The following is a 54,646-nucleotide window of genomic DNA, read 5'->3' as shown; positions in this document are numbered from 1 at the left end:
GCAGAGCTTCCACCAGATGGTGTTCGTGTAGATCACCGGGCGGCGGCCGGTCTGCTTCCTGACCTCGTCGCTGAAGGCCCGGATCCAGGAGACCATCCGGGTCTTGCTCAGCCCGTAGCACTTGTGCTTGCTGTCGTACGGGTTGTACTCGATGTCCAGCGCGGGCGGCAGGGTCCAGCCGTCGGCCGTCCAGCCGCCGCCGTGCCGCAGGAAGTACTGCGCCTGCTTGGTGCCGGAGGCTCTGTTCGGCAGGGCGAAGTGGTAGGCGCCCCGGATCAGGCCGGCCTCGCGGGCTCCGTCGTACTGGCCCGCGAAGTAGGGGTTGCGGTAGGTCGTGGACTCGGTCGCCTTCACGTAGACGAACCGCGCGCCCCTGGCGCGGGCGGTCGACCAGTTGACCGCCCGCTGGTGCGACGACACGTCGTGCCCCCGGGGCAGCGACGTGGCCGTGGCCAGCCCCGCCGTCCAGGGGCCGGTCTCCTGGGTGCCGGGTGCCGCGATCGCGGGGCCGGCGAGGGCGAGGGTGGCGGTGGCCGCCGCGAGGGCACAGGCGCGGCGGCGGGGCAGGGTGCGGTCACGGGCCATGTGTCGTCTCCCCGGGGTGGCGGGCGGAAGGGTCGCCGGACGGGCTGGGGGTGGCGGGCGAGGGATCGCCGGGTGGGCAAGAGCGATCAGTCAAGGCCGGGCGCTCGGGGATTCGGCGCCCATTTGCGGCGATTCGTCCTCATGTCCACTCGTTCGGAGTCGCGCCCTTCCCCTGCCACCGGTTCAGCGGCCCCGCCCCGGCTGGCAGGATCGCGGCATGGGCGAGCGGCGACGCGACCAACCGGAGGGCGCCATGAGCGGTACGGCACAGGACACGGCGGCGGTCTGGGAGGCACTGGTCGCCACGGCCCGGCGCACCGTCGCCGACGGACTGGTGGTCGGCACCTCGGGCAACGTCTCCGCACGCGTCGGTGACCTGGTCCTGGTCACCCCCTCCGGCGTGCCCTACGACCGGCTCACCCCGGACGACGTCACCGGCGTCGACCTCACCGGACACCAGGTGCTCGGCACCCTGGTACCGACCAGCGAACTGCCCCTGCACCTCGCCGTGTACCGCACCACCGAGGCCCGCGCGGTCGTCCACACCCACGCCGTGCACGCCACCGCGGTCTCCACGCTGGTGCCGGAACTGCCGCCCGTCCACTACATGGCCGGCGCCCTCGGCGGCACCGTCCGGGTCGCGCCGTACGCCCTGTACGGCAGCGACGAACTGGCCGCGAACATGCTGCGCGCCCTCGACGGCCGCGCCGGCTGCCTGCTGCGGAACCACGGCACCGTCACCTACGGCGCCACCCTCGACCAGGCGTACGACCGCACCGCCCAGCTGGAGTGGATGTGCCGCCTGTGGCTGACCGCGTCCTCGGTGCCCGGTCTGACGCCGTCCTTGCTCACGGAGGCACAACTGGCCGAAGCCGGGGCACGTTTGAAGGGATACGGCCAACGGAGGTGACCCCTTGCCGCACCGCAGCCCCCTGCTCCGGTCCCTGGACGCGGTACGCCGCACCCTGCTCAGCCGGCCCACGCCGGCGCCGCACCCCGCCGCTCCGCTGGCCCGGGGCGCCCGCCGCCCCGACACTGGAGCCGTGCGCCCCGTGAGAGCGACCGCCACCGCGGTCACCGCCGTCCTCGCCGCCGGCATGGCGTCCGTGGCCGCGGGCCGGCTCGCCAGCGACGCCGCCCTGAAGGCACCCCCGGGCCGCCCGCTGCCCACCGAGCCGAAACTCACCGTGCACGGCACCGGCCCCGGCCGCGTCACCCTCACCCGCGACCTGGCCTCGCTGCGCCCCGGCACCTACGGCCTCGCCGGCGACGGCGCCCACGCGATCGTCGGCCCCGTCCTGGAGACGGCCGGCCACACCGCCGACAGCGTCGTCCGCCGCCTGACCCGCGTCACCCACGGCACCTTCGCCCCCGGCGACCCGGCATGGCTCACCCCCAACCTCTACGTCGGCGACCCCGGCAGCGCCCTCGGCCTCGACCACGCCGACATCGACGTGCCCGGCGAGCTGGGCCCGCTGCCCGCCTGGTTCGTGCCCGGCCACCGCGACACCTGGGTGATCGCCGTGCACGGGCTCGGCACCACCCGCGAACACGCCATGAACGTCATGGGCTTCCTGCACCGCCGCCACCTGCCGGTCCTCGCCCTCGCCTACCGCGGCGACCTCGGCGCCCCGCGCCGCCCCGACGGCCTGAACCACCTCGGCGAGACCGAGTGGCGGGACGTGGACGCCGCCATCCGCTACGCCGTCCGCCACGGCGCCCGCAAGGTCGTCCTGCTCGGCTGGTCCACCGGCGCCACCATGGCCCTGCGCACCGCCGAGCGCTCCGCCGTGCGCGACCGTGTCTCCGGGCTCGTCCTGGACTCGCCGGTCCTCGACTGGGAGGCCACGCTGCGCGCCCTCGCGAGCGCCCGGCACACCCCGCGCCCGCTGCTGCCGCTCGCCGTGCGCGCCGCCCAGGGCCGGGCCGGACTGCACGCCGACGGCGCCGTCGAGATCGCCGACCCGGTCCGGCTCGCCGTACCCACGCTGATCGTCCACGGCCCCGGCGACCGCGTCGCCCCCTGGGAGTACTCCCGCCGGCTCGCCCGGCGCCGCCCCGACCTGGTCTCCCTGCACACCGTCCCGGACGCCCCGCACGCCGCGATGTGGAACGCCGACCCCGAGGCCTACGAGGAGCGCCTGCGCCGCTTCCTGACCCCGCTGATGTGAGCGCGGGCCGGGAGCGGTGCCGGCCATTCCGTTTAAGGCTGTACGGCTGGCCGGAACACGCCCCCGGGACCCCGGCCGGACCCCGTGCCTTGGCCAGCCCCGTCGCCCGCCGTGACATTCCGTTTGGGTTTTCTGACCGTCAACCGGAAGACTGCACCCGTGACGTCCCGTATCCCGCGCGACTCCAGGCTTCGACTCGTCCGACCGCGACCCCTGGCCGCCGCCCCCACAGCTGTGAACCAGCGGCGCCCACGGCGCCCCGCCCCCCGGCCGCCCGAGGGCACCCCCGCCCCCGCCGAACTGGCCAGAACGGCACGCACCCGCCTGACCGGACCCGTCCGCGTCGCCCGCTGGGCCGACGGCGCCCTCGGCCCCGGCAAGGACGCCGCCACCGCCGACGGCAAGGCCACCCTCTCCGACGCGACCGCCGCCCGGGCCGGCGCCGACCTCGGCCTGAGCCCCGACCAGATCCGCGCCGACTGGGACACCGCCCGCCTCGCCGGACTCGTCGAGGTGCACGGCGACAGCGCCCGCCCCGGCTGGCGGCTGCGCGCCTGGGACCGCGACGACAGCGCCGTGCTGCGCGGCTGGGTCGCCCTCTTCGACGCCTGGTCGCTCGCCCACCCCGAACCCCGGGGACACGAGCCGGCCGCCGTCGCCGAGGTCGTCTCGGCCATGCCCCAGGTCCTCTCCTTCCTCCAGCTGTCCGCCGGGCCCGTCCCGGTCGACCAGCTCCTCGACCTGCTCCGGCAGCGCGTCACCGAACTGCGCACCGAACGCTGCGAGCTCACCTACGAGCCCGGCGCCGCACGCCCCACCGGCACCCCGCCCGACCCCGCGCCCGCCGACCCCGCACCGCTGGAGCCGCTGCTCGACTGGGCGCTGGGCGCCCTCGCCTCGGTCGGCGCCCTCACCTACGGCGGCGGCCAGGCCACCCTCACCCCGCTGGGCAGCTGGGCGGTCTGGGTCAAGCTGGAGCAGATCTGCGTGGCCGCGCAGAGCCCCGCCGGCAACATCGAGCGGCCCGCCGAGGACATGCTCCGCGGCTGCGCCCAGCTGCGCCCCAACGCCGCCCGCGCCGAGTACCGCGCCTGGCTCGCCGCCCGGCCCGTCGGCAGCGCCGTCACCGAGCTGATCGGCGCCGCCCGCGGTGAGGACGCCCTGCTGCGGGGCCTGGCCTTCGAGGCGCTGCGGGTCGTCGGCGCGCCCGCCGAACCCGACGTACGGGCCGTCCTGGACGAGCCGGCGCTGAGACCGTACGCGCTGCTGTGGCTCGCCGAGCACGACGGCGTCGACCCGGAGGACGCCCACGAGGCCCTCACCCGCGAGGAGGCCACCTGGCTGTGGGTCGACACGGCCGCCGCCGTCGCCGACCACGGCGAGGCGCCGATGCTGGTCCGGCACCTGGAGGCGGCGGTCCAGCCCACCGTCCCCCAGCTGCTCGACGAGGTCCGCGCCGTCGGGCACCCGCGCACCGTGCAGGTCCTGGTCGCCCTCGCCGCCGCACACCCCGACCCGGCCCTGGCCAAGGCGGTGCGCCGGGCCGCGTTCCAGGTGCACACGGGGGGCTGAGCGGCGCGGGGGCCGCTCAGCCGCCGATCTCCGGCGCGTACGTCCCGAAGCTCCAGATGTTGCCTTCGGCGTCCCGGGCCAGGTAGTCCCGGGCGCCGTAGTCCTGGTCCGCCGGGGGCGCCAGGATCTCCACGCCGTGCGCCAGGGCCCGCTCGTGGTGGGCGTCCACGTCGTCCACCACGACGTACACCCCGGCCGGGCCGGCCTCGCGCATCGCCGTGTCGAAGACGCCGCCGCGGCCCCGGGAACCGACCATCACCGCGCCGTTGCCCTGCGTCAGCTCGGCGTGCAGCACCGTGCCGTCCTCGGTCTCGTACACCGACAGCTCGGTGAAGCCCAGGGCCTCGGTGAGCTGCCGGATCGCCGCTCTCGCGTCCGCGTACAGCAGCGTGGGGAAGACGCCCGGCCGTACCGCGCCCATGCCTGTCATGCCGATCACTCCTCACGTGTCCCGCGCCCGCGAACGGCTCAGCGGAACGTGTCGCACCGGCTCATGTCGCCGGTGCGGTAACCCTGCTGGAACCACTGCTGCCGCTGCCGCGCCGACCCGTGCGTCCAGGTCTCCGGCGTCACCCGGCCCTGGAACCGCTCCTGGATCCGGTCGTCGCCCACAGCCGCCGCCGCGTCCAGGCCGTCGCTGATGTCGGCGGCCGTCAGGCTGGTGACCAGCGGCCGCCCGGTCGACTCGTCCGGCGTGCTCGTCGCGTGCCGCGCCCACACACCGGCGTAGCAGTCGGCCTGCAGCTCGGTGCGGACCGAGGCGCTGTTCTCGCCGGTCAGCCCGTCCCGCGACCTGCCGAGCACCCCGGTCAGGTCCTGCACGTGGTGGCCGTACTCGTGCGCGACGACGTACGCCTGCGCGAAGGGTCCGCCGGCGGCGCCGAACTTCTCGCGCAGCTCGTCGAAGAAGCCGAGGTCCAGATAGACCTTCCGGTCGCCCGGGCAGTAGAACGGCCCGACCGCCGCACTCGCCGCCCCGCACGCCGTGCCGATCCGGCCGCTGAACAGCACCGTGGAGGAGCCGGTGTACCGGGTGCCGCGCCGCTGGAGCTCCCGCGTCCAGTAGTCCTGCACGCTGTTGACGACCGCCACGATCCGGCAGTCGTCCCGGGTGTTCGCGTCCCGCCCGGTACGGCAGCTCTGCTGCACCTGCCGGAGCGAGGAGGCCGTCGGCCGCGCCTGGTCACCGGAGGACAGCCCCAGCTCGTCGGGGCCCACCCCGAAGAAGAGCCCGAGCAGCAGGGCGACCAGCCCGGCGATCCCGCCGCCGATCGTGGCCCGGCCGCCCGGGATCCGGCTGCCCCGCACGTCCCGCACCTCGGAGGTGTCCAGGTCCGCGTCGTCGTCGAACTGCACGCGCCACCGCCTCTGCCCGCGCCGTCGCGCGCCAAGTCCCGAGCCTGGCGCATCCCTACCCGCCCCGCCGCCCCCCTTCCGGAGTGACACCCGAACGGGCGACTACCGCCCCCGGTACCCCAGGTCACCGGGCGGACACCCCCGGCTCACCGGGGTCCGGACGCATCGGAGGAAAACCGCTTGCACCGCCCCGTTAGACTTGGCCCATGGCCATTCTCCTCGCGCATTAGACGGCGGGAACGCCTTCAGCCGCCCACCCGTCAATCCCTGTACGCCCTGGAGTCTGTCCGTGATCTCCGCCTCCGGTATCGAGCTGCGCGCCGGTGCGCGCGTCCTCATCGAGAACGCCACCTTCCGCGTCGCCAAGGGCGACCGCATCGGCCTCGTCGGCCGCAACGGCGCGGGCAAGACCACGCTCACCAAGTGCCTGGCCGGCGAGGGCATCCCGGCCGGCGGCACCATCACCCGCTCCGGCGAGGTCGGCTATCTGCCCCAGGACCCCCGCACCGGCGACCTGGACGTCCTCGCCCGCGACCGCGTCCTGTCCGCCCGCGGCCTCGACGTGCTGATCCGCAAGATGCGCGAGAACGAGCAGCGGATCGCCAACGGCACGGGCGGCACCCGAGAGAAGGCCCTCAAGCAGTACGAGCGCCAGGAGACCGAGTTCCTCACCAAGGGCGGGTACGCCGCGGAGGCCGAGGCCGCCACCATCGCCGCCGCGCTCAACCTGCCCGACCGGGTGCTCGGCCAGCCCCTGCACACCCTCTCCGGCGGCCAGCGGCGCCGTATCGAGCTGGCCCGCATCCTCTTCTCCGACGCGGACACCCTGCTGCTGGACGAGCCGACCAACCACCTCGACGCGGACTCGATCGTCTGGCTGCGGGACTACCTGAAGTCCTACCGCGGCGGGTTCATCGTGATCTCCCACGACGTCGACCTGGTCGAGACGGTCGTCAACAAGGTCTTCTACCTGGACGCCAACCGCTCCGCGATCGACATCTACAACATGGGCTGGAAGCTCTACCAGCAGCAGCGCGAGGCCGACGAGAAGCGCCGCAAGCGCGAGCGCGCCAACGCCGAGAAGAAGGCCGCGGCCCTCAACGCGCAGGCCGACAAGATGCGCGCCAAGGCCACCAAGACCGTCGCCGCGCAGAACATGGCCCGCCGCGCCGAGAAGCTGCTCTCCGGCCTCGACGACATCCGGATGTCGGACAAGGTCGCCAAGCTGCGCTTCCCGGAGCCCGCGCCCTGTGGCCGCACCCCGCTGACGGCCGAGGGCCTGTCGAAGTCCTACGGCTCGCTGGAGATCTTCACCGACGTCGACCTCGCGATCGACAAGGGCTCCCGGGTCGTCATCCTCGGCCTCAACGGCGCGGGCAAGACCACCCTGCTGCGGCTGCTGGGGGGCGTGGAGACGCCGGACACCGGCCAGGTGGTCCCCGGCCACGGCCTCAAGCTCGGCTACTACGCGCAGGAGCACGAGACCCTGGACCCGGGCCGCACCGTCCTGGAGAACATGCGCTCGGCCGCCCCGGACATGGACCTGGTCGAGGTCCGCAAGGTGCTCGGCTCGTTCCTGTTCTCCGGCGACGACGTCGACAAGCCGGCCGGTGTCCTCTCTGGCGGCGAGAAGACCCGGCTCGCCCTGGCCACCCTGGTGGTCTCCTCGGCGAACGTGCTGCTGCTGGACGAGCCCACCAACAACCTCGACCCGGCCAGCCGCGAGGAGATCCTCGGCGCCCTGCGCACCTACAAGGGCGCGGTCGTGCTGGTCACCCACGACGAGGGCGCGGTGGAGGCGCTCCAGCCGGAGCGGATCATCCTGCTGCCGGACGGCGTGGAGGACCTGTGGGGTGCCGACTACGCGGACCTCGTCGCCCTGGCCTGACCCCGGTCCGGCCGGCACCCTGATCGGAGGCCTGATCCACGGCGTATGGATCATTCGGCCGATCGGTGATCCACCATCTGTGTGAGATCTCCTCGTATCGCGGTGTGTCCTCCACGGATTTCGCGGCCGATCCCTCGTTCCCCAAGGGATCGGCCGTCGCGCGTCTCTGACCTGCCACTTCACGCGTCCACTCGTTCGGCCCCGGCGGCTCGACCGGCTGGAATCCGCCGTTCCGCTTGTGGGGACGGGCTCCTGTCGTCACAACGATGTCTCACGGACCTTGCCGAATGGGTGGCCATCGCGCCCCGGAGGGGTGATCATGAGGAGACCAGAGCGCACTTCCCATGAGGAGGCACGGGTGGCCGAGACTCTGAAGAAGGGCAGCCGGGTGACCGGCGCCGCGCGCGACAAGCTCGCGGCAGACCTGAAGAAGAAGTACGACTCCGGTGCGAGCATCCGGGCGCTGGCCGAAGAGACCGGCCGCTCGTATGGCTTCGTACACCGGATGCTCAGCGAGTCGGGCGTCACGCTGCGTGGGCGTGGCGGAGCGACCCGGGGCAAGAAGGCCGCGACGTCCTGACGCCGGGCGGCCCCTCGCTTTCGATGGTGGCCACCCGGTCGGCACCTCGCTCGACCGGGTGGTTACTGTGCAGTCACTTAGCTCTGCTCTGCTGACCGCACTCATCGGAGGCGCCCCATGGCTACGCCCGACCAGGACCTCGCTCCTGCACTCGACAAGGACGGCGTTCGGCTCACCGTCGACGACGCGCTCGCCACGGTGACGCTGACCAACCCGGCCAAGCGCAACGCGCAGAGCCCCGCCCTGTGGCGGGCGCTCACCGAGGCCGGGCGGCTGCTGACGGGCTCCGTGCGGGTCGTGGTGCTGCGCGGCGAGGGCAAGTCCTTCTCCGCCGGGCTGGACCGACAGATGTTCACCCCGGAGGGGATTCCGGGCGAGCCGTCCTTCGTCGATCTCGCGCGCCGTGACGACGCCGGGCTCGACGCGACCATCGCCGAATTCCAGGAGGCGTTCACCTGGTGGCGGCGCAACGACATCGTGTCCATCGCCGCCGTCCAAGGACATGCCATCGGGGCCGGGTTCCAGCTCGCCCTCGGCTGCGATCTGCGGGTCGTCGCCGACGACGTGCAGTTCGCCATGCGCGAGACCAGCCTGGGCCTCGTCCCCGACCTGACCGGCACGCACCCGCTGGTCGGTCTCGTCGGGTACGCCCGCGCGCTCGAAATCTGCGCGACCGGTCGTTTCGTGGGCGCCGAGGAGGCGGTCAGCACCGGCCTGGCCAACCTCGCCGTCCCCACCGCCGACCTGGACGCCGCCGCCCAGGACCTGGCGACGGCCCTGCTCGTGGCCCCGCGCGACGCGGTCGTGGAGACCAAGGCCCTGCTGCGCGGCGCCGCCGACCGCACCTACGAGGACCAGCGCGCGGCCGAACGCGCCGCCCAGGCCCGCCGCCTGCGCGACCTGGCGGGCATCGCCGACTGACCCGAATTCACCCGTTCAGCCCACCGCCGTCACCACCACCGCCACCGTCGGGCGGTCCTCCAGGACCGTGTGGACGGCGGTGCGGACGGCGTGGGTGACGTCGAGGGTGCGGTGATCGGCGCTCGCCGCCAGCTCCACACGGACGTGCCGGTGCGGGAGAGCGGCCTCCGTCGTGAGCTGCTCCAGGTGGACCGCCCCGCCGAGGAGACCGCCCGCCGAGCCGGTCAGCGAGGTGACCCCGGGAACGGCCAGCACGGCGGCGGCCACCCGCGCCTCGTCCGGGTCCGAGGGCGCCCGGGCCGGCGTGGGCCGCGACGCGCGCTCCGCCGGGGTGTCCGTCGTACCGGCGTCCAGCAGATCCGTCACCCGCAGGTCCACCTCCGACACCGTCAGCCCGAGCCGTCCCGTCGCGGCCGTGGCCAGCGCGCCCCGCAGCAGGGCGGCGACCGCCGGCAGCGGTTCGGCGGCCGTCGCCGCGAAGTCCGCCGTCACCCGCAGCGCACCGGGGGGCAGAGCGCCCGGCGGTCTCGGTACGGCCGGCTCCGGCGCCGCCTCCGGGTCGGCCAGGCCGATCCGCAGCGCGCCCAGCCGCACCTGCGGCACCCCGGCCGCCACCGCACGCGCCAATACGGCCGCCGCGGCGGCCTCCGCGATCCACGCGCCGTCGCGCGGGCCGCCCAGCGGCAGCAGCCGCCCCATCCGGACCTGTTCCCGTACCGCCTGTGCCCATTGATCCGCCGTCATTCCTCCACCCTGCCGTATCCCTGGCGCGCGGTCGCGCAACCGCGCATACGGTGGTCCAAGGACGACGACCGAAGGGACGTACGGCGATGACCGACATGACGACGACCCCAGAAGGCGGCCCCGAGTCGGGGGTGTCGACCCGCAGGACCACCCGGCGCGGCGGCGGCGACCCGGGAAGCCGGGGCCGGACCACCATCGCCGACGGCGTCGTGGAGAAGATCGCCGGGCTCGCCGCCCGGGATGTCGTCGGTGTCCACGCCATGGGCAGCGGTCTCTCCCGCACCTTCGGCGCCGTACGCGACCGCGTCCCCGGCGGCGGCAAGTCCGTCACCCGGGGTGTGAAGGCCGAGGTCGGCGAGGTGCAGACCGCGCTCGACCTGGAGATCGTCGTGGACTACGGCGTCTCGATCAGCGATGTCGCCCGCGCGGTGCGGGAGAACGTGGTCGCCTCCGTGGAACGCATGACCGGACTGGAAGTGGTCGAGGTCAACATCGCGGTCAGCGACGTCAAGCTGCCCGACGAGGAGGACGAGGAGCCGGAGCCCAGGCTCCAGTGAGCCCCGGCCCGAGGTCCGCCCGCCCGTACGATCTGAGGAGTGCTGCATGAGCATGGCCGTGGCCGGCATGATCGCCGGACTTGCGCTGGGTTTCGCCGGCTACTTCGGTGGTTTCGGCGCCTTCCTGCTGGTGGCGGCGCTGGGGGCGGTCGGTTTCGTCGTCGGCCGGTTCGCCGAGGGGGATCTGGATCCGGGCGCGTTCTTCCGCTCCCGTGACGAGCGGCGGGACCGCCGGCTGTGACCCAGGCGAGCACCGGAACCTCCACGCCCCGCGCCCACCCGCCCCGGGTGCCGCCCGGCGAGCGCGGCGCGACCCGGATCGCCGACCGGGTCGTGGCGAAGATCGCCGCGCAGGCCGCGCGCGAGGCTGCGCCACCGCCGCCCGAGGCCGCCGCCCCGCACGCGACCGTCGCCGTCCGCCACGACACCGCCCGCGTCCGGATCCACCTCGACCTCGGCTACCCCTGCGACATCGGGGCGAGCTGCGCCGCCGTCCGCGACCGGGTCACCGAGCGGGTCCGGACCCTGACGGCCATGGCGGTCCCCGAGGTCGCCGTCCAGGTCGAGCACCTGCACGTGGGGAAGAGGACGGGATGAGCCAGCCGCAGGAGATGAGCGGGCCGCACGCCACCCCACCGGTCCTCGACAAGGACCCCGGGGCCACGGCCGCCCCGCCCCCGGAGCGCAGCCGCCGCTTCTGGTCGCCGCGCCGGGTCCCGGCCGCGATCGTCGCCGTACTGGTGCTCGCCGGCACCGGCCTGCTGCTCTACGACATCGCCGCGGTCCGCGCCGGACGCCCCGCCATGTACTGGCGCCGGGCGCTGGCCCACCAGTTGGCCGTGCGGCACCTGGACGACCCGTGGGTGCTGGCCGGCGCGGGCGTCGTCGCCGCCCTCGGCCTGTGGCTGATCGTGCTCGCGCTCACGCCCGGCCTGCGCGCCCTGCTGCCGATGCTCCGCCCGCACCACGACGTCCGCGCGGCCCTGCGCCGTGACGCGGCGGCCCTGCTGCTGCGCGACCGCGCCATGGACGTGTCCGGCGTGCGCGCGGCCCGGGTGCGGATGCGCCGCAGGAAGGCCGACGTCCGCGCCGTCGCCCACTTCCGCGACCTGGACGAGGTGCGGGCCGACCTCGACACCACGCTGACCGACGCGCTCCGGGGCCTCGGCCTGAGCCGGCCGCCCGCCCTGGCGCTGCGGGTCGCCCGGCCCGGACGGAAGGGATGAGGAGATGCGCAGCGGAGGCCTCAACCGCGTCCTGCTCGCCTTGGTGGGCCTGATCCTGCTCGCCCTCGGCGGCGCCGTGCTGGCCGTCGGCCTGGGCGCGCCGCCGCCCTCCTGGTGGCTGCACACCGGCCCGCACGACGTGCTGCTGACCAGGGCCGAGCGCACCCGCCGGCGGGGCGCCGACTGGTGGTGGCCGGCGGTCATCGCCTTCCTGGCCGTCGTGTTCCTGCTCGCCCTGTGGTGGCTGGTCGCGGTCCTGCGCCGGCACCGGCTGGCCGAGATCCTGGTCGACACCCGCGACGGCGAGGCGGCCGGCCTGCGCGGCCGGGCCCTGGAATCGGCCTTGGCCGAGGACACCGCCCAGCAGCGGGGCGTGGCCCGCTCCCGGGTCGTCCTGCGGGGCCGCCGTACGGCACCCACGGCGCGCGCCTGGCTCCAACTGGAGCCGGACATCGACCCGTCCACGGCCCTGACCGACTTCGCGTCCGGCCCCCTGACCCGCGCCCGTGACTCGGCCGGTCTCGCGGCCGTCCCGGCGGAGGTCCGTCTGGGCGAGGTCAGGCACCGCGCGGAGCGGGTCACCTGACAGCCGGCGCGGACGGTTTCAGCGGCTGTGGCGCGTGTCGCCGTCGGTGGGTGGGATGACCGGCATCGTGCGGAGCGGGTCAGCTGACGCCCTTTTTGGTGGTCGGTCTCAGAAGCCGTGCCGCATGCCGCCGTCGACGGGGAGCATGATGCCCGTCAGGTAGGAGGCGGCGGGGGACAGCAGGAAGGCGGCCACCCGGCCGAACTCCTCGGGCGTCCCGTACCTGCGCAGCGGGATCCGCGACTCGTTGGCCGCCCGGGTGGCCTCGGGGTCGGCCGACAGCCCGTCCAACTCGCGGACGCGGTCGGTGTCGATGCGCGAGGGCAGCAGCCCCAGCACCCGGATGCCGCGCGGCCCCAGCTCGTCCGAGAGCGACTTGGCGAACCCGGCGAGTCCTGGCCGCAGCCCGTTGGAGATGGTCAGCGCCGGGATCGGCTCGTGCACGGAGCCCGAGAGCACGAAGCCGATGACACCGCCCTCCTCCAGTTCGGCCGCCGCCGCGCGGGCGAGCCGTACCGCGCCGAGGAACACCGACTCGAAGGCGTCCCGCCACTGCTCGTCGGTGTTGTCGGCGACGAAGCCGGGCGGCGGCCCGCCCACGCTGATCAGCACCCCGTCGAAGCCGCCGAAGCGCTCACGGGCGGTGGCGATCAGCCGCTCCGGCGTCCGCGCGTCCGCGTTGTCGACCGCCACGCCCACCGCGTTCGGGCCCAGAGCGGCCGCCGCCTCGGCGACCCGCTGCTCGTCCCGGCCCGTGACGACCACCTTCGCACCGTCCGCGACCAGTTCCCGCGCGGCGGCGTTGCCCAGCCCGCGGGTCGCTCCGGTGACGACGTACACCCGGTCCTTCAGTCCAAGATCCATGGCCCCTATCCTGCCTCCTCGCCCCCGAACAGCGTGAGGGCGGTGTTCACCAGGGCGATGTGGCTGAACGCCTGCGGGTAGTTGCCCAACTGGCACCCCAGGTCCGGGTCGTACTCCTCCGCGAGCAGGCCCACGTCGTTGGCCAGGCCCGCCAGCCGCTCGAACAGCTGTCGGGCCTCGTCGGCGCGGCCGATGCGGTGCAGGGCCTGCGCGAGCCAGAACGAGCAGGCCAGGAAGGCGCCCTCGCCGCCGGGCATGCCGTCGACACCGACCGCGTCCGTGTCGTAGCGGCGCACGAAACCGCCGTGGTCCAGGTCCGCGCGGATCGCGTCGATGGTGCCGACCACGCGCGGGTCGTCCGCCGGCAGGAAGCCGACCTGCGGGATCAGCAGCAGGGCGGCGTCCAGCTCGCGCGAGCCGTAGTACTGGGTGAAGGTGTTGCGCTTGGTGTCGAAGCCCTTCGCGCACACCTCCTCGTGCACCTCGTCCCGCATCCGCCGCCAGGCGTCCAGGTCGCCCTGGAGCTCCGGGTACGTCTCCAGGGTGCGGACGGCACGGTCGGCCGCCGCCCACACCATCACCTTCGAGTGCACGAAGTGGCGCCGGCCGCCGCGCACCTCCCACAGCCCCTCGTCGGGCTGCCGCCAGGCCGACTCCAGGAACTTCATCAGCGCGACCTGGAGCGACCACATGTGCGGCCGGGTGCTCAGACCCGTCTCGCGGGCCAGGAACAGCGAGTCCATCACCTCCCCGTACACGTCCAGCTGGAGCTGGTCGACGGCGCCGTTGCCGACCCGCACCGGAGCGGAGTCGCCGAAGCCGGGCAGCCAGGGCAGCTCCCACTCCGGCAGCCGGCGCTCACCGCCCAGGCCGTACATGATCTGGAGGTCCGCCGGATCGCCCGCGACCGCGCGCAGCAGCCAGTCGCGCCAGGCCTCGGCCTCCGCGTGGTAGCCGGCGGCCAGCAGCGCGCCCAGGGTGAGGGTGGAGTCGCGCAGCCAGCAGTAGCGGTAGTCCCAGTTGCGCACCCCGCCCAGCTCCTCGGGCAGCGAGGTGGTGGCAGCGGCGACGATCCCGCCGGTCGGGGCGAAGGTGAGCGCCTTGAGGGTGATCAGCGAGCGGACGACCAGGTCCCGGTACGGCCCCCGGTAGCGGCAGCGGGCCGCCCAGCGCCGCCAGTCCCGGACGCTGCCGCTCAGGGCGCGGAAGGGGTCGACGAGCTTCGGGCGCGGCTCGTGCGAGGGATGCCAGGTGAGCACGAACGCGACCCGTTCGCCCTCGGCGACGGTGAACTCGGAGTGGGTGCCGAAGTCCTCGCCCCAGGTCCGCACGGCCGGCTCGGTGCGCAGCCACACCGCGTCCGGACCGGCGACGGCCACCCGGTGCCCGTCCGAGCGGCGCATCCACGGCATGACCGACCCGTAGTCGAAGCGCAGCCGCAGTGTGCTGCGCACGGTGACCCGTCCGCTGACCCCCTCCACGATGCGTACGACGTCGGGGGCGTGCTCGCGCTGCGGCATCAGGTCGGTGACCCGCACCGTGCCCTCGGGGGTGTCCCACTCGGTGTCCAGGACCAGGGTGTCGGACCGGTAGCCGCGGCGGGTGCAGGTGCCGGCGCCCCGGGGGGCGATCCGCCAGTGGCCGTGGTCCTCGTCGCCGAGCAGCCGGGCGAAGCAGGCGCCGGAGTCGAAGCGGGGCAGGCACAGCCAGTCGATCGAGCCGTCGGTGCCGACCAGGGCGGCGGTCTGCTCGTCGCCGATGACGGCGTAGTCCTCGATGCGCGCGTTCACGGGATGCGGTTTCCCCGGCGGGCCTGAGGGCCAATCAGGTGGTGCGCCGGGGGAGTGACGGCGAAGCGGCCGTCGGCCCGGTCACACGGCGGCCGGTTCGCTCTCCTCGGGCTGCTCGGGCTGCCGCTCCGCCGCCGCCTCCGCGCGGTCGCGCAGCTCGCGCCGGACCAGGAACCACCAGCCGACCGGGACCGCGGCGGCGAACAGCCACCACTGGAGCATGTACGCGTAGTTCAGCGGCGCGTCCTCGCTGCCCGGGTCGGAGATCTGCTCCGGGGAGCCGCCCTTGGCCGCAGGCGCCGTCTGCTCCATGTAGCCGCCGAGCACCCGCGCGTCGAGCCGCCGGGCCTCCTCCGTGCTGTTGATCAGCATGATCTGCCGGTCCGGCAGGCCCTTGACGTTCTTGATGCCGCTCGCCGAGGTCGTCTCGTCGGCCATGAGCCGCCCGGTGACGGTGGTCCGCCCGGCCGGCGGGGCGGGGACCTTCGGGAAGGTGGTCTGGACGCCGTCCGCCGGGATCCAGCCCCGGTTGACCAGGACCACCTTGCCGTCGGTGAGGACGAGCGGGGTGAGGACGTGGAAGCCGACCTCGCCGTCCGCATTGGTCCGGCGCCGGACCACGACCTGCCGGGCGGTGTCGAAGGTGCCGGTCGCGGTGACCGTGCGGTACTTCTCGGTGCGGGACAGCTGGTGCCCGGGAGACGCCAGCTTCTCGACCGGGACCGGCTTGGCGTGCAGTGCGGCGGAGACCAGGTTGTTGCGCGCGGTCCGCTCCTGGTACCGGTGGTGCTGCCAGAAACCCAGCTTGATCATCGTCGGGATCAGCGCGATCGTGACGATGGTGAGGATCACCCACTGGCGCGACAGCAGGAAACGGTAGCGGTGCACCCCACGACGGTACATCCGGGTCGTGGGGCGCGATCGGGCGGGTACCGGGTCAGACCCGGTCCACCACCCCCGTCCTGCCCTCCGCGCGGGCGCAGTGGGCACCGCAGTACCAGTGGCCCTCCACCTCGACGCCCTGCCCGATGATCTGCACCCGGCAGTGCTCGCAGAGGGGCGCCATCCGGTGGATCGCACAGGAGAAGCAGTCGAACACGTGCACCGCGCCCTGCGCGTGGACCTCGAAGGTCATCCCGTAGTCGTTGCCGCAGACTTCGCATGTCGCCATGGGCCACAGGGTGGGGCGTTCGCGGCGGGCGGGCGAGCGGCCGCCGGGAGAGTCGTCCGTCAATCACCCGTTCGTACGATTACCTGCCGGTTGCCCTGTGATGCCCCGGCCGTCCGGTCATCCCTCCGCCGGTTCCACGTCCGCGAGCAGCTGGCCGAAGGCCGCCTCGTCCACGACCGGCGTGCCGAACTGCCGCGCCTTGACCGTCTTCGACGTCCCGGAGTCGGGGTCGTTCGTCACCAGCAGACTGGTCAGCCGGGAGATGCTGGACGCCACGTGCAGCCCGGCCTCGGTCGCCCGGTCCTCCAGCAGCTCCCGCTCGGTGGAGGTGTCACCGGAGAACGCCACCCGCATGCCCTGCTTGAGCCGTTTGCCCTCTTCGTACCGGCCCGGGTTGGGATGGGGGCAGGCCGGCCGCTTCCGGCTGGGCCGCCAACTTCCGGGCCGGTAGTTGCCGTAGCCGCCGGAGGACTGCCGGGGCACCGGCCGGTCCGACCACTCCGTCAGCGGCAGGCACTCCAGCAGCGGCAGCCGTACGCCCCCCGCCGCCGCGGCGCGCAGACTGGGCCGGAACGCCTCCGCGAGCACCCGCGCGTCGTCCAGCGCGTGGTGCGCCCGCTGCTGCACCACCCCGAAGTGCGCGGCCAGCGACTCCAGTTTGAAGTTGGGCAGCGGCAGGCCCAGCTCCTTCGACAGCGCGATGGTGCACAGCCGCTGGCGCACCGGCGCCGCGCCGCGCACGCGCGCGTACTCCCGCGCGATCATCTGCCAGTCGAAGACGGCGTTGTGCGCGACGAGCACGCGGTCGGCCAGCCGGGCGGCGAACTCCTCGGCCACCTCCGCGAACAGCGGCGCCCCCGCCAGCACCTCGCTCGTCAGACCGTGTATCCACACCGGGCCCGGATCGCGCTCCGGGTTGACCAGCGTGTACCAGTGGTCCTCGACCTCACCGCGCGCGTCCAGCCGGTAGACGGCGGCCGAGATGATCCGGTCGTCCCGGGCCAGGCCGGTGGTCTCCACGTCAACGACCGCGTATCCACGGGGATAAGCGGCCGGCCACTGGGTGGGGGAGGACACTGCGGTCGCACGGTCTTCGAGCATGGTCACTGAGGATACGGGCCACGACTGACAGCGCGGTCCCGCAGGCCCCCGCCGGCCCGCCCGGCCGCTCGATCACCGCACACGCGTGCGCGCGGGCCCCGGCTCCTGTGGCCCCGTCACATGTGACGCCCCGCCAGGGCGGCGTGCGCCGCTACCGCGCGAACCGACGGGGATGCCGGAGGCCGCCCGGGATGCCGGTGGCCGGGGCCTGTCCCGTGCGGCGGCCCGCGCGACCGTCGGACACCCGCCGCAGGTCACCGCCCCCGTCACCATCCCGGTCACCTGGTACCTCGCCGTGCGCCCCGCGGAGCCCCCGGCGTACGGTGAAGTGCGCTCGACCACCCCCCGGGCGCATCGCACGACACCCCGCACGAGAAGGACCCTCGCCATGCGCGCCACCACCATCCACGCCCCGTACGACATGCGCGTGGAGGACGTTCCCGAGCCCGTGGTGCAGTTGCCCACCGACGCCGTGGTGCGGGTGCTGCGCGCCTGTATCTGCGGCAGCGACCTGTGGGCCTACCGGGGTGAGGCGGCCCGGCAGCCGGGCCAGCGCATCGGACACGAGTTCCTCGGTGTCGTCGAGGAGACCGGCTCCGAGGTGGGCGCCGTCCGCCGAGGTGACCTGGTGGTCGCGCCCTTCATGTGGTCCGACGGCGTCTGCGACTACTGCCGCGACGGCCTGACCACCTCCTGCGAGCACGGCGGCTTCTGGGGCTCGGTCGGCTACGACGGCGGCCAGGGCGAGGCCGTGCGCGTGCCCTTCGCCGACGGCACCCTGGTCCCGCTGCCCAAGGAGGCCGCCTCCGACGACCACCTGCTGTCCGCCCTGCTGACCCTCTCCGACGTCCTCGGCACCGGCCACCACGCCGCCCTCGGCGCCGGTGCCCGCCCGGGTGCCACGGTCGCCGTGGTCGGTGACGGCGCGGTCGGCCTGTGCGCCGTGCTCGCCGCCAAGCGGCTCGGTGCCGAGCGGATCATCGCGCTCGGCCGGCACGAGGTCCGCACCGACATCGCGCGCCGCTTCGGCGCCACCGACGTCGTCGCGGCGCGCGGCGAGGCGGCCGTCGAGGCCGTCCGTGAACTCACCCGCGGCCAGGGCGCGCACGCCGTCGTGGAGGCGGTCGGCACCGAGCAGTCCATGCGTACGGCCGTCAACATCACCCGGGACGGCGGCGCCATCGGCTTGGTCGGCGTGCCCCACGGCAGCGGCACCGGACTGGACCTCAGCGTCATGTTCGACCGCAACATCGCCCTGCGCGGCGGCGTCGCCCCGGTCCGCGCCTACATCCCCGACCTGCTGCCCGACGTCCTGGACGGCACGATCGACCCCTCGCCGGTCTTCGACATGACCGTCGGCGTCGAGGGCGTCCCGGACGGCTACAAGGCGATGGACGAGCGCACCGCGCTGAAGGTGCTCGTCACCAACGACCACTGACCGGCGACCTCACCACCAGCGCGCCGGATCCGCGCCCCACGGCACCGGAGGCCGTGACCAGTCGGCGGGACCGCCCGTGAAGGACACGGGCGGCAGGGCGTACCGGAGCCGGCCGAGGGTGCTGTCCGCCTCGCCCACCCGGGCGTCCGGGCCCGGGTACGGCGCCCCCGCGTCCGGCGCCGGCCGGATGCCCTCGGTCAGCCAGTGGGCGGTCCGGGCGAGCGCCAGCCGGACGCACCGGCCCCGCCCGTCGTACGACCGCTCGGTCAGCGCCCGCAGCACGGCCGCCGCCAGCAGATAGCCGGTGCCGTGGTCCAGGGCCTGCGCGGGCAGCGCCCCCGGCTCACCGTCCGCGCCCTCGGTCACCGCGATGCCGGTGGCGACCTGCACCAGGCTGTCGAAGCCGCGCCGCCCGCCCCAGGGGCCGTACCCGCCCCATGCCGAGACCTGCGCCACCACCAGGCCCGGCCGGCGCGCGAGCAGGGCCTTGGGGGAGAGCCCCAACCGGTCCAGGGCGCCCGGCCGGTAGCCGGTGACCACGACGTCCGCCGCACCGAGCAGCTCCTCGAACCGGTCCGGCGCGACGGTGAGGTCGAGGGTCGCCGAGCGCTTCCCGAACCCCGTGTCGGCGTGCTGGTCCGGCAGTTCGGGCAGCCAAGGCGCGTCCAGCCGCAGCACGTCCGCGCCGAGCAGGGCGAGGGTGCGCGTGGCGACCGGGCCCGCCAGCACCCGGGTCAGGTCCAGGACGCGTACTCCGGCGGCGGGCAGCAGGGAAGCGGCGGCGGGGTCCAGAGGCGGCAGCACGCGCGCGCGGGCCGGCTCCGAGTGCTCCGAGCGCTCGTGCTCGACCAGGGGCCGGGCGGCCACCTCGGCGGCCTGCGGGTGCGCGTGCCACTCCTCGCGGGTGCGCAGGGCCACCGCGAGGCCGCCGGCGCCGTACACCCTCTCCTCGGCCGCCACGGCGGGCAGTTCGGCGAACCGGGCGGCCACCTCCGCCGCCGGGGCGTCCTCGCCGAGGCCCAGCGCGGCGAGCAGCCGGGCCCGGTGGTGCGGGTAGTTGGCGTGGGTGCGCACCCAGCCGTCGGTCGCGCGCCAGAACCGTGACAGAGGCGCGAAGGCGACCGGTGCCCGTCCGTCGATCCGCAGCAGCCGTTCACTGTGGAAGGCGGCGGCCACCGCCGCGTCGTCCACGAGGGCGCCGGGCGGCTCGTCGAGCCCGCTCCGGCGGGCCGCCAGCTCGGCCGCTGCCAGCGCGCACACGCCGACGCACGCCCGCGCGAGCTGCTGTACGGGAAGGCGCGCCGGCAGTGCTCCCGCCCGCTCCACGGTGGTGAGGTGCTCCAGGCCGGCGGGGTCTCCGCCCAGGGCGGACCACGCGAACTCGATATCCGTCATGACTGCACTATGCAGTATTGACTCAATCAATGTGTGGCGTGATCCGCCCCTGTCGGTCAAGCCGGCGGCTGTTCGGTCAGACCGCCGCTCGCGCCTACTTCGTCACCGCGGCCAGCGCGTCCGCGGTTCCCCAGCCGTAGAAGCCGTTGCGGTTCTTCGTGCCCTCGCACACCGCGTCGACCTTGCCGTCACCGTTGATGTCGTACGGGTCGGTGCACGGCGTCGCCGTCGCCTCCGCGTACAGCAGCGCCTTCACCCGGGCCGCCGACGCGTGCGGATGTGTTGACTTGATCAATGCGGCCACACCGGCGACGTGCGGCGTCGCCATCGACGTACCGGCCATGTAGCCCCACGTACCGCCGGGCAGCGGGCCCAGGATGAGACCGCTGGTCGCCGGGGGAGCGGGCGTCTGGTAGGCGGTCGAGTCGCCGCCGGGCGCGGCGATGTCGATCACGCCGAGACCGTAGTTGGAGAAGGAGGACTTCACGCCCTTCGCGCCGGTCGCGGAGACCGTCACGACACCCGGCAGCTGGGTCGGTATGTCGAAGCACTCGCGCGGGTTGATCACCCGGTCCGACGGGGTGCCGTCGTTCGGGGAGACGGGGTCGGTGATCGAGTCGGCCGCGAGGTCGTAGCTCTCGTTGCCGGCCGCCGCGACGTTGACCGTGCCCTTGCGCTCCGCGTACCGCGAGGCCCGCGTGACGGCGTCCACGAGCGCCCGCTGATCGGGGTCGGTGACGCAGTTGAAGTACCACGGGTCGGTGTAGTAGCTGTTGTTGGTCACGTCCACGTGGTGCTCGGCCGCCCACACGAAGCCGCAGACCACGGCCTCGGTGTAGAAGAAGCCGTCGGGGTTGCCGACCTTGATGCCGGCCACCTTCACACCCGGCGCCACACCGGTGACGCCCACGCCGTTCTTCGCGGCCGCGATCTCGCCGGCCACGTGCGTGCCGTGCGGGCTCTCCGCCGCGCTCGGCCGCCAGGCGCCGTCCGTGGTGTCCGGCTTGCCCGACACACAGTTGGCGGAGGCCGAGCGGTCGAAGTTCGGGGCGATGTCCGGGTGGGTGTCGTCCACGCCCGTGTCGATGACGGCGACCGTGACCTTGCGGCTGCCGAGCGTCTTCTCGTGGGCCTTGTCCGCCTTGATGGCCGGCAGGTCCCACTGGAGCGGCTCCAGCGGGTCCTGCCCGGCGGCGGCCTCGGCCTTCGCCTTGGCGATGTCCGCCGCGCCGAGCACCTTGGGCGTGCCCTCGTCGGTGGTGGACTGCGTGGGCAGCGGCGCGTTGCGGGTGGCGCCGGCCGACTGCACACCGCGCACGGCGCGGATCCGCTGCGCGAAGCCGGGGTCGGCGGAGTGGGCGACGATCACGCCGATCCGGTCGTACGCGATCACCACCGAGCCGCCCGCCCGGGTGATCGCCTTCCCGACCCGCGCCGAGACGGCGTGCCCCGGCGTGACGTTGACGACGTAGCTGAGCGCGGGGCCGTCGGCGGTGGCGGCCGCCGGGGCGCTGTCGGCGGCGGAGGCGGTGACGTTCGGCAGGAAGGCGAGGGCCGTGGCCAGGGCCATCCCGGCGGGGACGGCGAGGGCGCGGCGGTAGCGCGGCATGGGCGCTGTCATCGTTCGGTTCTCCAGTTCGTTCGTGGTACGGGCGTGCCGTGCGGGAAGTCCGTGAGGTCCGGGACTCCGTCAGTTCCGGGAATCCGTGCGGTCCGGGAAGGGTGGGTGTGCTGTCGTCAGCCTGGCGGGCTACCGCACCGCGCGCAGCGCGTTGACGACGCCGTAGCCGTAGAAACCGTTGACGCGCTTGCCGCCTACGCAGGTCGCGTCCACGACGCCGTCGCCGTCCCCGTCGTACGGCCCGGCCGGGCAGCCCGGGTTGTCCGCCTGGGCCTTGAGCAGCGCCTGCAACCGGGCGGGCGTGGCGTGCGGATGGGCCGACTTCAGCAGCGCGGCCACCGCGGCCACGTGCGGGGACGCCATCGAGGTGCCCTGGAGGAACCCGTACTGGTCGTTCGGCAGCGTCGACAGGATGCGGCCGTTGGCCGAGGGGGTGTCCGGGATCTGGAACTTGTCGCCGCCCGGCGCCGCCACGTCCACGACACCCTTGCCGTAGCTGGAGTAGTACGCCTTGGCGCCCTTCACGCCGACCGAACTCACGGTGACCACACCGGGCAGCTGGGTCGGGACGTCGTAGCACTCGTGCGGGTCGACGGTCCGGGTGGCGGGCGTGGAGTCGTCGGGGCTGGACTCGTCCACCAGCGCGTCGGCGTCCAGGTCGTCGTTGGAGTTGCCCGCCGAGGCCACGTTGAGCGTGCCCTTGCGCTGGGCGTACACCTGGGCCCTGTTGACCGCGTCCACGATGGCACGTTGATCGGGGTCGTCCATGCAGTTGTACAGCCACGGATCAACGTAGTAGCTGTTGTTGGTGATCTCGATGCCGTGATCGGCCGCGAACACGAAGGCGCAGACCACGCTCTCCGGGTAGAACAGCGAGGTCGCGTCCGGCTGCGCCACCGTGATGCTCGCGACCTTCACGCCCGGCGCGACACCGGCCACGCCGACGCCGTTGCGGGCCGCGGCTATCTCGCCGGCCACATGGGTGCCGTGGTAGTGGTCGGCGTCCACCGGCCGCCACGCCCCGTACGTCGTGTCCGCCTTGCCGCTCACACAGTTCGCCGACTGCGAGGTGGAGAAGTTCGGGGCGATGTCCGGATGGGTGTCGTCCACCCCTGTGTCGATCACGCCGACGGTCACGCTCCTGCTGCCCGGGTCGATCCGCGCCGCCTTGTCGGCGCCGATCGCGCGCAGATCCCACTGGTCGGCCTCCAGCGGCTCCTGGCCCGGCGCCGCGCCCTTGGCCGCCTTCGCGGCCTGCGCGGCGGACAGGACCTGGACCGCGCCCTCGTCCGTGGTCCCCGCCGCGCTCAGTGGCGCGGTGCGGGTGGCGCCCGCCGACCGCACGCCGCGTACCGCGCGGAGCCTCGGCGCGAAGTCGGGGTTCGCGGAATGCGCGACGATCACGCCTATTCGGTCGTAACTCGCCACGATCGTGCCGCCGTTGCGCCCGATCTCGCGGCGCACGGACTCGATGGTGCGATGGTCCGTGCGGGTGTTGACCACGTACGCGAGGGCCGGGCCGTCCGCCGCCCGCGCCGTCGTGGACCCGGCGGGCGCGGCCGAGGCCGCCGCCGGCAGGAAGCCGAGCGAGGCGGTCAGCGACAGCACCACCGGCACGGCGGGCGCGAGCCGGCGTCTGGAACGCAGATGAGCCATGGGATCTCCACATCATCCGAATACGAAGCCGCCCGAGACACGAGGTGGTGCTCGGGCAGGTACATGACGAGTGGTGCAGGCCGAAGCTATCTTCCGCGCCCGATCTCCGAAAGGGCCCCCTGGGCGTGAACCGCTCGACACGCGGCGCCGTGACCGTGGACAGGGGCGCCCCGGCAGCATCCTGGGCGCCCCGGGAAGCACCCGCATGCCCGTCACCCGAGGAGACTCCGTGGCCACCGAGACACCGCCCCCCGCCTCACCCGGGGCCCCACTTCCCTCCACCGAGGAGTTCATCGAGGTGCAACAGAGCGCGGACTTCGGAGAACTGCGCCGCTCCTACCGCTCCTTCGCCTTCCCGCTGACCGTCGGCTTCATCGCCTGGTACCTGCTGTACGTCCTGCTGTCCAACTACGCGGGCGGCTTCATGGGCACCAAGGTGGCCGGCAACGTCAACGTGGCCCTCGTCCTGGGCCTCGCCCAGTTCCTCACCACCTTCCTCATCGCCTGGTGGTACGCCCGGCACGCCGCCGCCGAGCTCGACCCCAAGGCGGCCGCCATCAAGTCCCGGATGGAGGACGGCGCATGAGCCCCGCGACGCACACCCTGCTGGCCGCCGGCGAGGCGAGCGAACACCGGACGCTGATCATCACCCTGTTCGCCGTCTTCGTCGCCGCGACCCTCGTCATCACCGTCTGGGCCGGCCGCCAGACCAAGGACGCCGCCGACTTCTACGCCGGCGGACGCCAGTTCACCGGCTTCCAGAACGGCCTCGCCGTCTCCGGCGACTACATGTCCGCCGCGTCCTTCCTCGGCATCGCCGGCGCCATCGCCCTCTTCGGCTACGACGGCTTCCTCTACTCCATCGGCTTCCTGGTCGCCTGGCTGGTGGCCCTGCTCCTGGTCGCCGAGCCGCTGCGCAACTCCGGCCGCTACACCATGGGCGACGTGCTGGCCTACCGGATGCGCCAGCGGCCCGTGCGCACCGCCGCCGGCGCCTCCACGATCGTCGTCTCGATCTTCTACCTGCTGGCCCAGATGGCCGGCGCGGGCGTCCTGGTCTCCCTGCTGCTCGGCATCACCAGCGACGCCGGCAAGATCGGCATCGTCGCCCTGGTCGGCGTCCTGATGATCGTCTACGTCACCATCGGCGGCATGAAGGGCACCACCTGGGTCCAGATGGTCAAGGCCGTGCTGCTGATGCTCGGCGCCCTGCTGCTGACCTTTTTGGTCCTGCTCAAATTCGACTTCAACGTCTCCGACCTGCTCGGCAGCGCCGCCCACACCAGCGGCAAGGGCTCGGCGTTCCTGGAGCCCGGCCTGAAGTACGGCGCCACCGGCACCACCAAGCTGGACTTCCTCTCCCTCGGCATCGCCCTGGTGCTGGGCACCGCCGGACTGCCGCACATCCTGATCCGCTTCTACACCGTGCCGACCGCCAAGGCCGCCCGGAAGTCGGTGATCTGGGCGATCGGCCTGATCGGCGCCTTCTACCTGATGACCCTCGCCCTCGGCTTCGGCGCCGCCGCGCTGATCAAGCCGGACGAGATCATCGCCTCCAACAAGGCCGGCAACACCGCCGCCCCCCTGCTCGCCCTGCACCTCGGCGGCGTGGACTCCAACTGGGGCGCCGTCCTGCTCGCCACCATCTCCGCGGTCGCCTTCGCCACCATCCTCGCCGTCGTCGCCGGCCTCACGCTGGCCTCGTCGTCGTCCTTCGCGCACGACATCTACGCCAACGTGATCAAGAAGGGGGAGGCCACCGAGAAGCAGGAGCTGCGCGCGGCCCGCTGGGCCACCGTCGGCATCGGCGCCGTCTCCATCGTCCTCGGCGCCCTCGCCCGCGACCTGAACGTGGCCGGCCTGGTCGCCCTGGCCTTCGCGGTCGCCGCCTCCGCCAATCTGCCGACCCTCCTCTACAGCCTGTTCTGGAAGCGGTTCACCACCTCGGGCGCCCTGTGGTCCATCTACGGCGGCCTGGTCACCGCGGTCGGCCTGGTGCTGTTCTCCCCGGTCGTCTCCGGCAAGCCCACCTCGATGTTCCCCGACGCCGACTTCCACTGGTTCCCGCTGGAGAACCCGGGCATCATCTCGATCCCGGTCGGCTTCCTGCTCGGCGTCGTGGGCACCCTGCTGTCGAAGGAGACCCCGGACACCGGCAAGTACGCGGAGCTGGAGGTGCGCTCCCTGACCGGCACCGGGGCCCACTGACGCTTCCCACGGCCGGCCGCGTCGCGGGGGACTGTGCGGTCCTACGACGCGGCCGGTCCGCAACTCGTCGGATCGGGCCGGTGTCGTTGTCAGTGGTGTCACGTAGGCTCGCAGATGACGAAGGACAGGACCGAGGACGAGGGGAGGGGGCCCGGATGCTCATCGACACGTTCGGCCGGGTGGCCACCGACCTGCGGGTCTCGCTGACCGACCGGTGCAATCTGCGCTGCACGTACTGCATGCCCGAGGAGGGTCTGCAGTGGCTGGCCAAGCCCGACCTGCTGACCGACGACGAGATCGTCCGCCTCGTCGGCATCGCGGTCCGCGTCCTCGGCATCGAGGAGGTCCGCTTCACCGGCGGCGAGCCCCTGCTGCGGCCCGGCCTCGTCGGCATCGTCGAGCGGGTCAAGGCCCTCACCCCGTCCCCGCAGACGTCCCTGACGACCAACGGCATCGGCCTCAAGCGCACCGCCGCCGCCCTGAAGTCCGCCGGCCTCGACCGGGTCAACGTCTCCCTGGACACCCTGCGTCCCGACGTCTTCAAGACCCTCACCCGCCGCGACCGGCACAAGGACGTCCTGGAGGGCCTGGAAGCCGCCCGCGAGGCCGGCCTCACCCCGGTCAAGGTCAACACCGTCCTGATGCCGGGACTCAACCAGGACGAGGCCCCCGACCTGCTCGCCTGGGCCGTGGCGCACGACTACGAACTGCGGTTCATCGAGCAGATGCCCCTGGACGCCCAGCACGGCTGGAAGCGCGAGGGCATGGTCACCGCCGCCGACATCCTCGCCTCCCTGCGCACCCGCTTCGACCTGGCCCCGGAGGGCGCCGGCGCGCGCGGCTCCGCCCCGGCCGAGCGCTGGCTGGTCGACGGCGGCCCGCACCGGGTCGGCGTGATCGCCTCGGTCACCCGCCCGTTCTGCGCGGCCTGCGACCGCACCCGCCTGACCGCAGACGGCCAGATACGGACCTGCCTGTTCGCCACCGAGGAGACCGACCTGCGTGCCGCGCTGCGCTCCGGCGCGCCGGACGAGGAGATCGCCCGGATCTGGCGGCTGGCGATGTGGGGCAAGAAGGCGGGCGCGGGCCTGGACGACCCGTCTTTCGTGCAGCCCGACCGGCCGATGTCCGCCATCGGCGGCTAGCCTTCCCGCCGCTCCCACTCGGTCAGCGCGACGACGTCCTTCAGGAACCCCCTGACCCCGAGGAACTGCGAGAGATGCTCCCGGTGTTCCTCGCAGGCGAGCCACGTCTTGCGCCGCTCCGGCGGGTGGATCTTCGGGTTGTTCCACGCCAGCACCCACACGGCGGCGACACGGCAGCCCTTGGCGGAGCAGATCGGGGTCTCGTCACTCACGGCTTCGGTCTCGGGTTCGTCTGGAGAAGCTTCGTCCGGGGAAACAAGGCGACGCCGGGCAGCCACGGGGGGAGCTGCCCGGCGTCGGTCTGTCGCTCCGACGGGGGATGCGGAGCGCGTACGCAGTATGTCACGGGTCACCCGTCGCCCGGCACCACAACGGCAGGATTGATCTGAGCTTTTCTTGAGGTTGGCGGGTGGGTCATGTTCCGCTTCCGGCGCGTTCGGAGGGGGCTCAGGGACCCGCCGGCTTCCCCGGCGCCTCGTCCGCGCGGGACCCGCCCGGCGGGTCCTCGGCCCGGGGCGGCGTGATCACCGGCCGGGTCGGCGCCACGACGAACGTCGAGGGCAGGGACGGCGGCCGCTCCCGCCCGGCGTTCGCGACGACCACGGCGATGTAGGGCAGCAGCGCTCCCGCCACCAACGCCACGATCGCCACGGGCCGTTCGACGTTCCACAGGGTGGCCGCGAGGATCACCGACAGGGTCCGGATCGACATCGAGATGACGTACCGCCGCTGCCGGCCCCGCACGTCCTCGGCGAGTCCCGTCCGGGCGCCGGTGATGCGGAAGACCTGGCCGCCGCCGTGCTGTTTACGACTCACCACTCACCATCCGCCCGCATCGGACCCGTCCCCGGCCCGCACCGTCTCCGCACCCGGCGGGGAACCGGCCCGGGTCATCTCCACGGTACGCCGCGCCCCGGCCCGCGACGAGACCGGGGCGCCCATGGCCTGCGGCGACGCGCCGGGCCCTGCCGCGCATGGGGGATCACGACGTGCGCCGTACGGCTGACCGGCCCACACTTGCCGTAATGCTCACGTCGAGGCGTACGAGGAGGCAGCCATGGGCTGGTTGTGGGCGATCATCGTGGGATTCGTGCTGGGCCTGATCGCCAAGGCGATCATCCCGGGCAAGCAGCACAGCCCGCTGTGGCTTACCACCCTCTGCGGCATCCTCGGCGCCATCGTCGGCAACGCCGTCGCCCGGGCCGTCGGCGTCGAGGCGACCCGCGGCATCGACTGGAGCCGCCACATCTTCCAGCTCGTGGCCGCGATCATCATCGTCGCGGCGGTCGACGCCCTCTACATGGCGACCCTGGGCAAGCGGAAGCGGGAGCGGGTCTGAGAACGCCCAAGAAGCGGGCGGAGCCCCGCCCTACGGCCGGCTCCACCCGCTTCCCGGCGTTCTAGGCGGGGACGACCTCCACCGCGGCGAGGTTCTTCTTCCCCCGCCGCAGCACCAGCCACCGCCCGTCCAGCAGGTCCTCCGTGCCCGGCACGGCGTCCTCCGCGGTGACCTTGACGTTGTTCACGTAGGCCCCGCCCTCCTTCACCGTCCGCCGCGCGGCGGACTTGCTGGCGACCAGCCCGACCTCGGCGAACAGGTCGACCACCGGGGCCGGCTCGGTGACCCGGATGTGCGGGACCTCCGACAGCGCCGCCGCCAGCGTGGGACCGTCCAGCTCCGTCAGCTCGCCCTGGCCGAACAGCGCGCGGGACGCGGCGATCACCGCGGCCGTCTGGTCCGCGCCGTGCACCAGCGTCGTCAGCTCCTCGGCGAGCGCGCGCTGCGCCACCCGGGCCTGCGGACGCTCCTCGGTCTGCCGCTCCAGCTCCTCCAGCTCCGCACGGGACCGGAAGGACAGGATCCGCAGGTAGGTGGAGATGTCCCGGTCGTCCACGTTCAGCCAGAACTGGTAGAACGCGTACGGCGTCGTCATCTCCGGGTCGAGCCAGACGGCGCCGCCCTCGGTCTTGCCGAACTTGGTGCCGTCCGCCTTGGTCATCAGCGGCGTCGCCAGCGCGTGCGCCTCGGCGCCGGGCTCCAGCCGGTGGATCAGGTCCAGGCCGGCCGTGAGGTTGCCCCACTGGTCGCTGCCGCCCTGCTGGAGGGTGCAGCCGTAGCGCCGGTAGAGCTGGAGGAAGTCCATGCCCTGGAGGATCTGGTAGCTGAACTCGGTGTAGCTGATGCCCTGGTCCGACTCCAGGCGGCGGGCCACGGAGTCCTTCGTCAGCATCTTGTTGACGCGGAAGTGCTTGCCGATGTCCCGCAGGAACTCGATCGCGGACAGGTTCGCCGTCCAGTCGAGGTTGTTGACCATGACGGCCGCGTTCTCACCCTCGAAGGACAGGAACGGCTCGATCTGCCCGCGCAGCTTGCCGACCCACCCGGCGACCGTCTCCGGGTCGTTCAGCGTGCGCTCGGCGGTCGGGCGGGGGTCGCCGATCAGACCCGTCGCCCCACCGACCAGCGCCAGCGGCCGGTGCCCGGCCTGCTGGAGCCGGCGCACGGTGAGCACCTGCACCAGATGCCCCACGTGCAGGGACGGCGCGGTCGGGTCGAAACCGCAATAGAACGTGACGGGACCGTCCGCGAGCGCCTTGCGCAAAGCGTCCTCGTCGGTGGACAGGGCGAACAGCCCACGCCACTTCAGCTCGTCGACGATGTCCGTCACGGTTCTCGTGTCTCCTCGATGGTCCTCGGGCGGTCGGGTGACAGCCGCCTACGAGGTTATACGCCCTGGCTGACAGAGCTCATATTGAAATCGGGGATGCGCAGCGCGGGCATCGCGGCCCGGGTGAACCAGTCGCTCCACTCGCGCGGCAGCGTCTTCTCGGTGCGCCCCGCCTCCGCGGCCCGGCCCAGCAGGTCCACCGGCGACTCGTTGAACCGGAAGTTGTTGACCTGCCCGGTCACCTCGCCGTTCTCCACCAGGTAGACCCCGTCCCGGGTGAGCCCGGTCAGCAGCAGCGTCGCCGGATCCACCTCGCGGATGTACCAGAGGCAGGTCAGCAGCAGCCCCCGTTCGGTGTCCGCGACCATCTCCGCCAGGGAGCGGTCGTGTCCGCCGTCCAGGATCAGGTTGCCGGGCGCCGGGGCGGCCGGCAGCCCGGTCAGGGCGGCGCTGTGCCGGGTCGTCGTCAGGTGCTTCAGCACGCCCTCGCCGACCCACTCGGTGGGCTGCGCGGGCAGTCCGTTGTCGAACACCGACTGGTCGCCGCCGGAGGAGTGCGCCACGACGAACGGCGCGCACTCCAGACCCGGCTCGTGCGGATCGCTGCGCAGCGTCAGCGGCAGCTCCGCGAGCCGGTCGCCGACCCGGGTGCCGCCGCCCGGCTTGGAGAACACCGTGCGCCCCTCGGCCGCGTCCCGGCCGGACGCCGACCACAGCTGGTAGATCAGCAGATCCGCCACCGCGGTGGGCGGCAGCAGCGTCTCGTACCGGCCCGCCGGCAGCTCCACCCGCCGCTCCGCCCAGCCGAGGCGTACGGCCAGCTCGGCGTCGAGCGCCCCCGGGTCGACGTCCTTGAAGTCCCGCGTGGACCGGCCGGCCCACGCCGAGCGCGTACGGTCCGGGGACTTCGCGTTCAGCTCCAGCGTGCCGGTCGGCTGGTCGTGGCGCAGCCGCAGCCCGGTGGACGTGCCCAGATACGTCGAGACCAGCTCGTGGTTGGCGAAGCCGTACAGCTCCCGGTCGCCGCCCCGCGCGCGGGCGAACGCCTCGCCCAGCGCCGGCGCGAAGTCCGCGAACACCGCCGAGGAGGTCTCGGCGGGCGCGTCCGCGAAGTCCGGGGACTCCGGTACGCCGCTCACCAGCGGGCCCGCGTCCTCGGCGGGGCCGGCTCCACGCGCGGCGGCCTCGGCGGCCCGCACCAGCGGCTCCAGCTCCTCCGTCGTGACCGCCGAGCGGGACACCACGCCGGAGGCGGTGCCCTCCTTGCCGTCGACCGTCGCGATCACGGTGAGGGTACGGCCGCGCGTCACGCCGTTCGTGGTGAGCGCGTTGCCGGCCCAGCGCAGGTTCGCGGTGGAGTGCTCGTCCGCGATGACGACACAGCCGTCGGCCCGGGACAGCGCGAGGGCCTGCTCGACGACCTCGTGCGGCTTGTTGGTGCGGGCGCTCATCGACCGGCCTCCTGCGTGGTGTTGAGGATGTTGACGCCCTTGAACAGGGCGGAGGGGCACCCGTGGGACACGGCGGCGACCTGGCCCGGCTGGGCCTTGCCGCAGTTGAAGGCGCCGCCCAGGACATAGGTCCCCGGGCCGCCGACGGCCGCCATGGAACCCCAGAAGTCGGTGGTCGTCGCCTGGTACGCGACGTCCTTGAGCTGGCCGGTGATCCGCCCGTTCTCGATCCGGAAGAAGCGCTGCCCGGTGAACTGGAAGTTGTAGCGCTGCATGTCGATCGACCAGGACCGGTCGCCGACCACGTAGATGCCCCGGTCGACCCCGCCGATCAGGTCCTCCGTGGACAGCCCCGCCGGGTCCGGCTGCAGCGAGACGTTGGCCATCCGCTGCACCGGCACATGCCCGGGGGAGTCGGCGTAGGCACAGCCGTTGGACCGCTCGAACCCGGTGAGCCGGGCGATGCGCCGGTCCAGCTGGTAGCCGACCAGCGTGCCGTCCTTCACCAGGTCCCAGGACTGCGCCGCGACCCCCTCGTCGTCGTAGCCGACGGTCGCCAGGCCGTGCTCGGCGGTGCGGTCACCGGTGACGTTCATCAGCTCCGAGCCGTACCGCAGCTTGCCCAGCTGGTCGAAGGTGGCGAAGGAGGTGCCGGCGTAGGCGGCCTCGTAGCCGAGCGCGCGGTCCAGCTCGGTGGCGTGCCCGATGGACTCGTGGATGGTCAGCCACAGGTTGGAGGGGTCCACCACCAGGTCGTACGGCCCCGGCTCCACACTCGGCGCCCGCATCTTCTCGGCCAGCAGCTCCGGGATGCGCGCCAGCTCCCCGTCCCAGTCCCAGCCGGTCCCGGTCAGGTACTCCCAGCCCCGCCCGGCCGGCGGCGCGAGGGTGCGCATGGAGCCGAACTCCCCGCTGGAGTCGTCCACCGACACCGCCGTCAGCTGCGGATGCAACCGCACCCGCTGCTGGGTCGTCACCGTCCCGGCGGTGTCCGCGTAGAACTTGTTCTCGTGCACCGTGAGCAGCGAGGCGTCCACGTGGTCGACACCGCTCGCGCCCAGCAGCCGCCCGCTCCACTCCGCCAGCAGCGCGGCCTTCTCCTCGTCGGGCACCGAGAACGGGTCGATCTCGTACGACGAGACCCACGTCCGGTCGGCGTGCACCGGCTCCCCGGCCAGCTCCACCCGCTCGTCGGAGCCGGCCGCCCTGATCACCTGCGCGGACAGCTTCGCCATGGCCACCGCCTGCGAGGCCACCCTGGCCGCGGCGTCCAGGGTCAGGTCCACCCCGGACGCGAACCCCCACGTACCGCCGTGCACGACCCGCACCGCGTACCCGAGGTCGGTGGTGTCCGACGAACCCGCCGGCCGGGCGTCCCGCAGCCGCCAGGAAGCGCTGCGCACCCGCTCGAACCGGAAGTCCGCGTGCTCGGCCCCGAGCGCACGCGCGCGGGCGAGCGCGGCGTCGGCGAGGGGCCGTAGCGGAAGCGCCGTGAAGGCTTCGTCGATGGAATGAGGCACCGAGGTCTCCCTGCTGTCGTGGCCTGTCGGTCCGATCATGTCGCGCGACCGCCCCGCCGGACCACACCGTTTCGGCCCCTGGCGCGCTTCCTTCTGTAGAGACCCGACAGTGACACCCCCGAGCCACTGTCGGTGCCCGAATGCCCGCCGCACCGGCGCTACCGATAGGTTTTCGAGGAAGCCGCCTGTCATCCACGTGTCCGGGCGGGTTGTACGACTGCATCAGACCGTTATCGAAAGGGTGATCCGTTGAGCCGCTCGGTTCTCGTCACCGGAGGAAACCGGGGCATCGGCCTCGCCATCGCCCGCGCGTTCGCCGACGCCGGCGACAAGGTCGCGATCACGTACCGCTCGGGTGAGCCGCCGGCCGGCTTCCTCGCCCTCAAGTGCGACATCACCGACCCGGAGCAGGTGGAGCAGGCCTACAAGGAGATCGAGGCCCAGCACGGCACGGTCGAGGTCCTCGTCGCCAACGCCGGCGTCACCAAGGACCAGCTGCTGATGCGGATGACCGAGGAGGACTTCACCTCGGTCATCGACACCAACCTCACCGGCACCTTCCGCGTCGTCAAGCGCGCCAACCGCGGGATGCTGCGCGCCAAGAAGGGCCGCGTCGTCCTGATCTCCTCCGTCGTCGGCCTGCTCGGCTCGGCGGGCCAGGCGAACTACGCCGCGTCCAAGGCCGCCCTGGTCGGCTTCGCGCGCTCGCTCGCGCGTGAGCTGGGCTCGCGCAACCTCACCTTCAACGTCGTCGCGCCCGGTTTCGTCGACACCGACATGACGAAGGCGCTCACCGACGAGCAGCGCCAGAACATCGTCTCCCAGGTGCCGCTCGGCCGTTACGCACAGCCGGAGGAGATCGCCGCGACGGTGCGGTTCCTCGCCTCGGACGACGCCTCGTACATCACTGGAGCCGTCATTCCCGTTGACGGCGGACTGGGAATGGGTCACTGATCACCATGAGCGGAATCCTCGACGGCAAGCGCATCCTGGTCACGGGTGTGCTGATGGAGTCCTCCATCGCCTTCCACGTCGCCAAGCTCGCCCAGGAGCAGGGCGCCGAGATCATCCTGACCGCGTTCCCGCGGCCCACGCTGACCGAGCGCATCGCCAAGAAGCTGCCGAAGCCCGCCAAGGTCATCGAGCTGGACGTGACCAACGACGAGCACCTCGCCCGGCTGGCCGACGTGGTCGGCGAGGAGCTGGGCGGCCTCGACGGCGTCGTCCACTCCATCGGCTTCGCCCCGCAGGACGCGCTCGGCGGCAACTTCCTCAACACGCCGTTCGAGTCGGTCGCCACCGCCATGCACGTCTCGGCGTTCTCCCTGAAGTCGCTGACCATGGCCTGCCTGCCGCTGATGCAGAACGGCGGCTCGGTCGTCGGCCTCACCTTCGACGCCCAGTACGCCTGGCCGCAGTACGACTGGATGGGCCCCGCCAAGGCCGCCCTGGAGGCCACCAGCCGCTACATGGCGCGTGACCTGGGCAAGCAGAACATCCGCTGCAACCTCATCTCGGCCGGCCCGATCGGCTCCATGGCCGCCAAGTCCATCCCGGGCTTCGGCGACCTGGCCTCCGTGTGGGACAGCCGCTCCCCGCTGGAGTGGGACCTCAAGGACCCGGAGCCGGCCGGCAAGGGCGTCGTCGCCCTGCTGAGCGACTGGTTCCCGAAGACCACCGGCGAGATCATCCACGTCGACGGCGGTCTGCACGCCATCGGCGCCTGACCACCGGCACGCCCACCGAGGCCCCGCCCCCCGTGATACGCCAACGGGGGCGGGGCCTCGGCCGTTCCCCGGCCGCCGCCACATCACCCGTTCGGCTCACCGGCCGGGCCCCGGCCGCACCGGCGGCGGATCCTGGACACGCGTCCACCTCACGACGTCCCTCCGCAGCCCGGCCGAGGAGGTCCCCTGGTGCGCCTGTTCCGCAGCCTGGCCCCGGTGACCGCGGCCGTCGCCCTGGTGCTCTGCCTGCCGTACGACGCGATGTCCCACCCGCGCGCGGGGGACGGGAAACCGCCCGCGCGGAACCTGTTCGGCGCCGCCTGCCGGACCTCCGTCCAGGACTCGCACGTGGTCGCCTACTGCCACAACCCCTACGTCGACACCGACCGCGTGCGCCTGCACATCGAGTGCGCCCGCTGGTGGGACCTCGACACCGACACCGCCCCGCAGGACGCCGTGGCGGCCATGACCGTACGGCTCACCGGACGCTGCTGGCAGGACGTCGCCTCGGTCTGGGTCAGCCACCAGAAGGTGCGCTGAACCGGCCCGGCCGGCACAGGAACGGATAGCTCGCCGCCTCCGCCGCCGCCCGCTCGGCGTCCCCCGCGCGGATCGCGTCCACCAGACGCGTGTGGTCCATGTGCGTCTCCGGCGTCAGCTCCTCACCCACGTCGGCGCGCAGCCAGTCCCGCAGCACCTCGCCCAGGTCGGCGGAGAGCGCCGTCATCACGTCGTTGTGGGAGGCCGCCACCACGGCCAGGTGGAAGGTCGCGTCGGCCGACACGAAGGCCTCCGCCTCGCCCGCCTCCCAGGCCCGCTCCCGCCGCACCAGCAGCGCGTCCAGCTGCTTGAGGTCCTTCTCGGTGCGCCGCTCGGCCGCCAGCCGCGCAGCCGCCGACTCCAGCGTGGACCGCAGCTCCGCGATGTGCCGCGGGTCGGCGGTCGCGAACCGGCGCTGCATCACACCCGCCAGCTCGCTCGTCGCGACCACGTAGGTGCCCGAACCCTGGCGAATGTCCAGCAGACCGTTGTGCGCCAGCGCCCGGACCGCCTCACGGACCGTGTTACGGGCCACACCCAGCTGCTCCACCAGCTCCGGCTCGGTCGGGATGCGGGAGCCGACCGGCCACTCGCCGGAAGCGATCTGACTGCGCAGCTCGGCGATGACCTGCTCGGACAGCGCCGAACGGCGCGGGTGGCTCAGAGGCATGGCACACCTTCGCACGACGGGCCCGGACCCGGGCGATCCGGGGGACAGCTCATCGGACAAGTCGCTGGACAGCTCATTGGACAACCAATCATCCCATGATTCTATGATGGGTCTCATGGCTAGTGAGGAAACCCGGACAGTGGACACCCGTCAGGCGACGACACCGACCCGACGCGGTACGGCCGCCGAGGCGAGCCCACCCGAGACGACCCCCCGCGCGAGCGGCCCGCGCGCGTGGGCGACCCGGCTCGTCGTCCTCGGCATCGTGCTGTCCGCGATGAACCTCCGCCCCGCCATCACCAGCCTCGGCGCCCTCCTGGAGGAGGTCCGCGACGGCCTCGGCATGAGCGGCAGCGTGGCCGGCCTGCTCACCTCCGTACCCCCGCTGTGCTTCGCGGTCTTCGGTGTCACAGCGCCCCGCCTGGCCCGCCGGTTCGGAGCCCCCGCCGTGGTCTGCGCCGGCATGGCCGCCATCACCGCCGGCCTGGTCATACGCCCCTACCTCGGCGGCACCGCCGGCTTCCTCGCCGCCAGCGCGCTCGCCCTCATGGGCATCGCCGTCAGCAACGTCCTGATGCCCGTCATCGTCAAGCGCTGGTTCCCCGACCGGGTCGGCTCCATGACCGGTCTCTACTCCATGGCCCTCGCCCTCGGCACCTCCCTCGCCGCCGCGGTCACCGTCCCGCTCACCGACGCCCTCGGCGGCGACTGGCGCTCCGGCCTCGCCGTCTGGGCGATCATCGCGGCGGCCGCCGTCCTGCCCTGGCTGCCCCTGCTCCGCGACCGCGGCACCGCACCGGGAGCCGAGCCGGAGCGGCCGGTGACGGCCGTGGCCGCCCCGCCCCAGGCACCGCTGCGCATGGCCCGCAGCCGTACCGCCTGGGCGCTCGCCGTCTTCTTCGGCCTCCAGGCCACCGCCGCCTACATCACCATGGGCTGGATGCCGCAGATCTTCCGGGACGCCGGCGTCCCCGCAGGCACCGCGGGCGTACTGCTCGCCGTCACCATGGTGATGGGCGTGCCCTTGGCCTTCGTCATCCCGCGAGTCGCCACCCGGCTGCCCCAGCAGGGGCCGATCGTGCTCGTCCTCGGCATGTGCGGCCTCGCCGGCTACACCGGTCTGTACCTCGCGCCCGCCGGCGGCGCCTGGGCCTGGGCCCTGCTGCTCGGCGTCTCCAACTGCGCCTTTCCGCTCGCGCTGACGATGGTCGGCATGCGCGCCCGCAGCGGCCTGGGTGTCGCCCAGCTCTCCGCCTTCGCGCAGAGCACCGGCTACCTCATCTCCATCCCCGGCCCGCTGCTGGTCGGCGTGCTCTACCAGCGCAGCGGCGGCTGGGGACTGCCGCTCGCCCTGATGGCGGCCCTGATGATCCCGCAGATGGCCGTGGGCTTCCTGGCCGGCCGCGACCGCACCGTGGAGGACGAGGCGATGGCCCGCTGACCCGCCCGGCCGCCCCGCCACCGACCCCGGCGGAGCGGCCCGGCCCGGGGATGGGACACTGGACGCATGCAGCCTGTGCTCGACCCGAACCCGCAGAACGGCCAGAAGAAGCTGCTCCTCGTCTTCGGCGCGTTCTTCGCCATCTTCGCCGTCATCGCGATCATCGCCATCATCGCGTCACCGTGACGGCCGCCCCCGGCTGACGGCCCGCCCATGGTGGTGCTGACCCCCCATCCCCTAGGGGGCCAGGGTCAGGGTCAACTGGGTGGGATACCGGATGGGTTGAGGGCCCCCGCATCCGTACCTTCGAGAGGTGACCGCGGCACGCGGACACCGACCCGCTCGAAGCACCCACGGAGGCGACCATGCCCGCCCGCACCCTTTCCCGGCCCCACCCGGCGACCCCGGGCGGCGTCGACATCCGGCTGCCCTGGTGGGCCCTCGCCCTCCCCGCCCTCGCCTTCCTCGTGCTGCTCGGACTGATACTCAACCCCTCCGACGCCCACGCGGCGAGCGGTGACCCGGCGGTCGCCCGCGTCGTGGAGCACGCCCAGCATCTCCTCGCGCGCTGACGTGGTGCCCTCCCCGAGGGTGAAAGCGCATGTCAACTCCCTGCGCCGCATGGCCTGTTTCGTGCGAAGCTGGGACTCATGAGCGCCGCTGAACCCCGCAGGATCGTCCTCTTCCGGCATGCGAAAGCCGACTGGCCCCCGGTGTCCGACCACGAGCGCCCACTCGCCGAGCGGGGCCGGATGGACGCCGCCGTCGCCGGGCGCAAGCTGGCCGACACCGGCATCACCTTCGACCTGGCCCTGTGCTCCACCGCGGTCCGGACCCGCGAGACCTGGAAGCTCGCCGTCCACGAGCTGGCGCACCGGCCGCGCACCACCTACGAGGAGCGGGTCTACGAGGCCTCGCCCGGCGAGCTGATCGCCCTGCTCAACGAGACCCCGGACGACGTGCGCACCGTCATCCTCATCGGCCACAACCCGGGCGTGCACGGCCTGGCCGAGATCCTGGCCGGCGCGGCCGAGGGCGACGCCCGGGACCGCATGAACCGCCGCGGCTTCCCCGCCGCCGGCTTCGCCCTGCTGACCTACGAGGGCCCCTGGAAGAGCCTGGAACCGGGCACGGCCACGCTCTCGGAGTACTGGGCACCCTCGGAGTAAGAGAGAGACGGCCAAGCGACCAGGCGGGAGGGGAGGGGGGCCACCCTCAGGCACCGTCCCGCCCGGTCCTCCCAGGCCTCTCCCTCTCAGTCCCCCGGTGCCCCGGCCCCCGCCGGCCACCGTCAGTCCTCGTCGTGCGTCTCCGCCGCCTCGACCTCTTCGCGGGTGACGCCGAGGAGGTAGAGCACCGTGTCGAGGAAGGGGACGTTCACGGCGGTGTGCGCGGCCTCGCGGACCACCGGTTTGGCGTTGAAGGCGACACCCAGACCGGCCGCGTTCAGCATGTCCAGATCGTTGGCGCCGTCACCGATCGCCACCGTCTGTGACAGGGGCACTCCGGCCTCGGCGGCGAACCTGCGCAGCAGCCGGGCCTTGCCCGCCCGGTCCACGATCTCGCCGGTGACCCGGCCGGTCAGCTTGCCGTCGACGATCTCCAGCGTGTTGGCCTGCGCGAAGTCGAGACCCAGCCGCTCCTTCAGATCGTCGGTGACCTGGGTGAAGCCACCCGAGACGACGCCCACCTGGTAGCCGAGCCGCTTCAGGGTGCGGATCAGGGTGCGCGCGCCCGGGGTCAGCCGGACCTCGGCGCGGACCTTCTCCACCACCGAGGCGTCCAGCCCCTTCAGCAGGGCCACCCTGGCGTGCAACGACTGCTCGAAGTCCAGTTCCCCCCGCATCGCCGCCGCCGTCACCTCGGCGACCTGGTCCTCGCACCCGGCGTGCGCGGCGAACAGCTCGATGACCTCGTCCTGGATGAGGGTCGAGTCGACGTCCATGACCACCAGCCGCTGGGCGCGCCGGTGCAGGCCCGCCGCGACGACGGCGATGTCGACACCCAGTGCCGCCGCGTCGGAGGCCAGGGCCGTGCGCAGCGCCTCGGTCTCCACCCCGGACACGGCGAACTCCACGGCGGTCACCGGGTACTTGGCGAGCCGGAAGATACGGTCGATGTTGCCGCCGGCCTTCGCGATCCGCGCGGCGATGGCGGCCGTCGACTCGGCGGTGAGCGGATGCCCCAGCACGGTCACGAGGGACCGGCCGAGGCCGCGCGGGCGGTTGTCCCCGTGCCCGGAGATGATCTCCGCCTGTATCTTCATGGACTCGGCCCAGCTGTGCACGGTGGCCCTGAGGTCACCCTCAAGCCCGGCCGGCGGCGGCGTCACCAGCGCGCACAGCACCAGCCGGCCCCGGGTGACGACCTGCTCGATGTCGACCACGTCGACCATGTAGGCGGCAAGGGTGTCGAAGAGGCCGGCCGTGATGCCCGGCCGGTCCTTGCCGAAGATCTTGACGAGGACAGTGGGGACCTCGGGGGTCTCCCCAGCGGCGGTCTGCGAAGCGCTCATGGTTCCACCACCGTATCCGGCACCCGGTGCCTCCCGCCCCCGAGGTCCGCCTGACGGACACGGAACGGCACGCCACCCGGCGGCCCGTGCCGGGTCCCTTTCGACTGTGCCAGGAAACGGCCAGGTGGGCGCGTTCTCCCCGTTCCCGGTCTTCGTCACCGGCGCGCTGTCCGCCACGAGGCCTGCCCGGAGGCGGAGGGGGAGAGGGCGGCCACTCGGGGTCGTCCAAGGGCCGGGCGAGGGTCGGGGCGCCGTAGACGTCGTACCCGGGGGCGGGCGGTGGCGCGTCCCGTACGTCCTCCTGCGCCTGGAAGCACAGCTTGCTGCCGGTGGCGTCCTTGGAGAGGCTCGTCAGCCAGGCGAGCGGCGGCAGGGCCGGCGTGGTCGCGAGCCCCGGCCGCAGAGCGCACCGGGCGGCCACCCTGTCAACAGGGCGGACCGAAGCGCGTATCGGCTTCCTTCGCAAGGCCCGGGTTTCGGTCAGAGCGCCGAGCCTGGAATAGTTCCCCACGATGTTCGACATCCCTAGACTCCCTGTGTCGGGGGTAATTCGGGGGACAACTCAGTGGGGCTTGCGGTGCCGGAACTCGTACTGGAATCAAACGGACGGACCTGGACGCTCGACGCGTCCAGGCCCTACACCCTGGGACGTGATCCGCAGGGTGACATCGTCTTCGACGACGCCAGGGTCTCATGGCGGCACGCCACGGTCAGCTTCGACGGCCGCAGTTGGGTCGTGGAGGACCACGGCAGCACCAACGGCACGTACGCGCGGGGACAGCGGATCCAGCACCTGGAGATCGGCCCGGGCTCGTCGCTGCACCTCGGCAACGCGACCGACGGACCGCGGCTGGATCTGACCGCCGCCACCGCGCCGGTCGGCGCCCCGGGACAGCAGCCGCAGGCGGCGGCGCCGTACGCGGCCCAGGGCGCCGGCGCACCCGGCTGGGCCCAGCAGCAGGCGGCACCGCAGCAGCCGCAGCCTGCCCAGCAGCCGCAGCCGAACTGGCAGCAGCAGAACCAGCAGGCGCCCGCGTTCCCGCACCAGACCGGCCCCGGCGAGCAGTTCCCGCACCAGACCGGCCCCAGCGAGCAGCCGGTGCAGAAGGCGCCCGGCGGCGCCGCGGGGGAGCCGCCGGTCCACGGCGACCGCAGCCCGACCACGTTCCACCAGTTCGCGCTCGGCCGTGTGATGCGCATCGGCCGTGCCCTGGAGAACGAGCTGGTCGTCTCCGACCTCCAGGTCTCCCGGAATCACGCTGAGTTCCACGCCACTCCCGACGGCCGCTTCGAGATCCGCGACCTCGGTTCGCACAACGGCACGTACGTCAACGGCCAGCCGATCCCCAAGGGCGGCTCGGCGGTGCTCGGCCCGAGCGACATCGTCGGCGTCGGCCACTCCACGTTCCGGATCGTCGGCGATCGCCTGGAGGAGTTCGTCGACACCGGCGAGGTCTCCTTCTCCGCGCGGCATCTGACCGTCACGGTCGACGGCGGCAAGCAGATCCTCAAGGACGTTTCCTTCGGTGTCCCGGAGAAGTCGCTGATCGCGGTCATCGGCCCGTCCGGTTCCGGAAAGTCGACCCTGCTCAAGGCGCTCACCGGCTACCGGCCCGCCAACCAGGGCGAGGTGCTGTACGACAACCGCAACCTGTACAAGCAGTTCGCCGAGCTGCGCCAGCGCATCGGTCTGGTCCCGCAGGACGACATCCTGCACAAGGAGCTGACCGTCAAGAAGGCCCTGAAGTACGCGGCCAAGCTGCGTTTCCCGGCCGACACCACCGGGCAGGAGCGCGACGCCCGTATCGACGAGGTGCTGCGCGAGCTGAAGCTGGACATCCACAAGGACAAGAAGGTCACGTCCCTGTCCGGCGGCCAGCGCAAGCGGGTCTCGGTCGCCCTGGAGCTGCTGACCAAGCCGTCGCTGATCTTCCTGGACGAGCCGACCTCCGGTCTGGACCCGGGCATGGACCGCGACGTCATGCAGCTGCTGCGCGGCCTCGCCGACGACGGCCGTACGGTCCTCGTCGTCACCCACTCGGTGGCGGAGCTGGCGCTGTGCGACAAGCTGCTGGTGATGGCGCCGGGCGGTGCGGTCGCCTACTTCGGCCCGCCGGAGGAGGCGCTGAACTTCTTCGGCTACGACAGCTGGGCCGACGTCTTCTCCGCCTTCGAGAACTACCGTGACTACGACTGGGCGGGCCGCTGGAAGGGTTCGCAGCACTATCAGCTGTACGCCGCGGACATCGACGCGGTGGCCCCGCAGGCCGTACCGATGCCGCCACCGCAGGCGATGAAGCCGCCCAAGCCGCAGAGCTGGGGTTCGCAGCTGGTCACCCTGGTCCGGCGCTATGTGTCGGTGATCGTCTCGGACAAGGGCTTCCTGGCGCTGACGGTGATCCTGCCCGCCGTGCTCGGCGCGGTCAGCCTGCTGATCGACCACGAGCGCGGCCTGCTGGTCAACGAGGCGGTCAATCCGAGGACCGGCGCCCATGTGCCGAACGGCACCGCCACCACCGTCCTGCTGATCCTCGCCGTCGGCGCGTGCTTCGCCGGTGCCGCGAACTCGGTGCGCGAGCTGATCAAGGAACGGGTGATCTACGAGCGGGAGCGCGCGACCGGTCTGTCCCGCTCGGCGTACCTGATGTCGAAGGTGGTCGTGCTCGGCGCGGTCACGGTGCTCCAAGGCCTGATGGTGGGCCTGATCGGCTTCTCCAGCCGGGAGATCCCGGACGAGGGGCTGGTGCTCGGCGGTTCGACGCTGTTCGAGCTGTGCCTGCCGGTCATGGCGCTCGGCTTCACCTCGATGATGGTGGGCCTGGTGATCTCCTCGCTGGTGAAGACCGCGGAGAAGACCATGCCGCTGCTGGTGATGTTCGCGATCATCCAGGTCGTGTTCACCGGCTGCCTGTTCACGCTGCACGGCACGCTCGGCGTGAACGAGTTCTCCTACCTGATGCCGTCGCGCTGGGCGGTGGCCGCGGCGGGCGCCACGCTGGACTTCAACGACATCGCCCCGAACACCGACGACCCGGGCAGCACCGACCCGCTGTGGGACCACACGGCGGCGGCCTGGGGCCTGGACATGGTGGCGCTGATCGCGCTCGGTGTGGCCTGCGGTTTCCTGGTGGCGCGTTTCCTGCGCCGCCACGAGCCGGAGGTCATGCGCAAGTAGCGCGGGCGGTCCCGCGGTCTCGCGGTTGCGCGAAGGGCGGCATCCCCCCGAGGGGTGCCGCCCTTCCGCGTCACGTCGTTACGTCAGAGGTCCGCGCCGACCTCAGTACGCGCTGTTGACGTTGTCGATCGTGCCGTAGCGGTCGGCCGCGTAGTTGGCGGCGGCGGTGATGTTGGCGACCGGGTCGTAGATGTTCCACGAGGTGCCGGCGACGTGGTACGCCTTGAAGGTGGGCGGGATCACCTGGAGCAGGCCCTTGGACGGGATGCCGTTGATGGCGTTGACGTCCCAGTTGTTGATGGCCATCGGGTTGCCCGAGGACTCCCGCATGATGTTCTTGTGCAGGCCGTGGTAGCTGCCCGGGATGCCCTTGGACTTCATGATGTCCAGGGACTGGCGGATCCAGCCGTCGAGGTTGTTCGCGTAGGTCTTGGCGGCGACGGGCTGCATGTCGACGCGCTGCGCGGAGCGGTTGGCGGCGGCCTGGACGGCGCGCTGCCGGTCAGCCTTCTTGGCGGCCTCGGCGGTGGCCTTCTGCTTCGCGGCGGCGTCGGCGGCCTTCTTCTGCGCGGCGTAGGTGTCGAGCTTGACCGTCTGGCCGGCGAGCTGGTCGGTGACCGTGCCCTTGACGTTCTTCAGGGCGGTGCTGGAGGCGACCTGGGCGCTGGCGGCGGGGGCGCCGGTGGTGACGGTGTGGTCGTTGCCCGGGACGGTGGTGAAGGCCAGGGCGGCGGTGCCGAGGGCGGCGACGCCGGCGATGGCGATCTTGTGCTGCTTGGTCAGGGTACGACTATAAGCTCGGGTGAGGATGTTCTTGGGCATGGCTGATGGACCTCTTCTGTAGCGCGGAGGTCGCTCTCCTGCGTCCGCCGGGGGATCGGTTCCTCCCGCACGAACGCTGCGGGCCGGAAACCCACAGCGCTGAGCGACGAGAGCAATTCTTAGCTGGCGCAAAATGCCCAGGCAAAGGTGTGACGTACGATCCCCTTTAGTGGATCAGGGAAGGGCAAAACGGGACAGAACGTGGCGTCTGCCCCGTTAGGGAGGGGGTGTGTTGTCTCCTATGTCCTTTCGTACGTGATGTGGGCCCTATGTGCGGCCTCACATCGGGGACGGCCTGTTCTCACCCTGAGTTGCCCTTGCAATCCCCTGCGTGAGGGGTCTCCTCCGGGAGGATGAGGTGCATGTCGCCGAACTCGTGCCACAGGTAGAGCCCGCGCAGCGCCTCCTCGTAGGCATGGCCGACGGCGGCCCGCCCGGCGACCGCCTCCAGCATCAGCAGATGCGAGGCCTGCGGCTCGTGCAGCCCGGTCAGCAGCCCGTCCACCACCCGCACCCCGCGCTCCGGCGTCACCACCAGGTCCGTCCACCCCCCGGCCGCCCGCACCAGCCCGTCGGGCCCCGTCGCCGACTCCACGGCCCGCACCGCCGTCGTCCCCACGGCGATCACCCGCCCGCCCTCGGCCACCACGGCGTTCACCGCCCGCGCCGACGCCGCCGGCACCACGAACCGCTCCGGGTACGGCGGCTCGTGCGCCTCGGCCGACGCCACCCCCGTGTGCAGCGTGACCGGCGCGAACCGCACCCCCCGGCTCACCAGCTCCGCCACCAGGGCCGCCGTGAAGGGCCGCCCCGCACTCGGCATCTCCGCGCTCCCGGCCCCGTCCGGCGCGGGCAGCGCGAACACCGACTGGTACGCCGACAGCGGCTGGTCCCGCTCGGTGTAGGCGTACCGGATGGGCCGCCCGTGCGCCCGCAGCACCTCCGGTACGACCGCCCCCTCGGCCCGCGCCCACCACAGCCGCTCCCCGCCCGCGCCCAGTGGCCTCTCCGGCACCAGTGGCCCCTCCAGCACCAGCCGTCCGCCACCCGGCAGGACCACTTCCCTCCCCGCGCGTACACCCGCACGCGCGCGCGTAGTGGTGCCCCGCCCGTCCGGCGCCCGTAGCTCCACCGCCCAGCGGCCGTCGTCCCCGCGCGTGGAGAAGTGCACCACCACGCGCGCGTGCCCGAGTCGCCCGTCCACGGCGGCCGCCAGCGTCGGCGAGGTGTTGACCACGAGCAGGTCACCGGCCCGCAGCAGCACCGGCAGCTCCCCGAACGCGTGGTGCGCCACCTGTGTGCCGCGCGACACCAGCAGCCGTACCGCGTCCCGGCCGAGCCCCGGCCCGCGCTGCTCCGCCGGCACCCGCGCGGACAGCTCCGCCGGTATCCGCAGGGCCGTCCTCATCGCCCCGCCACCAGAGTCGGCACCGCGTACCGCCCGCTCGCCGGCCGCTCGTCCAGCAGCCGCAGGAAACCCGGCGCCACCTCCGCCGGGTCCGGACGCGGCCCGTCGTCGTCCGGTACGGCCGCCGCGTACAGGTCGGTCGCCATGTCCCCGGGGTCCACCGCCCACACCCGCAGCTCCGGCTCCTCCACGCCCAGCACCGCCATCAGCTGGTCCAGGGCCGCCTTCGAGGCGCCGTAACCGCCCCAGGTGCCGTACGCCTTAGCCGCCGCGTCCGAGCTGACCGCGATCACCGTGCCTGCCCGCGCCACCCGCAGCAGGGGCAGCGCCTCCTGCACCAGGCCCAGCGCGGCCGTCACGTTCACCTCCAGCGCCCGCCGCAGGCCCTCCAGCGGCAGCTCCGCCAGCCGGGGCAGCGGCTCGGCACCCAGCGCGCTCGCGTTGCTCACCAGCAGCTCGACGCCGCCCAGGTCCCACGCGGCGGCCACCAGCGCCCTGCGGTGCCCGGCGTCCACGACGTCCCCCGGCAGCGCCACCACGCGCGTCCCGTGCCCGGCCAGCGACCGCGCCGCCTCCTCCAGTGCCGCCGCGCCCCGGGCGTCCAGCCAGATCCCAGCCCCGCGCGGCCAGCGCACCGGCCAGCGCCCGCCCCAGCCCCTTCGACGCGCCCGTGATGATCGCTACCGGCATGACATCCGTCCCCTCGTCGCCTCACCGCGCCCGTCCGGGGCGGTGATCACACCGTAGGAACGGACCCCACCGGGCCACCTCAGGCGCGAGCCGCAGCACACGGGGTCCCTTCGGCGTAGACCCGGACCCCGGGTCCGCCGGCCTACTCCGCGCGACCTAGGCCCAGCGGCCCAGGTCACGCCGTCACCGGTCCGATCCGCGCTGTCACACCCCGCCGGTACCGTGAGGACATGAGTCAAGGCCCCCGGTCCGGCCTCGTCGCGGTCAGCGCCGCGCTGCTGGCCATGAGCAGGCACCTGGAGGTGCGCGACGTCCTCAAGACGATCGTCGCCTCCGCCCGCGAACTGCTCGACGCGCGCTACGCCGCCCTCGGTGTGCCGGACGATCACGGCGGCTTCGCCCAGTTCGTCGTGGACGGCGTCAGCGACGACGAGTGGAAGGCCATCGGCCCGCTGCCCCGCCAGCACGGCATCCTCGCCGCGATGCTCCACGACGCGAAGCCCGAGCGCCTCGCCGACGTGCGCGAGGACCCCCGCTTCGAGGGCTGGCCGGCCGCCCACCCCGACCTCGCCGACTTCCTCGGCCTGCCCATCCGCGACGGCGACGACATCATCGGCGCGCTGTTCCTCGCCAACAAGCAGCGCCCCCGCGCGGACCACCCGGCAGACGCCGAGGGCGAGCGGAGCTGCGGCTTCACCGAGGAGGACGAGGAACTGCTCGCCCTCCTCGCCCAGCACGCCGCCATCGCCCTGACCAACGCCCGCCTCTACGAACGCAGCCGCGAGCTGACCATCGCCGAGGAACGCTCCCGCCTCGCCCACGAACTGCACGACGCCGTCAGCCAGAAGCTCTTCTCCCTGCGCCTGACCGCCCAGGCCGCCACCGCCCTCGTCGACCGCGACCCCGCCCGCGCCAAGGACGAACTCCACCAGGTGACCGCCCTCGCCGCCGAGGCCGCCGACGAACTGCGCGCCGCTGTCGTGGAGTTGCGGCCCGCCGCCCTGGACGAGGACGGCCTCCTCGCCACCCTGCGCACCCATGCCCAGGTCCTCGACCGCGCCCACAGCGCGTGCGTGACCTTCACCGGCGGCGCCTTCCGCGCCCTGCCCGCCGCCCAGGAAGAGGCCGTGCTGCGGGTCGCCCAGGAGGCCCTGCACAACGCCCTGCGCCACTCCGGCGCCGCACACGTCGACGTGAGCGTGGAGCGCCGCGGCCCCGGCGCCGTCCTGCGCGTCACCGACGACGGCGGCGGCTTCGACCCGGGGCGCGTGCGCAGCGCCGGCCGCCATCTCGGCCTGGTCTCCATGCGGGACCGGGCGAGCGGTGTCGGCGGCACACTGACCGTGGCGTCGGCGCCCGGCGAGGGCACCACGATCGAGATGGAGGTTCCCGGTGGCTGAGGCGATCAGGGTGCTGCTGGTCGACGACCACCAGGTCGTCCGCCGGGGACTGCGCACCTTCCTGGAGGTCCAGGACGACATAGAGGTGGTCGGCGAGGCCGCCGACGGCACCGAGGGGGTCGCCCGCGCCGAGGAACTGCGGCCGGACGTCGTCCTCATGGACATCAAGATGCCGGGCACGGACGGCATCGACGCCCTGCGCAGACTCCGCGAACTGGACAACTCCGCGCGCGTGCTGATCGTCACCAGCTTCACCGAACAGCGCACGGTCGTGCCCGCCCTGCGCGCCGGCGCCGCCGGGTACGTCTACAAGGACGTGGACCCCGACGCCCTGGCCGGTGCCATCCGCTCCGTGCACGCCGGACACGTCCTGCTCCAGCCGGAGGTCGCCGGCGCCCTGCTCGCCCAGGAGGAGGCCGGCGGCGGCCAGGGCAGGGGCGGCTCGCTCACCGAACGCGAACGCGAGGTGCTCGGTCTGATCGCCGACGGACGCTCCAACCGCGAGATCGCCCGCGCGCTGGTGCTGTCCGAGAAGACCGTCAAGACGCACGTCTCCAACATCCTGATGAAGCTCGACCTCGCCGACCGCACCCAGGCCGCGCTGTGGGCCGTACGCCACGGCATGACCAGGTGAAGCGCTCTCCATACGAAAGTACTCACGACCATATGAAAGGTTGCGGCCCGGACCGAGATTCATACCGTCGTGGGAATGTCACCCGGATGGCGCACCCTCCGGTGATCTCCGCCGTTCTCCAGTGCGTGCCGCGGCGAACCGCCGTGGCGAACGTCCAGGAGGGGCTGAAAGTGAAGAACCTGAAGAAGGCAGCGGCCGTGACCATGGTGGCCGGCGGCCTGCTCGCCGCCGGTACCGGAATGGCCTCCGCCGCCGACGGCGCCCACGCCGCGGGCACCGCCGTCGGCTCCCCGGGTGTCGTCTCCGGCAACGCCGTCCAGGCCCCGGTGGACGTCCCGGTGAACGTGGTCGGCAACAGCGTCGACGTCATCGGCGTGCTGAACCCGGCCTTCGGCAACCTCGGCCTCAACCACTGAGACCGGCCGCAGCCGCCCCAGGCCCCCCGGGTGTCACCGGGGGGCCTGCCCGGTCTCCGGACCCCGCCTCCCGGTCGGCTTGTCATCCGACTGCCCCGAACGGAGCGCGTCCCCCCAGCCGCCGTACCCCCGCGCACGCCTCCCGCGTTGACCAGCGCACGACCCACGGCCGGGTCGGACCAGCCGAGCAGGAGGAACCCGTTCCATGAACATCGCCAAGAAGGCCGCCGTCGCCGTCACCGTCGCCGGTATCGCCGCGGGCGCGTCCGCCGGTGCCGCCTTCGCCGACGCGGACGCCCAGGGCGCGGCCGTCAAGTCCCCGGGCGTCGCCTCCGGCAACGTCGCCCAGATCCCGCTCGACGTCCCGGTCAACGCCAGCGGCCTGACCATCGACGTGATCGGACTTCTGAACCCCGCCTTCGGCAACACCTCCGTCAACCACTGACGCGACGGAACCGAGGCAGGACTCCCGGGGCGACACGGCTCCGGGAGCCACCGGTCAGCGCACCCCGCGCTCCCGCTCCTCCACCACCGAGTTGTACGCCGCCACCTGCGCCCGCCGCGCCGTCCGCTCCACCGGCCGCAGCGCCGCACCGCGCGCCGCCATCTCCGCCGCGCTCACCGCGCCCCCGTGCCCGCCGTCGTACGCCAGCGACACCAGCAGCCCCACCCGCTGCGCCAGCTCCAACACCCGCACCGCCCGCGGCGGATACCCCGGCGCCAGCACCTCCCGGCCCCGCTCGGCCCGCGCCCGGTACGCGTCGATCGCCGCCTCCGCCACCGGACCCGACCCGGCGACATCCAGCTTCGAGAGCACCTCGGTCGCCTCCCGCAGCGCCTCCGCCAGCTCCCGCTCGGCCTCACCCAGCGACGGCACGTCGGCCGGCGGCGCCTCCCGCACCGGCAGCACCCGCCACACCACCTCGGCGTGCACATCACCCGCGGGACCGGCCTCCGACACCTCCGGCACCAGCCCGAACGCGGCACCGAAACAGACCACCGCCTCCTCGGCCTCCAGCGCCCGCGCGTTGAACTCCGGCGGACCGCTCAGCCCCAGCGGATGACCCGGCGCCGGCAGCGCGAGCCGCAGCCCGGTCGCCCCCAGCGCCCGCAGCCGCCCCAGCGCGAGCGTGAGCCCCACCTGACCCGGGTCCCCGGGCAGCCCCGCCACCCGGTGCACGGCGTCCTCGCCCACGATGGCGAGCGCGGCGTCGTCCGGCGAGACAAGTCCGGCCAAAAGGGCGTTTCCCCAAGCGGCGAGGCGTCCTGAACGCGATTCCGAGAGCATGCCCCCACCCTAAGGACAGGACCGATGGAATGGAGCGGGGCACTCGTGGCGTAGATTTCATAGGGGCCCGCCCACCGGCGCGGCGGACCGAGCCACAGGCGTACGCGACAGCCGAGACCGGCCACACTGCAAGGGGAGACAACGCGCTCATGAGCGATGTTCTGGAGCTTCAGGACGTATCCGTGGTCCGTGAGGACCGGGCTCTGGTGGACCAGGTCTCCTGGTCGGTGAAGGAGGGCGAGCGCTGGGTCATCCTCGGCCCGAACGGCGCCGGCAAGACCACCCTCCTCAACGTCGCCTCCAGCTACCTCTACCCCAGCAAGGGCACCGCCACCATCCTCGGCGAGACCCTCGGCAGGCCCGGCACCGACGTCTTCGAACTGCGCCCCCGCATCGGCGTGGCCGGCATCGCCCTCGCCGACAAGCTCCCCAAGCGCCAGACCGTGCTCCAGACGGTCCTCACCGCCGCCTACGGCATGACCGCCGGCTGGCAGGAGGAGTACGAGGACGTCGACGAACAGCGCGCCCGCGCCTTCCTCGACCGCCTCGGCATGAGCGACTACCTCGACCGGAAGTTCGGCACCCTCTCCGAGGGCGAGCGCAAGCGCACCCTCATCGCCCGCGCCCTGATGACCGACCCCGAGCTGCTCCTCCTCGACGAGCCCGCCGCCGGCCTCGACCTCGGCGGCCGCGAGGACCTGGTCCGTCGCCTCGGCCGGCTCGCCCGCGACCCCATCGCCCCCTCGATGATCATGGTCACGCACCACGTCGAGGAGATCGCCCCCGGCTTCACCCACGTCCTCATGATCCGCCAGGGCAAGGTCCTCACCGCCGGCCCCATCGAGCTGGAGCTGACCTCCCGCAACCTCTCCCGCTGCTTCGGCCTCCCGCTCGTCGTGGAGCAGGTCGGCGACCGCTGGACCGCGCACGGCCTGCCCCTGTCCTGACCCGGCACCCCGGCCCGCCCCCTGGGCGCCCTGTCCGCCATCCCACCGCGGCCCTACCATGACCATGTGAACGCCATAGACGCATGGGTGTGGTGGCTCGTCGGCGCGGCGGCGCTCGGTATCCCGCTCGTGGTCACCGCGATGCCGGAGTTCGGCATGCTCGCGGTCGGCGCCGTCGCCGCCGCGGTCGCCGCGGGCCTCGGCTTCGACGCCGTCCTCCAGGTGCTCGTGTTCGTCCTCGTCTCCGTCGCCCTCATCGCGGTCGTCCGGCCCATCGCGGCCCGCCACAGCCGACAGCGCCCCCAACTCGCCACCGGCGTCGACGCGTTGAGAGGCAAACAGGCCGTGGTCCTGGAACGCGTCGACAGCGCCGGCGGCCGCGTCAAGCTCGCCGGGGAGATCTGGTCGGCCCGTGCCCTCGACACCGGCCGCGCCTACGAAGTGGGCCAGGAGGTGGACGTCGTGGACATCGAAGGAGCCACCGCGATCGTCATCTGACGCGTCGCACGCGCGAGTTGGGCATCCGGCCCACGGGACGGACGACGGTCTGTCAGACTCGACCAGCAAGATCTTCTACAACGGATCTGCCACACCGGATCTGCCACAACGACGAGATCTGCCGAGGGCGCCACGGCGGAGAGGGGTACGGGGAACACGATGGAACCGGTCATCATCGTCCTGATCATTCTGGTGGTGTTGGTCTTCATCGCCCTGATCAAGACCATCCAGGTCATCCCACAGGCCAGCGCCGCCATCGTCGAGCGCTTCGGCCGCTACACACGCACCCTGAACGCGGGCCTCAACATCGTGGTCCCGTTCATAGACACCATCCGCAACCGCATCGACCTGCGCGAACAGGTCGTACCGTTCCCGCCCCAGCCGGTGATCACCCAGGACAACCTGGTCGTGAACATCGACACCGTCATCTACTACCAGGTGACCGACGCCCGGGCCGCCACCTACGAGGTCGCCAGCTACATCCAGGCGATCGAGCAGCTCACCGTCACCACGCTGCGCAACATCATCGGCGGCATGGACCTGGAACGCACCCTGACCTCCCGCGAGGAGATCAACGCGGCCCTGCGCGGCGTCCTCGACGAGGCCACCGGCAAGTGGGGCATCCGCGTCAACCGCGTGGAACTCAAGGCCATCGAACCGCCCACCTCCATCCAGGACTCGATGGAGAAGCAGATGCGCGCCGACCGTGACAAGCGCGCCGCGATCCTCACCGCCGAGGGCACGCGCCAGGCCGCCATCCTCACCGCCGAGGGCGAGAAGCAGTCCCAGATCCTGCGCGCCGAGGGTGAGGCCAAGGCAGCCGCCCTGCGCGCCGAGGGCGAGGCCCAGGCCGTCCGCACGGTCTTCGAGGCCATCCACGCCGGCGACCCGGACCAGAAGCTGCTGTCCTACCAGTACCTCCAGATGCTCCCGAAGATCGCCGAGGGCGACGCCAACAAGCTCTGGATCGTCCCCAGCGAGATCGGCGACGCCCTCAAGGGCCTCTCCGGAGCGATGGGCAACTTCGGCCCCCTGGGCGGCGGAGGCAACGGCGGCGGAGCGTCCGTCCCGCCACAGACCGGCACCTCCGGCACGGAACGCCGCGAGAAGCCCCGCATCGACTAGCGGCCACGCAGTTCCACCCGCGCCCTGCCAGGGGCGCGGGTGGAACTACGCGAACAACCGACGACACCCGCAGCCGCCGCCGGACAAAGCCCCCCGGATGCCTAGGCGGCTTCCCGAGCCAGCCACTCAGGCAGCGCCTCGAACTCCTCGGCCCCCAGCGCGAGCAGCATCGCGTCGGCCGGAGTGGGCTCGAAAGGCTCCGCCAGCAGAGCCATCCCCGCCTCCACCGGAGTCCGGTTCGCCTTGCGGTGATTGTCCTCCGCGCACGCGGCGACCGTGTTCAGCCAGGTGTCCTGCCCACCCTGCGCCCGCGGCACCACGTGGTCCACGGTCGTCGCCCGCCGCCCGCAGTACGCGCACCGGTGCCGGTCCCGGACCAGCACCCCCCGCCGCGACCACGGGGCTTGTCTTCGGAACGGCACCCGTACGTACCGGCAGAGCCTGATCACCCGTGGCGCCGGTATCTCCACCTCGGCACCGCGCATGCGCAGTTCCGGGTGGGCCTGCTCGACGACGGCCTTGTCCTGGAGCACCAGGACGACGGCGCGGTTCAGGGTCACCGTCGACAGCGGCTCGAAGCTCGCGTTCAGCACCAGCGTGTCCCGCATCCAGCCCACCTCCCGTGCGCACCTGCCCACCCCCCGGCGGGCTCGGCTCAACTCTGTACGGGCGCGCCAGGATGGACAACGCAATAAAAATGCCCGCCTCCGATCACTTCCAAGACCGGAGACGGGCAAACGTTCCATGAACGGTCAGCCCTGAGCGGGAACCTCGTACTCACCGATGAGCTGGGCCCGCGCGAGGGTGTGGAACCGCAGGTTGAAGCCGACGACGGCGGGGGAGGCGTCCGCGTCCGGACCCAGCTTCTCCTGGTCCACCGCGTACACCGTGAAGACGTACCGGTGCGGGCCGTCCCCGGGCGGCGGAGCGGCACCCCCGAACTCCTTCGACCCGTAGTCGTTCCGCGCGTGCACGGCGCCCTCGGGCAGTCCCTCGAACGTGCCGCCGCCCGCACCGGCCGGCAACTCCGTCACCGAGGCCGGGATGTCGAACAGCACCCAGTGCCAGAACCCGCTGCCGGTCGGCGCGTCCGGGTCGTAGCAGGTCACGGCGAAGCTCTTGGTCTCCGGCGGGAAGCCCTCCCACCGCAGCTGCGGCGACGTGTCGCCCTCCGCCTGAACCTGGGCACTCCCCAGCGTCTCGCCGTCCCGGACGTCCGCGCTCGTCACCGTGAACGACGGCACGGGGGGATGGAAGTCATGGGGGAGCGGCCGCCGCTTGAGCTCGGTCACCTCGGTACCTCCTGATCGATGATCTGGAACCACTGGTTCCCGAGCCTAGAACCAGTTACGCCTGCTGCCGACCTCGGACAGCCACTGGTTGAGGTAGGCCGCCCAGTCGGTCCCCTGCCAGTCGTCCAGACCGACCTGGAACGAGCGGAAGGTGTCCGAGCCCTCGCTGAACAGGCCCGGCTTCTTGTCCATCTCCAGCACGACGTCCATCGCGTGCTCGTCGGCGACGAAGCTCAGCTCGACCTGGTGCAGACCGCGGTACTGCGACGGCGGGAAGAACTCGATCTCCTGGTAGAACGGCAGCCGCTGCCGGGTGCCCCGGATGTGACCGCGCTCCATGTCCGCGCTCTTGAAGCGGAAACCGAGCTGGATGAAGGCGTCCAGGATCGCCTGCTGCGCCGGCAGCGGGTGCACGTTGATCGGGTCCAGGTCACCCGAGTCGACGGCCCGCGCGATCGCCAGCTCGGTGGTCACACCGATGTTCATCCCGCGCAGCGACTGTCCGTCGATCATCGTGACCGGGGTCTCCCACGGGATCTCCAGACCGAACGGCACCGCGTGCACGGCACCGGCCCGCAGCTCGAAGGCGCCGCCGAGCCGCACCTTCGTGAACTCGATGTTCTGCTTGTACTCCTCGTCGCCGCTCTCCACCTCGACCTTGGCCTGGAGACCCACCGACAGACCCTCGATGTCCTGGTTCACGGACCCGCCCTGGATCCGCACCTCACCCTGGACCACACCGCCGGGTACGACGTTGACCTCCGTCAGCACCGTCTCGACCGAGGCGCCACCGGCCCCGAGGCTCGCGAGCAGCTTCTTGAACGCCATGACTCTCCCTTTACGAATGGACCCTCGCCCGGTACAAACGCGCTGCGCCCCCGGCCGGTTCCGCCGGAACGGTGACCCGTCTGGGCTACCCTCGGACGGCATGATCGCGCCCCCGGACCGTACGCCACTGCCTCGTGACTTCTTCAACCGCCCGATCCTGGAGGTCGCCCCCGACCTGATCGGGCGGATCCTGGTCCGGACGACCCCCGACGGCCCCATCGCCCTCCGCCTCACCGAGGTCGAGGCCTACGACGGCCCCAACGACCCCGGTTCGCACGCCTACCGGGGCCGCACGCCCCGCAACGCGGTGATGTTCGGACCCCCCGGACACGTGTACGTCTACTTCACCTACGGCATGTGGCACTGCATGAACCTGGTCTGCGGCCCCGAGGGCGAGGCGAGCGCCGTGCTGCTCCGCGCCGGAGAGGTGATCGAGGGCGTGGAACTCGCCCGGAAGCGCCGGCCCTCGGCCCGCAACGACAGGGAACTGGCCAAGGGCCCGGCCCGCCTCGCCACGGCCCTGGAGGTCGACCGAGCCCTGGACGGCACGGACGCGTGCACCACCGGCGAGACCCCCCTGAGGATGCTGACCGGCACCCCCGTCCCCTCCCACCAGGTACGCACCGGCCCGCGCACCGGCGTCGCCGGCGAGGGCGGAAGCGGCGACCTGCACCCCTGGCGCTACTGGCTCGCCGACGATCCGACCGTCAGCCCCTACCGGGCCCATGTGCCCCGGCGCAGGCGAAGTTGACGGAGTCCTCGAAGGTGCGTAATGTATCCCAAGCCGCTGAACCGGGTACGGCGATCGCCTGCAGCCGGAGCGGCCAACCCACTACCTAGTCATCACCCCTCGCAGGGGTCGATTTCGGCGCGCTCGCGTGCCCGAATTCGAACTCGGAAGACTCGATTATGAGTCGCGGCGGAGATCGGCTAACGTAGTGAATGTCGAAAGGCCGACGGGCGAAAGCCCAAAAGCCCCAGACAATCCCGCCGACCGGGAATCGGACGCCGAAAG

The 54,646-nt window shown here is 72.7% G+C and carries 57 protein-coding genes and 1 pseudogene (1 of these 58 cut by a window edge); 32 read left to right on the top strand and 26 right to left on the bottom strand.

Annotation, left to right across the window (positions count from 1 at the left end):
* Window positions 1–585: the 5' portion of a lysozyme gene (locus tag NX794_RS18595; protein ID WP_258779687.1), read on the bottom strand. 195 nt of this gene lie to the left of the window's left edge; 585 of the gene's 780 nt are visible here — the first part of the coding sequence; its start codon is at window positions 583–585; its stop codon lies beyond the left edge, outside the window.
* Between the two features lie 217 nt (window positions 586–802).
* Here NX794_RS18595 and NX794_RS18590 point away from each other — a divergent pair, with 217 nt between their 5' ends.
* The 3 genes from NX794_RS18590 (at window position 803) to NX794_RS18580 (ending at window position 4,328) form a co-directional block, all read left to right on the top strand.
* A complete protein-coding gene (locus tag NX794_RS18590) occupies window positions 803–1,495 on the top strand; it encodes a class II aldolase/adducin family protein (protein WP_428985926.1) in 693 nt (230 codons plus the stop codon).
* A gap of 133 nt (window positions 1,496–1,628) precedes the next feature.
* On the top strand, window positions 1,629–2,756 hold the full coding sequence (locus tag NX794_RS18585) for an alpha/beta hydrolase (RefSeq protein ID WP_258779817.1): 1,128 nt from the start codon (window positions 1,629–1,631) through the stop codon (window positions 2,754–2,756).
* 159 nt (window positions 2,757–2,915) lie between these two features.
* Window positions 2,916–4,328, top strand: a complete 1,413-nt coding sequence (locus NX794_RS18580) for a hypothetical protein (RefSeq protein WP_258779686.1) — start codon at window positions 2,916–2,918, stop codon at window positions 4,326–4,328.
* A gap of 16 nt (window positions 4,329–4,344) precedes the next feature.
* Here the strand turns inward: NX794_RS18580 and NX794_RS18575 are convergent, their stop codons facing one another.
* Both NX794_RS18575 and ypfJ read right to left on the bottom strand, forming a co-directional pair.
* Entirely contained in the window at window positions 4,345–4,758 is a 414-nt protein-coding gene (locus NX794_RS18575) for a VOC family protein (RefSeq protein WP_258779685.1), read from the bottom strand.
* Window positions 4,759–4,796: 38 nt separating this feature from the next.
* On the bottom strand, window positions 4,797–5,684 hold the full coding sequence (gene ypfJ, locus NX794_RS18570) for a KPN_02809 family neutral zinc metallopeptidase (RefSeq protein ID WP_258779684.1): 888 nt from the start codon (window positions 5,682–5,684) through the stop codon (window positions 4,797–4,799).
* Window positions 5,685–5,973: 289 nt separating this feature from the next.
* Here ypfJ and NX794_RS18565 point away from each other — a divergent pair, with 289 nt between their 5' ends.
* From NX794_RS18565 to NX794_RS18555, 3 genes are all read left to right on the top strand, one after another.
* A complete protein-coding gene (locus NX794_RS18565) occupies window positions 5,974–7,572 on the top strand; it encodes an ABC-F family ATP-binding cassette domain-containing protein (RefSeq protein WP_258779683.1) in 1,599 nt (532 codons plus the stop codon).
* 358 nt (window positions 7,573–7,930) lie between these two features.
* Complete coding sequence (locus NX794_RS18560) at window positions 7,931–8,152, top strand: helix-turn-helix domain-containing protein (RefSeq protein WP_010355597.1); 222 nt, start codon at window positions 7,931–7,933, stop codon at window positions 8,150–8,152.
* A gap of 117 nt (window positions 8,153–8,269) precedes the next feature.
* The gene (locus tag NX794_RS18555; RefSeq protein WP_258779682.1) at window positions 8,270–9,073 is read left to right on the top strand and encodes an enoyl-CoA hydratase/isomerase family protein; all 804 of its coding nucleotides are present in this window, start codon (window positions 8,270–8,272) and stop codon (window positions 9,071–9,073) included.
* Window positions 9,074–9,088: 15 nt separating this feature from the next.
* Here NX794_RS18555 and NX794_RS18550 read toward each other — a convergent pair whose 3' ends face one another.
* Window positions 9,089–9,817, bottom strand: coding sequence for a nucleopolyhedrovirus P10 family protein (locus NX794_RS18550; protein ID WP_258779681.1), 729 nt, complete (start codon window positions 9,815–9,817; stop codon window positions 9,089–9,091).
* Between the two features lie 86 nt (window positions 9,818–9,903).
* Here NX794_RS18550 and NX794_RS18545 point away from each other — a divergent pair, with 86 nt between their 5' ends.
* Genes NX794_RS18545 through amaP form a run of 5 tightly spaced genes read left to right on the top strand, consistent with a single transcriptional unit; the run spans window position 9,904 to window position 12,186 of the window.
* Entirely contained in the window at window positions 9,904–10,374 is a 471-nt protein-coding gene (locus NX794_RS18545; protein ID WP_258779680.1) for an Asp23/Gls24 family envelope stress response protein, read from the top strand.
* Between the two features lie 46 nt (window positions 10,375–10,420).
* Window positions 10,421–10,615, top strand: a complete 195-nt coding sequence (locus NX794_RS18540) for a hypothetical protein (protein ID WP_258779679.1) — start codon at window positions 10,421–10,423, stop codon at window positions 10,613–10,615.
* On the top strand, window positions 10,612–10,971 hold the full coding sequence (locus tag NX794_RS18535) for an Asp23/Gls24 family envelope stress response protein (protein ID WP_258779678.1): 360 nt from the start codon (window positions 10,612–10,614) through the stop codon (window positions 10,969–10,971). The genes NX794_RS18540 and NX794_RS18535 overlap by 4 nt, the downstream gene beginning before the upstream one ends.
* Window positions 10,968–11,600 (top strand): DUF6286 domain-containing protein, encoded by a 633-nt coding sequence (locus NX794_RS18530; protein WP_258779677.1) that lies wholly within the window; start codon window positions 10,968–10,970, stop codon window positions 11,598–11,600. The genes NX794_RS18535 and NX794_RS18530 overlap by 4 nt, the downstream gene beginning before the upstream one ends.
* 4 nt (window positions 11,601–11,604) lie before the next feature.
* Complete coding sequence (amaP, locus tag NX794_RS18525) at window positions 11,605–12,186, top strand: alkaline shock response membrane anchor protein AmaP (RefSeq protein ID WP_258779676.1); 582 nt, start codon at window positions 11,605–11,607, stop codon at window positions 12,184–12,186.
* A gap of 108 nt (window positions 12,187–12,294) precedes the next feature.
* Here amaP and NX794_RS18520 read toward each other — a convergent pair whose 3' ends face one another.
* The 5 genes from NX794_RS18520 to NX794_RS18500 form a co-directional block, all read right to left on the bottom strand.
* Window positions 12,295–13,050 (bottom strand): SDR family oxidoreductase, encoded by a 756-nt coding sequence (locus NX794_RS18520; RefSeq protein WP_258779675.1) that lies wholly within the window; start codon window positions 13,048–13,050, stop codon window positions 12,295–12,297.
* A 5-nt stretch (window positions 13,051–13,055) separates the two neighbouring features.
* Window positions 13,056–14,840 carry a glycoside hydrolase family 15 protein gene (locus tag NX794_RS18515; protein ID WP_258779674.1) on the bottom strand — a complete coding sequence of 595 codons (1,785 nt, stop codon included), beginning with the start codon at window positions 14,838–14,840 and terminating at the stop codon, window positions 13,056–13,058.
* Window positions 14,841–14,921: 81 nt separating this feature from the next.
* On the bottom strand, window positions 14,922–15,743 hold the full coding sequence (locus tag NX794_RS18510; RefSeq protein WP_258779673.1) for an SURF1 family cytochrome oxidase biogenesis protein: 822 nt from the start codon (window positions 15,741–15,743) through the stop codon (window positions 14,922–14,924).
* A gap of 34 nt (window positions 15,744–15,777) precedes the next feature.
* Window positions 15,778–16,011 (bottom strand): hypothetical protein, encoded by a 234-nt coding sequence (locus NX794_RS18505; protein ID WP_190018425.1) that lies wholly within the window; start codon window positions 16,009–16,011, stop codon window positions 15,778–15,780.
* Window positions 16,012–16,128: 117 nt separating this feature from the next.
* Window positions 16,129–17,112, bottom strand: coding sequence for a DEDDh family exonuclease (locus tag NX794_RS18500; RefSeq protein ID WP_258779672.1), 984 nt, complete (start codon window positions 17,110–17,112; stop codon window positions 16,129–16,131).
* A 388-nt stretch (window positions 17,113–17,500) separates the two neighbouring features.
* On the opposite strand from NX794_RS18500, the gene NX794_RS18495 reads away from it, so the two are divergent.
* The gene (locus tag NX794_RS18495; RefSeq protein WP_258779671.1) at window positions 17,501–18,550 is read left to right on the top strand and encodes a zinc-dependent alcohol dehydrogenase family protein; all 1,050 of its coding nucleotides are present in this window, start codon (window positions 17,501–17,503) and stop codon (window positions 18,548–18,550) included.
* 9 nt (window positions 18,551–18,559) lie between these two features.
* On the opposite strand, the gene NX794_RS18490 is transcribed toward NX794_RS18495, so the two are convergent.
* The 3 genes from NX794_RS18490 to NX794_RS18480 form a co-directional block, all read right to left on the bottom strand.
* Entirely contained in the window at window positions 18,560–19,945 is a 1,386-nt protein-coding gene (locus tag NX794_RS18490; RefSeq protein ID WP_258779670.1) for a CoA transferase, read from the bottom strand.
* A gap of 94 nt (window positions 19,946–20,039) precedes the next feature.
* On the bottom strand, window positions 20,040–21,566 hold the full coding sequence (locus NX794_RS18485; RefSeq protein WP_258779669.1) for a S8 family peptidase: 1,527 nt from the start codon (window positions 21,564–21,566) through the stop codon (window positions 20,040–20,042).
* A 129-nt stretch (window positions 21,567–21,695) separates the two neighbouring features.
* Complete coding sequence (locus NX794_RS18480; protein ID WP_258779668.1) at window positions 21,696–23,222, bottom strand: S8 family serine peptidase; 1,527 nt, start codon at window positions 23,220–23,222, stop codon at window positions 21,696–21,698.
* 229 nt (window positions 23,223–23,451) lie between these two features.
* On the opposite strand from NX794_RS18480, the gene NX794_RS18475 reads away from it, so the two are divergent.
* From NX794_RS18475 to moaA, 3 genes are all read left to right on the top strand, one after another.
* Window positions 23,452–23,808: a DUF485 domain-containing protein gene (locus NX794_RS18475; protein ID WP_258779667.1), complete on the top strand. Its 357-nt coding sequence runs from the start codon at window positions 23,452–23,454 to the stop codon at window positions 23,806–23,808.
* Window positions 23,805–25,430 (top strand): solute symporter family protein, encoded by a 1,626-nt coding sequence (locus tag NX794_RS18470; RefSeq protein WP_258779666.1) that lies wholly within the window; start codon window positions 23,805–23,807, stop codon window positions 25,428–25,430. Before NX794_RS18475 ends, NX794_RS18470 begins: the two co-directional genes overlap by 4 nt.
* Window positions 25,431–25,585: 155 nt before the next feature.
* On the top strand, window positions 25,586–26,575 hold the full coding sequence (gene moaA, locus NX794_RS18465) for a GTP 3',8-cyclase MoaA (protein WP_258779665.1): 990 nt from the start codon (window positions 25,586–25,588) through the stop codon (window positions 26,573–26,575).
* Here moaA and NX794_RS18460 read toward each other — a convergent pair.
* Together NX794_RS18460 and NX794_RS18455 are read right to left on the bottom strand one after the other, a co-directional pair.
* On the bottom strand, window positions 26,572–26,787 hold the full coding sequence (locus tag NX794_RS18460) for a hypothetical protein (protein ID WP_258779664.1): 216 nt from the start codon (window positions 26,785–26,787) through the stop codon (window positions 26,572–26,574). The genes moaA and NX794_RS18460 overlap by 4 nt on opposite strands.
* Window positions 26,788–27,022: 235 nt before the next feature.
* The gene (locus NX794_RS18455) at window positions 27,023–27,391 is read right to left on the bottom strand and encodes a DUF3099 domain-containing protein (RefSeq protein ID WP_258779663.1); all 369 of its coding nucleotides are present in this window, start codon (window positions 27,389–27,391) and stop codon (window positions 27,023–27,025) included.
* Window positions 27,392–27,632: 241 nt separating this feature from the next.
* Between NX794_RS18455 and NX794_RS18450 the strand changes: the two genes are divergently transcribed.
* A complete protein-coding gene (locus NX794_RS18450; protein ID WP_258779662.1) occupies window positions 27,633–27,914 on the top strand; it encodes a GlsB/YeaQ/YmgE family stress response membrane protein in 282 nt (93 codons plus the stop codon).
* Between the two features lie 61 nt (window positions 27,915–27,975).
* On the opposite strand, the gene tyrS is transcribed toward NX794_RS18450, so the two are convergent.
* From tyrS to NX794_RS18435, 3 genes are read right to left on the bottom strand one after another with little or no spacing between them, the layout of a single operon-like run.
* Window positions 27,976–29,244 carry a tyrosine--tRNA ligase gene (tyrS, locus tag NX794_RS18445; RefSeq protein WP_258779661.1) on the bottom strand — a complete coding sequence of 423 codons (1,269 nt, stop codon included), beginning with the start codon at window positions 29,242–29,244 and terminating at the stop codon, window positions 27,976–27,978.
* 56 nt (window positions 29,245–29,300) lie between these two features.
* Window positions 29,301–30,695 carry a TldD/PmbA family protein gene (locus tag NX794_RS18440; RefSeq protein ID WP_258779660.1) on the bottom strand — a complete coding sequence of 465 codons (1,395 nt, stop codon included), beginning with the start codon at window positions 30,693–30,695 and terminating at the stop codon, window positions 29,301–29,303.
* Complete coding sequence (locus tag NX794_RS18435) at window positions 30,692–32,254, bottom strand: TldD/PmbA family protein (protein WP_428985925.1); 1,563 nt, start codon at window positions 32,252–32,254, stop codon at window positions 30,692–30,694. Before NX794_RS18435 ends, NX794_RS18440 begins: the two co-directional genes overlap by 4 nt.
* 210 nt (window positions 32,255–32,464) lie before the next feature.
* On the opposite strand from NX794_RS18435, the gene fabG reads away from it, so the two are divergent.
* From fabG to NX794_RS18420, 3 genes are all read left to right on the top strand, one after another.
* On the top strand, window positions 32,465–33,169 hold the full coding sequence (gene fabG / locus NX794_RS18430; RefSeq protein ID WP_258779658.1) for a 3-oxoacyl-[acyl-carrier-protein] reductase: 705 nt from the start codon (window positions 32,465–32,467) through the stop codon (window positions 33,167–33,169).
* Between the two features lie 5 nt (window positions 33,170–33,174).
* Entirely contained in the window at window positions 33,175–33,942 is a 768-nt protein-coding gene (gene fabI, locus NX794_RS18425; RefSeq protein ID WP_258779657.1) for an enoyl-ACP reductase FabI, read from the top strand.
* A 189-nt stretch (window positions 33,943–34,131) separates the two neighbouring features.
* A complete protein-coding gene (locus NX794_RS18420; RefSeq protein WP_258779656.1) occupies window positions 34,132–34,482 on the top strand; it encodes a hypothetical protein in 351 nt (116 codons plus the stop codon).
* Here NX794_RS18420 and NX794_RS18415 read toward each other — a convergent pair.
* A complete protein-coding gene (locus tag NX794_RS18415) occupies window positions 34,460–35,152 on the bottom strand; it encodes a FadR/GntR family transcriptional regulator (RefSeq protein ID WP_258779655.1) in 693 nt (230 codons plus the stop codon). The genes NX794_RS18420 and NX794_RS18415 overlap by 23 nt on opposite strands.
* Window positions 35,153–35,255: 103 nt before the next feature.
* Between NX794_RS18415 and NX794_RS18410 the strand changes: the two genes are divergently transcribed.
* The 4 genes from NX794_RS18410 (at window position 35,256) to NX794_RS18395 (ending at window position 37,762) form a co-directional block, all read left to right on the top strand.
* Window positions 35,256–36,593 carry a CynX/NimT family MFS transporter gene (locus NX794_RS18410; RefSeq protein WP_258779654.1) on the top strand — a complete coding sequence of 446 codons (1,338 nt, stop codon included), beginning with the start codon at window positions 35,256–35,258 and terminating at the stop codon, window positions 36,591–36,593.
* Between the two features lie 66 nt (window positions 36,594–36,659).
* Window positions 36,660–36,779 (top strand): SGM_5486 family transporter-associated protein, encoded by a 120-nt coding sequence (locus NX794_RS18405; protein ID WP_258779653.1) that lies wholly within the window; start codon window positions 36,660–36,662, stop codon window positions 36,777–36,779.
* A 179-nt stretch (window positions 36,780–36,958) separates the two neighbouring features.
* Window positions 36,959–37,165, top strand: coding sequence for a hypothetical protein (locus NX794_RS18400; RefSeq protein WP_258779652.1), 207 nt, complete (start codon window positions 36,959–36,961; stop codon window positions 37,163–37,165).
* A gap of 78 nt (window positions 37,166–37,243) precedes the next feature.
* On the top strand, window positions 37,244–37,762 hold the full coding sequence (locus tag NX794_RS18395; protein ID WP_258779651.1) for a SixA phosphatase family protein: 519 nt from the start codon (window positions 37,244–37,246) through the stop codon (window positions 37,760–37,762).
* A 122-nt stretch (window positions 37,763–37,884) separates the two neighbouring features.
* Here the strand turns inward: NX794_RS18395 and serB are convergent, their stop codons facing one another.
* Complete coding sequence (gene serB, locus NX794_RS18390) at window positions 37,885–39,108, bottom strand: phosphoserine phosphatase SerB (RefSeq protein WP_258779650.1); 1,224 nt, start codon at window positions 39,106–39,108, stop codon at window positions 37,885–37,887.
* A gap of 577 nt (window positions 39,109–39,685) precedes the next feature.
* Between serB and NX794_RS18385 the strand changes: the two genes are divergently transcribed.
* On the top strand, window positions 39,686–42,283 hold the full coding sequence (locus NX794_RS18385; RefSeq protein WP_258779649.1) for an ABC transporter ATP-binding protein/permease: 2,598 nt from the start codon (window positions 39,686–39,688) through the stop codon (window positions 42,281–42,283).
* 102 nt (window positions 42,284–42,385) lie between these two features.
* On the opposite strand, the gene NX794_RS18380 is transcribed toward NX794_RS18385, so the two are convergent.
* From NX794_RS18380 to NX794_RS18370, 3 genes and pseudogenes are all read right to left on the bottom strand, one after another.
* Window positions 42,386–43,105, bottom strand: a complete 720-nt coding sequence (locus NX794_RS18380) for a transglycosylase SLT domain-containing protein (protein ID WP_258779648.1) — start codon at window positions 43,103–43,105, stop codon at window positions 42,386–42,388.
* Between the two features lie 301 nt (window positions 43,106–43,406).
* Complete coding sequence (locus tag NX794_RS18375) at window positions 43,407–44,513, bottom strand: S-adenosylmethionine:tRNA ribosyltransferase-isomerase (RefSeq protein ID WP_258779647.1); 1,107 nt, start codon at window positions 44,511–44,513, stop codon at window positions 43,407–43,409.
* Window positions 44,510–45,203 (bottom strand): annotated as a pseudogene (locus NX794_RS18370) (SDR family NAD(P)-dependent oxidoreductase). Before NX794_RS18370 ends, NX794_RS18375 begins: the two are co-directional and overlap by 4 nt.
* A gap of 230 nt (window positions 45,204–45,433) precedes the next feature.
* Here NX794_RS18370 and NX794_RS18365 point away from each other — a divergent pair.
* The 4 genes from NX794_RS18365 (at window position 45,434) to NX794_RS18350 (ending at window position 48,098) form a co-directional block, all read left to right on the top strand.
* Window positions 45,434–46,603: a GAF domain-containing sensor histidine kinase gene (locus NX794_RS18365; RefSeq protein WP_258779646.1), complete on the top strand. Its 1,170-nt coding sequence runs from the start codon at window positions 45,434–45,436 to the stop codon at window positions 46,601–46,603.
* Window positions 46,596–47,237, top strand: coding sequence for a response regulator (locus tag NX794_RS18360; RefSeq protein ID WP_258779645.1), 642 nt, complete (start codon window positions 46,596–46,598; stop codon window positions 47,235–47,237). The genes NX794_RS18365 and NX794_RS18360 overlap by 8 nt, the downstream gene beginning before the upstream one ends.
* A gap of 170 nt (window positions 47,238–47,407) precedes the next feature.
* Window positions 47,408–47,653 carry a chaplin gene (locus tag NX794_RS18355; RefSeq protein WP_258779644.1) on the top strand — a complete coding sequence of 82 codons (246 nt, stop codon included), beginning with the start codon at window positions 47,408–47,410 and terminating at the stop codon, window positions 47,651–47,653.
* 205 nt (window positions 47,654–47,858) lie between these two features.
* The gene (locus tag NX794_RS18350) at window positions 47,859–48,098 is read left to right on the top strand and encodes a chaplin (RefSeq protein WP_258779643.1); all 240 of its coding nucleotides are present in this window, start codon (window positions 47,859–47,861) and stop codon (window positions 48,096–48,098) included.
* Between the two features lie 54 nt (window positions 48,099–48,152).
* On the opposite strand, the gene NX794_RS18345 is transcribed toward NX794_RS18350, so the two are convergent.
* Window positions 48,153–48,941 carry a hypothetical protein gene (locus NX794_RS18345; RefSeq protein WP_258779642.1) on the bottom strand — a complete coding sequence of 263 codons (789 nt, stop codon included), beginning with the start codon at window positions 48,939–48,941 and terminating at the stop codon, window positions 48,153–48,155.
* Between the two features lie 149 nt (window positions 48,942–49,090).
* On the opposite strand from NX794_RS18345, the gene NX794_RS18340 reads away from it, so the two are divergent.
* From NX794_RS18340 to NX794_RS18330, 3 genes are all read left to right on the top strand, one after another.
* On the top strand, window positions 49,091–49,888 hold the full coding sequence (locus tag NX794_RS18340) for an ABC transporter ATP-binding protein (RefSeq protein ID WP_258779641.1): 798 nt from the start codon (window positions 49,091–49,093) through the stop codon (window positions 49,886–49,888).
* 66 nt (window positions 49,889–49,954) lie between these two features.
* Complete coding sequence (locus tag NX794_RS18335) at window positions 49,955–50,386, top strand: NfeD family protein (protein ID WP_258779640.1); 432 nt, start codon at window positions 49,955–49,957, stop codon at window positions 50,384–50,386.
* 159 nt (window positions 50,387–50,545) lie between these two features.
* Window positions 50,546–51,511 (top strand): SPFH domain-containing protein, encoded by a 966-nt coding sequence (locus NX794_RS18330; protein WP_258779639.1) that lies wholly within the window; start codon window positions 50,546–50,548, stop codon window positions 51,509–51,511.
* A 101-nt stretch (window positions 51,512–51,612) separates the two neighbouring features.
* Here NX794_RS18330 and NX794_RS18325 read toward each other — a convergent pair whose 3' ends face one another.
* The 3 genes from NX794_RS18325 to NX794_RS18315 form a co-directional block, all read right to left on the bottom strand.
* The gene (locus NX794_RS18325; protein WP_258779638.1) at window positions 51,613–52,119 is read right to left on the bottom strand and encodes an HNH endonuclease; all 507 of its coding nucleotides are present in this window, start codon (window positions 52,117–52,119) and stop codon (window positions 51,613–51,615) included.
* Window positions 52,120–52,263: 144 nt separating this feature from the next.
* Window positions 52,264–52,803 carry a YbhB/YbcL family Raf kinase inhibitor-like protein gene (locus NX794_RS18320; protein WP_258779637.1) on the bottom strand — a complete coding sequence of 180 codons (540 nt, stop codon included), beginning with the start codon at window positions 52,801–52,803 and terminating at the stop codon, window positions 52,264–52,266.
* Window positions 52,804–52,848: 45 nt separating this feature from the next.
* Window positions 52,849–53,631: a sporulation protein gene (locus tag NX794_RS18315; RefSeq protein WP_258779636.1), complete on the bottom strand. Its 783-nt coding sequence runs from the start codon at window positions 53,629–53,631 to the stop codon at window positions 52,849–52,851.
* A 100-nt stretch (window positions 53,632–53,731) separates the two neighbouring features.
* Between NX794_RS18315 and NX794_RS18310 the strand changes: the two genes are divergently transcribed.
* Window positions 53,732–54,382 carry a DNA-3-methyladenine glycosylase gene (locus tag NX794_RS18310; protein WP_258779635.1) on the top strand — a complete coding sequence of 217 codons (651 nt, stop codon included), beginning with the start codon at window positions 53,732–53,734 and terminating at the stop codon, window positions 54,380–54,382.
* Window positions 54,383–54,646: the final 264 nt, after the last annotated feature.

The sequence above is a fragment of the Streptomyces pyxinicus genome (assembly GCF_024753135.1).
GTDB lineage: Bacteria > Actinomycetota > Actinomycetes > Streptomycetales > Streptomycetaceae > Streptomyces > Streptomyces pyxinicus.
The sequence above is the reverse complement of the archived record's forward strand: the minus strand, read 5'-3'. Positions and strand labels throughout refer to the sequence as shown.

Excerpts from the sequence above, each read along its gene's own strand:
- moaA (WP_258779665.1), top strand. The coding sequence starts at position 25,586 with ATGCTCATCGACACGTTCGGCCGGGTGGCCACCGACCTGCGGGTCTCG.
- NX794_RS18375 (WP_258779647.1), bottom strand. The coding sequence starts at position 44,513 with ATGAGGACGGCCCTGCGGATACCGGCGGAGCTGTCCGCGCGGGTGCCG.
- NX794_RS18415 (WP_258779655.1), bottom strand. The coding sequence starts at position 35,152 with ATGCCTCTGAGCCACCCGCGCCGTTCGGCGCTGTCCGAGCAGGTCATC.
- NX794_RS18545 (WP_258779680.1), top strand. The coding sequence starts at position 9,904 with ATGACCGACATGACGACGACCCCAGAAGGCGGCCCCGAGTCGGGGGTG.
- NX794_RS18410 (WP_258779654.1), top strand. The coding sequence starts at position 35,256 with ATGATGGGTCTCATGGCTAGTGAGGAAACCCGGACAGTGGACACCCGT.
- NX794_RS18330 (WP_258779639.1), top strand. The coding sequence starts at position 50,546 with ATGGAACCGGTCATCATCGTCCTGATCATTCTGGTGGTGTTGGTCTTC.
- NX794_RS18365 (WP_258779646.1), top strand. The coding sequence starts at position 45,434 with ATGAGTCAAGGCCCCCGGTCCGGCCTCGTCGCGGTCAGCGCCGCGCTG.
- NX794_RS18345 (WP_258779642.1), bottom strand. The coding sequence starts at position 48,941 with ATGCTCTCGGAATCGCGTTCAGGACGCCTCGCCGCTTGGGGAAACGCC.
- NX794_RS18520 (WP_258779675.1), bottom strand. The coding sequence starts at position 13,050 with ATGGATCTTGGACTGAAGGACCGGGTGTACGTCGTCACCGGAGCGACC.
- NX794_RS18550 (WP_258779681.1), bottom strand. The coding sequence starts at position 9,817 with ATGACGGCGGATCAATGGGCACAGGCGGTACGGGAACAGGTCCGGATG.
- NX794_RS18380 (WP_258779648.1), bottom strand. The coding sequence starts at position 43,105 with ATGCCCAAGAACATCCTCACCCGAGCTTATAGTCGTACCCTGACCAAG.
- NX794_RS18490 (WP_258779670.1), bottom strand. The coding sequence starts at position 19,945 with ATGACGGATATCGAGTTCGCGTGGTCCGCCCTGGGCGGAGACCCCGCC.
- NX794_RS18495 (WP_258779671.1), top strand. The coding sequence starts at position 17,501 with ATGCGCGCCACCACCATCCACGCCCCGTACGACATGCGCGTGGAGGAC.
- NX794_RS18310 (WP_258779635.1), top strand. The coding sequence starts at position 53,732 with ATGATCGCGCCCCCGGACCGTACGCCACTGCCTCGTGACTTCTTCAAC.
- NX794_RS18405 (WP_258779653.1), top strand. The coding sequence starts at position 36,660 with ATGCAGCCTGTGCTCGACCCGAACCCGCAGAACGGCCAGAAGAAGCTG.
- NX794_RS18485 (WP_258779669.1), bottom strand. The coding sequence starts at position 21,566 with ATGACAGCGCCCATGCCGCGCTACCGCCGCGCCCTCGCCGTCCCCGCC.
- NX794_RS18435 (WP_428985925.1), bottom strand. The coding sequence starts at position 32,254 with ATGATCGGACCGACAGGCCACGACAGCAGGGAGACCTCGGTGCCTCAT.
- NX794_RS18575 (WP_258779685.1), bottom strand. The coding sequence starts at position 4,758 with ATGACAGGCATGGGCGCGGTACGGCCGGGCGTCTTCCCCACGCTGCTG.
- NX794_RS18590 (WP_428985926.1), top strand. The coding sequence starts at position 803 with ATGGGCGAGCGGCGACGCGACCAACCGGAGGGCGCCATGAGCGGTACG.
- NX794_RS18500 (WP_258779672.1), bottom strand. The coding sequence starts at position 17,112 with ATGCTCGAAGACCGTGCGACCGCAGTGTCCTCCCCCACCCAGTGGCCG.
- NX794_RS18505 (WP_190018425.1), bottom strand. The coding sequence starts at position 16,011 with ATGGCGACATGCGAAGTCTGCGGCAACGACTACGGGATGACCTTCGAG.
- NX794_RS18315 (WP_258779636.1), bottom strand. The coding sequence starts at position 53,631 with ATGGCGTTCAAGAAGCTGCTCGCGAGCCTCGGGGCCGGTGGCGCCTCG.
- NX794_RS18350 (WP_258779643.1), top strand. The coding sequence starts at position 47,859 with ATGAACATCGCCAAGAAGGCCGCCGTCGCCGTCACCGTCGCCGGTATC.
- serB (WP_258779650.1), bottom strand. The coding sequence starts at position 39,108 with ATGAGCGCTTCGCAGACCGCCGCTGGGGAGACCCCCGAGGTCCCCACT.
- NX794_RS18450 (WP_258779662.1), top strand. The coding sequence starts at position 27,633 with ATGGGCTGGTTGTGGGCGATCATCGTGGGATTCGTGCTGGGCCTGATC.
- NX794_RS18325 (WP_258779638.1), bottom strand. The coding sequence starts at position 52,119 with ATGCGGGACACGCTGGTGCTGAACGCGAGCTTCGAGCCGCTGTCGACG.
- NX794_RS18440 (WP_258779660.1), bottom strand. The coding sequence starts at position 30,695 with ATGAGCGCCCGCACCAACAAGCCGCACGAGGTCGTCGAGCAGGCCCTC.
- NX794_RS18540 (WP_258779679.1), top strand. The coding sequence starts at position 10,421 with ATGAGCATGGCCGTGGCCGGCATGATCGCCGGACTTGCGCTGGGTTTC.
- NX794_RS18340 (WP_258779641.1), top strand. The coding sequence starts at position 49,091 with ATGAGCGATGTTCTGGAGCTTCAGGACGTATCCGTGGTCCGTGAGGAC.
- NX794_RS18400 (WP_258779652.1), top strand. The coding sequence starts at position 36,959 with ATGCCCGCCCGCACCCTTTCCCGGCCCCACCCGGCGACCCCGGGCGGC.
- amaP (WP_258779676.1), top strand. The coding sequence starts at position 11,605 with ATGCGCAGCGGAGGCCTCAACCGCGTCCTGCTCGCCTTGGTGGGCCTG.
- NX794_RS18480 (WP_258779668.1), bottom strand. The coding sequence starts at position 23,222 with ATGGCTCATCTGCGTTCCAGACGCCGGCTCGCGCCCGCCGTGCCGGTG.
- fabI (WP_258779657.1), top strand. The coding sequence starts at position 33,175 with ATGAGCGGAATCCTCGACGGCAAGCGCATCCTGGTCACGGGTGTGCTG.
- NX794_RS18510 (WP_258779673.1), bottom strand. The coding sequence starts at position 15,743 with ATGTACCGTCGTGGGGTGCACCGCTACCGTTTCCTGCTGTCGCGCCAG.
- NX794_RS18555 (WP_258779682.1), top strand. The coding sequence starts at position 8,270 with ATGGCTACGCCCGACCAGGACCTCGCTCCTGCACTCGACAAGGACGGC.
- NX794_RS18530 (WP_258779677.1), top strand. The coding sequence starts at position 10,968 with ATGAGCCAGCCGCAGGAGATGAGCGGGCCGCACGCCACCCCACCGGTC.
- NX794_RS18395 (WP_258779651.1), top strand. The coding sequence starts at position 37,244 with ATGAGCGCCGCTGAACCCCGCAGGATCGTCCTCTTCCGGCATGCGAAA.
- NX794_RS18470 (WP_258779666.1), top strand. The coding sequence starts at position 23,805 with ATGAGCCCCGCGACGCACACCCTGCTGGCCGCCGGCGAGGCGAGCGAA.